We start from the raw sequence: 54,921 nt of genomic DNA on the forward strand, positions 1-54,921 counted from the left end.
AGATGTGGTTCGCAGGCCTCGCCCCAATGAACCCGGCCGTGCGTGCCGGCGGCCTGCGACCGGGGTTCCATCTGGAACGCGGCATGAAGATCGGGCTGTTCGGCGGTTCGTTCAATCCGGCCCATGCCGGCCATCGCCATGTCGCCGAGACGGCGCGGGTGAAGCTTGGGCTTGACCGCATCGTCTGGCTGGTGTCGCCGCAAAATCCGTTGAAAAACAAGGCCGAGACGGCGCCTTTGGCCGAACGCATCAAGCAGATCGAACCGTTTATCGGTCCGAACGACATCATTTCCGATTACGAGACGCKCATCCACGCGACCTATACGCTGGATACCCTGCGGGCTTTGAAGGCGCGCTATCCCGGCGTCAATTTCGTTTGGATCATGGGGGGCGACAGCCTGGCCAGTTTCCACCGCTGGCGCGGCTGGGTGCAGATCATGCACATGGTGCCGGTGGTGGTGGTGTCGCGGCCGGGCGCCATGATGCATGCACGCTTTTCTCCGGCGGCCAAACGTTTTGCCCGCTATCGCGTCAAGGAGCGCCAGGCGGCTATCCTGCCTTTGATGCCGGCGCCGGCCTGGGCCTATATCAAGGGGCCGCTGCACGCCCATTCGTCGAGCGCCATCCGGGCGCAATTGAAGCACAATGCCGGGTCGCGCGACGGCTCAAGCCCAGACACGCCATAAAATCTCATCAAATTACGTTGAACGGGTGACCAAAGGGCATATCTGTGCTACTGTCCCCGCCTGTGGATCATAAAGGAACCCCGAAACTGTCTCCCCAAGCCGCGCACGACGCGCCCAATTCCGCGCCTCTGACAGAGGCCCCCCTGGATCACAACCTGACGTCCCCCGATACGGACGGCATGGAACCTCTCGAGACCCTGATCGTCGAACGTCTTGACGGCGACAAGGCTCAGGACATTGTCTGCATCGATTTGAAGGGCAAGTCATCGGTCGCCGATACGCTGATCATCGCGTCGGGCCGTTCGCACCGTCACGTCGGCGCCTTGGCCGATCACGTATTGCGCGCTTTGAAAGAGGCCGGTTTCGGCAAGGCCAAGGTCGAAGGCCTGCCGGCTTGCGACTGGGTTTTGATCGATGTCGGCGATGTGGTCGTCCACATCTTCCGCCCGGAAGTCCGCAGCTTCTACAATATCGAGAAGATTTGGTCGCTGTCGCCGGAAGGCACGGGCCACACGATCCCGGTCTAGCGTGAAGCTGACCCTGTGCGCCGTCGGGAAACTGGGCGCGACGACGGAAAACAATCTCGCCAAGGATTATCTCAGCCGCGCCTCGTTAACGGGGCGCGGTTTAGGCATTTCGGCGGTCGATTTGTTGGAAGTGGAGGCCAAAAAGGGCCTGAAGGCCGCGACCTCGGCCATGTTGAAGGCCCAGGAGATGGAAGCCATCCGCGCTGCATTGGGTGAAGGCGGGATTTTGATCACCTGCGACGAGCATGGCGACGCCTTGACCTCACGGCAGATCGCGCAGCGTTTGAATACCTATAAGGACCGCGGCGAGCGCCGGGTGACGTTTCTGATCGGTGGGGCCGATGGGCTGGATCCTGGTTTGTTGAAGTCGTCGGCGTTTTCGCTGGCGTTCGGGCCGCAGACCTGGCCGCATGCCCTGGTGCGAGTGATGCTGGCCGAGCAGATGTATCGCGCGACGACGATTTTGGCCGGATTACCCTATCACCGTGATTAGGATCGGTTGCCGGCGTTAAGATATCTGATAATCCCGCGAAACAGAAAAAAAACGCCCAGCGCGATGGCGCTCCAGAAGATGAGAAACCCCTGCCCTTCGGTGCGGTGCAGGCTACTTACGAATGTAAGAGCAACACCTACCAACAAGAAAAACACGCCGATACCCATACCGGGCAAGGCGTTTTTCCGGCGCAGGGCCGCCACAAGTTTGCGTGCCGCGACAATATAGCTCTGAGCTTCGACTGCGGATATACCATAGGCTTCAAGAGCGGTTACGATCTGGGCGTCCGAATAGTGTTTCAACATCAGGTCGAAGGCGGTTTGCAYGGCCTGTCGCTGAGCCCAGTCGGGTGTGTCGGTCGTGGTGTCGTCTAATGCCATGATGTCCCCCTGATACAGGCTAACCGCGGGGGGTGCATCGGGTCAAGATGTGACACCAAATCAGGCGGACTATTCATTGAGACTTAATACGAAACACCCTATTTCAGGACCATGAACCGTTCTTCGGCCTATTTGATTCTGACCGGCCTTGCTGTCAGCGCCCTTGTCGGGGCGATGCAGAGCGACGTCAGTGCTCAGTCTAAGGTCAAGGCCTTGACGCCGGTCGAGCAGAACGATCTCGACAACCTTTCGGCCCAGCGTCGTGCGGAGTTGCGCAAGAGCGATCTGACGCGACAGACGGCCAGGCAGATCGGGTTGGAGATCGAGGATTTGCGTCAGCAGATCATCGATGTGTCGAAGAAGCAGGGGGTCAGTGAGACGCGGGCGGCGATTTATCGTGCCAAGCTGGAGACCATCAATCTGCAGGAAGCCGATATCACGCGGCGATTGACGGCGGCGCGCGGCAAGGAGTCGCGGTTGTTGTCGGCCTTGCAGATCTATTCGCGCAATCCGCCGCCGACCATCTTCATCGCGCCGCAGAAGGCCAATGACGCGGTCTTGGCGGCGATCATCATGAAGGCGATTACGCCGGAATTGCAAAAGCGCACCGATGTTTTGGTGCAGCAGAACGAGCAATTGGTCAATTTGCGGCGGCAGGCGGCTTTGCAGAATGAGGCTCTGTTCATTTCCGAGGGCGATGTGTCGGACCAGAGGCGCCAGATCGAGGCGCTTATCCAGCAGAAGATGACGCTGGAGGATCAACTGCTGGGCCAAGCCGACCAGATGGAGGCCAATGCGGTGGCGTTGAAGGCGCGGGCGGACCGGGTGACGGGCAGTTCGCCGCTGAAGGGCTTTTTGGGGTTGGGGCCGCGGGACGACGTGACGCATTTGGGTCAGCCGGTGGTTGGCGACAAGGTGCGCGATTACGGTACGGCGGATGTTGTAGGGGGTACGGCGCCGCCCAGCCGCGGCATCTATTATTCCGCTCAGCCGGGGTCGCAGGTGGTGTCTCCCGGCGAGGGTGAGATCGAGTTTGTCGGGCCTTTGGATTCGTATGGCCAGGTGATTATTTTGGACATCGGGCACGGTTATCATGTGGTGCTGACGGGTTTGGGCCGGGTCTATGTCGACAAGGGTCAGACGGTAGCGCGCAACGAGCCTTTGGGGCGGATGCCAAACCTGTCGGACAAGAAGACGGTTTTGTATATGGAGCTTCGGCGCGGGGAGGATCCGGTGAGTCCGGCGACGGCGATAGCGCTCCAGTAACGGGGCGTGGGGTCCGCGACCCCACATCTTCTCTTACTTCCTTTCCTGACCTAGGCCCCCTTGGGGCAAGGTCTGGAAAGGAAATAGGAAAGGCTTGGGGCCTCAGGCCCCAAACCCCGGCCTTGGAGCACTATTTCGCCCCGCCCCGTTTACGCCACACTCACACTCTTATATGTATGCATGAAAGCGTACCCATCAGGCCGGACACACATGAAGAATATTTATCTCGGCGGCATCGCCGCACTCGCGCTGAGCGTCGGCGCCGTGGCCTATGCCAACCAACCCGTCTTCTCGCCCCAGTCCGATACCTACCAGCAACTCGCCCTGTTCGGCGACGTCCTGGCCATCGTCCAGCAAGACTATGTCGTCAAGACCGATTCGAAAAAACTGATCAATGCCGCCCTGCAAGGCATGCTGGCCAGCCTCGACCCCCATTCCAACTACCTGTCGGACGACGACTATACCGACCTGAAGGAAAAAACCCGCGGCTCCTACGGCGGCATCGGCCTGGAAGTCACCGGTGAAGACGGCGCCGTCAAGGTCATCACCCCGATGGACGATACCCCCGCCAGCAAGGCCGGCATCGAATCGGGCGACTATATCACCGCCATCGACGGCACCTCGATCCTCGGCCTGCCGCTCAATGACGCCGTGTCGAAGATGAAGGGCGATCCCAATACCAAGCTGACCATCACCGTCGTCCGCACCGGTAAGAGCGATCCCTTCGACCTCACCCTCACCCGCGAAATCATCGTCGTGAAGTCGGTCAAGACGCGCATGGAAGGCGATTTCGGCTATCTGCGCATCGCCTCCTTCTCGGAAACCACCGCCAAGGACACCCAAACGGCCCTGGCCGACCTGATGGCTAAGAACCCCAAGATGAAAGGCCTGGTCCTCGACCTGCGCAACAATCCGGGCGGGCTGCTGGAACAATCGGTCGGCGTCGCCGATCTCTTCCTCAATGGCGGCGAAATCGTCAGCCAACGCGGCCGCAATCCCGGCGACATCCAGCGCTATCAGGCGCATAAGGGCGACATGCTGAACGGCCTGCCCATGGTCGTCCTGACCAATCCCGGCACCGCCTCAGCCGCCGAAATCGTCGCCGGCGCGCTCCAGGACCAACACCGCGCCTCGACCGTCGGCCTGACCACCTTCGGCAAAGGCTCGGTGCAGGAAGTCATCGACCTGGGCCAGAACCGCGCCGTTAAGCTGACGACCGCGCGTTACTACACGCCGTCCGGCCGCTCGATCCAGAAGACCGGCATCGAACCCGATCTCGAAGTGGCGCAATCCAAGGACCAGGCGAAATATATCGCCACCTCGGCCCTGCAATATACCGAAGCCGCCTATGCCAACGCGCTCGACGCCGACGAAGGCAAGGTCCGCCGTTCGCCGCATGCGGTGCAAGAAGTGCCGCCGGAATCATTCGACACCAAGACCGGTGACTTCGAACTGACCCGCGCGCTCGATGTCCTGGCCGATGGCGGCGACGTCAAAATGGCTGCCGCCCATCCGCGCGGCACCGCCATGGCCGACGCCGACCTGGTCGCACAGCCCGGCAAACGCTTCGAAGGCAAGGACAAGGTGTCGGACGTCAAACCTGCCGGCGCAACGGCCGCTTCGGTCGTCGAAGGCGCCAAGAAGGCCGAAGCCGGAACGACGACCTCTTCCAGCGCTTCGAGCTCGTCATCGGGCAGCAAATAAAAGGGTTCAGGGGGCGCCATCATGAAGTTTTTCAAGATGGTGGCGCTTCTGGCCCTCGTGGTCGTGGTTGTTGCCGGTGGGCTTGTCGCCAGCGGTACGGTGCCCACCCAAGACCTGCTCAATTTCCTACAAGGCCGAGCGGCCAAACCGACTGTTACGCTCTCGACCAGAGCCCAGGATCATGACACCTATATCGAGGTGTATCACCAGGGAAATCAGGAAAAGCCACCGCCGACTTTATGGTTGGGGACAGAGCCAAACCTGCCACCGCAGCCGCAATTTCCGGAAGGCCCAGATAGCTTTGATCCTTGGGCTTACCCGTTCCATTGGTATTTTGCCCATCCTGTTGAGCTATCCGACGACCAGTACCTGAACATTCTGGGCCTGACTCAAGGTCTGAAATGTGAAGACCGGGTCATCGACTTTAATACCGATCTGACAGTGACGACTATTGTTGACGGTCACCGTACATCCGTATGTTTTATACAAGGCGATACGGCGCGCGCCTACGCAGCGGCGCTTGTAGAAGCCAAGCCCGACGATATACCGGGAAGATACAATCCCCTTGACGATCTCGTGCGCTTTCTCGCTCACCCTATAATGCCGTCACGAGCGAGCGATGCTGCAAAACCCTCGGGTTGGACCGAGTTGCGTCATGATCCTTCGCCCAATATGGCCAAGGCATCCCTATGGCTAGGAACAACTGCCAACTTGCCGCCGCAACCGGACGACCCGTCGGTGACGCGGTTGGTTCTCAGTGACTATCAATACCAGAGAGCCTTTCTGTCGTCATATAACGAAGCGACCTGTGAAAGCGCCCCTAATGGAAAGAACTACACTACGCGTGACATCGGGCATGGCTGGGATGACGAATTGGCGATCAGCACTGTAACATCGCAAAGACGCAGCGGCTGCATGACTGCTGGCACAGAAATATGTGGCGTGCTGCATAACCTTTATGACGTGTTTGCCGACGATACCGACAGGCGTAATGGCGATGCGGTGAAAGCCATGGCCAACGGCTTTCAATGCCTGCCCGACGCCTGGCCGAACTTGGTGGCGACAGAATTCATGATGCCGGATGGACCGGGCGCCTATATCCAGGTCAAGGCTAATGGGTGGGACACGACCGGGAATCGCGTATGGATTGGCACCCATGACGCCATGCCAGCGGCCAATCCGGACGCTGGGGCGGAATGGCAGGCCACGAAGCAGGTAAGCCGTCTTTATGTCTCCCAAGAAGGCTATGCCGCGCTGAGCAAGACCGCCAAGGGGTTTACTTGCGAACAACGGATGAGTGAGGGCGGCGATACAATCCAGGTGAGGATTCCGGCACCGCAATGGGGCACGACACGCTGCGACGTTGGTGGCGCACCGGCCTGTCGATTTATACGTGCACTGGCGGCATTCCCGGACGCCGATCCCATAACGGCCGACAGGCTGAAAGGTTATGCCGCCGGTCTGGGTTGCGATTCGGTCAAGTCCTGATCTTGTCGGCAATTTTGCCGCTTGATTCAGCTTTCGTTAGGCTTTGTTAACCCTGATCCGGCATAACTGGAGCTCAGTTTACGGATCAGCGGCCCATGTTTGCTAAGCCCAAAATGCCATCCCTGACCAATGCCGCGGGTTTCAAATCCGCCGGCATGAAAATTGATGTCAAGGCATTGGTGGCGCCCGTCGTCGAAACCTTCAAAAAGCCCTATGTCGCGCCGGTGTCGGCGTTCGGCGCCTTTGTCTGTGTCCTGATTGTGTTCCTGAACCTGGCCGGCGATCCGGAAGCCGGCTCGCCGTCGGTGCGCATCAACCTGCCCAAGGCCAAGGGTTCCGTCACCCTGGCGGATACGGCCGGCGGCAGCACTTCGGGCGACGACCAGGCCGGCATGCAGTCCCTGACGCTCGACAGTCTGGGCCTGTTCCCCGATGCCAGCGCCAGCAATTTCAGCCTGAACGGCGATACCTCCGCGCCACCTTCGGGGACCGCTGTCATCACCATGCCCGGCGCCGACGACAACGCGCCTTCAGCGGTCAGTGTCGTGCGCGGACCGTCCTCGCCACTGGCTCAATCGCCGATCGCGGGCCTGGTCCAGACGACCAATACCGGTCCGTTGCCGATGATCGCGCCCACAGGCATGACGCCGGCTTCGGCCTATGCCCGCCCGTTCAAGAGCGACGGCCGCCCCATGGTGGCGCTGATCGTCGGCGGCCTGGGCCTCAATCCGACCACGACACGCGAAGCTATTGATCAGTTGCCGCCGGAAGTGACCCTGTCCTTCGTGCCCTATACGACCGGCCTGCAGGGCTGGATCGACCTGGCGCGCGCTTCGGGCCACGAAGTCATGATCGAAGTGCCGATGCAGCCATCCAACTATCCCGACAATGATCCGGGCCCGCAGACCTTGATGGCCAATGCCGCCACGGACGACCTGACGAACCATCTCAACTGGGCGCTCAGCCGGGCCACCGGTTATTTCGCGGTCAGCAATTATCAGGGCAGCGCGTTTTTCAAGGACAAGGCCGGCACCGCGACCTTCCTGAGCAATTTGAAATCGCGCGGGGTCGCCTTTATCGACGATGGCCAGGCCAAGGGCTTGCAGGGCGCCTGGGCGCGCGGCAGCGCCGATCGCATCATCGACAACCAGATCAACGCCACGGCCATTAATGCCCAGCTGGCGGGGCTGGAGGCGACTGCCAAGAACCGCGGCAACGCCTTGGGGACGGGCTTTGCCTATCCGGTGACTCTGGCCGTGGCGCTCAACTGGACGCAATCGCTGAATGCCAAGGGCCTGCAATTGGCGCCGGCGTCCGCGATAACCCATCAATGAAGCATCCACCTTCCGAGTATCGCCCGAATGTCGGGCTGGTCGTCTTTAATGGCGAGGGCAAGGTGTGGATCGGTCATCGCTTTGGCATCGGTGGCGATCATGCCTGGCAGTTTCCGCAGGGCGGGGTCGACGAGGGCGAGGACCTGGAAGCGGCGGCTTTGCGGGAACTGTATGAAGAGACCGGGATTCGCAGTGTCGAGCTGATCGGGCGGACCAAGGACTGGGTGATGTATGATTTCCCGGCCGAGGTTCTGGCGCAGAAGAAGATCGGGCGGAACTTCAAGGGTCAGAAGCAGATCTGGTTTGCTTATCGGTTTGTCGGTGAGGATGCCGAGATCGATTTGAAAGCGCATCATGAGCAGGAGTTTTCGCGTTGGGAATGGTGCGATATCGATCGGGTGATCGATCGCGTGGTGCATTTCAAGCGGGATAGCTATCGCAAGGTGATTGCGGAATTTCGTGGGCTTGCGTGAAGTTTACGGGGCGTGGGGTCCGCGACCCCACATCTTGCTTCTTCCTGACTTAGCCTTGGCCCTCTGGGCCAGGCTTAGTCAGGAAAAGGGAAGGCTTGGGGCCTCAGGCCCCAAACCCCGTAAACTCCCAGCCAGGTCTCACGCAGTTGTGCGCCCCCCTCCCCGTCATCCGATGATACAAAACAGGCTCCAACGCGAAAGGAGCCTGCCATGGCCTATGTCGACGGTTTTTTAATCCCGGTCAAAAAGACCAACAAGGACGCCTATGTGAAGATGGCGCAGATGGCCGCCGAAATCTGGAAAGACAACGGCGCGCTCGAAGTCGTCGAATGCTGGGGCGACGATGTCCCCGAAGGCAAGGTCACGTCGTTTCCGATGGCAGTGAAGCTGGAAGAAGACGAGGTGGTGGTGTTTTCGTGGGTCACCTGGCCCGACCGACAATCACGCGACGCCGGGAACGAAAAGGTCATGGCCGATCCGCGCATGCAAATGAACCAGGATATGCCGTTTGACGGCAAGCGGCTGATCTTCGGTGGGTTCGAAGTTATCAGCAAGGTGTGAGCTAAATTTACGAGGTCTGGGGGCTGTGCCCCAGGTCTTTCCCTATCCATGAAAAAGCCTGGGCCGATAGCCCAGGCTTTTTCATGGATTAAGAGAAGATGTGGGGCCTCAGGCCCCACACCCCGCAAATTTAGTGCACGGTTTCGATATACTCGTCCGCATGCTCCGCCAGGATCGTCATGCCGTCTTCGTTGACATCGGCGAAACCGCCACGAACCTGGAACACCCGGCTCTTGCCTTCGTTGACGATCGTCACCTGACCTTCGGCCAGGGTCGTCATGAACGGCGCGTGGTGCGCCAGGACATCGAACTCACCTTCAGAACCCGGAGCGATGACGTGATCGACTTCACCCGAATAAAGTTCGGCTTCCGGAGTCACCAGCGAAACGTGGAGTTTATCGGACATGCTTACTTGCCCTCGCCAGCCAGGCGCTCGGCCTTGGCGATGGCGTCCTCGATCGTGCCGACCATGTAGAAGGCGGCTTCCGGCAGATGATCGTAGTCACCATTGCAGATGCCCTTGAAGCCCTTGATGGTGTCTTCGATCGACATCAGCACGCCCGGCGTGCCGGTGAAGATTTCAGCGACGTGGAAGGGCTGCGACATGAAGCGCTGGATCTTGCGGGCGCGGGCGACGACCAGCTTGTCGTCTTCGGACAGTTCGTCCATACCCAGAATGGCGATGATGTCCTTCAACGCCTTGTACTGCTGCAGGATTTCCTGAACGCGCGTGGCGGTGTCGTAGTGTTCCTGGCCGACGACGCGCGGGTCGAGAATACGCGAGGTCGAGTCGAGCGGATCGACGGCCGGATAGATGCCCTGTTCGGCGATCGAACGCGACAGAACCGTCGTGGCGTCCAAGTGGGCGAACGAAGTGGCCGGCGCCGGGTCGGTCAAGTCGTCGGCCGGGACGTAAACGGCTTGAACCGAGGTGATCGAGCCCTTGTTGGTCGAGGTGATGCGTTCCTGCAGACGGCCCATTTCGGTGGCCAGAGTCGGTTGATAACCGACGGCCGACGGAATACGGCCCAGCAAGGCGGACACTTCGGAACCGGCCTGGGTGAAACGGAAGATGTTGTCGACGAAGAACAGAACGTCCTTGCCTTCGACGTCGCGGAAATATTCGGCCTGGGCCAGGCCGGTCAAGGCGACGCGGGCGCGGGCGCCGGGAGGTTCGTTCATTTGACCGTAAACCAGGGTACAGCGCGACGTGCCGCCGCCGCCCTTTTGGTTGACGTTCGACTCGATCATTTCGTGATAGAGGTCGTTGCCTTCGCGGGTACGTTCACCGACGCCGGCGAACACGGAATAGCCACCGTAGGCCTTGGCGATGTTGTTGATCAGTTCCTGGATCGTAACGGTCTTGCCGACGCCGGCGCCGCCGAACAGGCCGATCTTGCCGCCCTTGGCGTATGGGCAGATCAGGTCGACGACCTTGATGCCGGTGACCAGCAGCTCGGCCGAGGTCGCTTGATCGGCGAAGGCCGGGGCATCGGCGTGGATCGGGTTGAAGAAGGTGGTGTCGATCGGACCGGCTTCGTCGATCGGCTCGCCGATGACGTTCATGATGCGGCCGAGCGTCGCCGGGCCGACCGGCACGGTGATGGCGGCGCCGGTGTCGGCGACGGCCTGACCGCGGACCAGACCTTCGGTGGCGTCCATGGCGATGGTGCGGACGGTGTTTTCACCCAGATGCTGGGCGACTTCGAGGACCAGACGCGCGCCGGTGGCGGTGTTGGTGGTCTCAAGGGCGTTCAGGATGGCAGGCAGCTTGCCGTCGAACTCGACGTCGACGACGGCGCCGATGATTTGCGAGACCTTGCCGGTCGCGGCGACGATCTTTTGGATGGCGGACATGTGTAATTCCTTACAGGGCTTCGGCGCCGGCGATGATCTCGATCAGTTCGGTCGTGATCTGGGCCTGGCGTTTGCGGTTATATTTCAGGGTCATCGCGTTGATCATGTCGCCGGCATTACGCGTGGCATTATCCATCGCGCTCATCTGGGCGGCATAGAAACCGGCGTTGTTTTCAAGCATGCTGGACAGCAGTTGCACGCTGAGATTCCGCGGCAGCAAGACTTCCAGGATTTCCTCTTCCGAGGGCTCGTATTCGTAGACGGCGCCATGGGTATCTTCCACGGCCTTTTCGTCGACCTCGACCGGGATGAGACGCTTGGGCGTCGGCACCTGGGCGATGACCGATTGGAAACGCGAATAGAACAGCGTCACCACGTCAGCACGGCCTTCGAGGAATTCGGCGGTGATCTTTTCGGCGATCGGCTTGACGGCGTCGAGCGTCAGCACCTTGGTGCCCGACATGTCGAACGAGTCGACGATCTTGTCGGCAAACTGCCGCTTCAGGGTGTCGCGGCCCTTACGGCCCACGGTAATGATGCGAACCTTATTGCCGGCGGCGATCTGTTCCTTGATGAAAACGATAGCGGCGCGGGCGATATTGGAGTTGAAACCGCCGGCCAGACCGCGATCGGCGGTGGCTACGACCACCAATTGGTTGGTCTGGGAACCGTTGCCGACCAGCATTTGCGGCGCCGAGTCGCCGGTGATGCCCTTCGCCAGGTTGGCGATGACAGCCGCCATGCGCTTCGCATAGGGACGGGCGTTTTCCGCCGAGTCCTGCGCCCGCTTCAGCTTGGCTGCCGCCACCATCTGCATCGCCTTCGTGATCTTCTGCGTGGCTTTCACGCTGCCGATCTGAACGCGCATGTCCTTTAAGCTTGCCATGGTCTGGGTCTATCCGGGCTTAGGCGAAGTTCGAAGTGAAGTCGGCGACGACGGTCTTGAGCTGGGCTTCGAGGTCGGCCGACAGGGCCTTCTGCTCGCGGATCGCGGTCAGGAGGTCGAGGTGGCGGGTGCGCAGCAGCGACAAGAGGTCGGCTTCGTAGCGGCGGACGTCACCGACGGCGACAGTATCGAGATAACCACGGGTACCGGCATAGATGACCGCAACCTGCTCTTCGACCTTCAGCGGCGAATATTGCGGCTGCTTCAAGAGCTCCGTCAGACGGGCGCCACGCGCCAGCAGACGCTGGGTGGCGGCGTCGAGGTCGGAACCAAACTTGGCGAAGGCGGCCATTTCGCGATACTGGGCCAGGTCGCCCTTGATGGCGCCGGCAACCTGCTTCATCGCCTTGATCTGGGCCGACGAACCGACGCGCGACACCGACAGACCGACGTTGACGGCCGGACGGATGCCCTGGAAGAACAGGTCGGTTTCGAGGAAGATCTGGCCGTCGGTGATCGAGATCACGTTGGTCGGGATGTAGGCCGAGACGTCGTTGGCCTGGGTTTCGATGATCGGCAGGGCGGTCAGCGAGCCAGAACCGTTTTCTTCGTTGAGCTTGGCGGCGCGTTCCAGCAGGCGGCTGTGCAGGTAGAAGACGTCGCCAGGATAGGCTTCGCGGCCGGGCGGACGGCGCAGCAGCAGGGACATCTGACGATAGGCGACGGCTTGCTTGGACAGATCGTCATAGATGATCAGGCCGTGCATGCCGTTGTCGCGGAACCATTCGCCCATGGCGCAACCGGCGAAGGGCGCGATGAATTGCAGCGGGGCGGGCTCGGAGGCAGTGGCGGAAACGATGATGGTGTATTCCAGGGCGCCGTTTTCTTCCAAAGCCTTGACGATCTGGGCGACGGTCGAGCGCTTCTGGCCGATCGCGACATAGATGCAATACAGCTTGGCCGACTCGTCGGTGCCGGCATTGATCGCCTTCTGGTTCAGGATGGCGTCGATGGCGACGGCGGTCTTACCGGTTTGACGGTCACCGATGATCAGTTCGCGCTGGCCGCGGCCGACGGGGATCAGGGTGTCGATGGCCTTGATGCCGGTCTGCACGGGTTCGTGCACCGACTTGCGCGGGATGATACCCGGCGCCTTGACGTCGACGCGGCGCGATTCGGTCGAAACGATCGGGCCCTTGCCGTCGATCGGCTCACCCAGCGGGTTGACGACGCGGCCGAGCAGGCCACGGCCGACCGGCACCTGGACGATTTCGCCGAGGCGGCGGACTTCGTCGCCTTCGGAGATGTCGCGGTCTTCGCCGAAGATAACGATACCGACATTGTCCTTTTCCAGGTTCAGGGCCATGCCCTTGACGCCGGCTTTCGGGAACAGCACCATTTCGCCGGCCTGAACCTTGTCGAGACCGTAAACGCGGGCGATACCGTCGCCGACGCTGAGTACCTGGCCTACGTCGGAGACGTCGGCTTCTTCACCGAAACCAGCAATTTGAGCTTTGAGGATGGCCGAGATTTCGGCAGCACGAATGTCCATGGGTATTACGCTCTCTTAAGGGCGAATTTAAGGGAATCAAGTTTGGTCTTGAGCGAAGCGTCAAACAGACGCGAGCCTACGCGGACCTTCAGCCCGCCCAGGAGAGCCGGATCAACGGAGGTGCTGATGTCGGCGGCGTGGCCCAGGGTCTTGCCCAGGGCCGTCTTGAGGTCTTCCAGCTGCGACGCGGTGAGCGGCACGGCTGAGATGACGTCGGCGCTGACGATGCCCTTATGGGCGGCGTAGAGCCGGTTGAAAGCGGTGATGAACGGCAGGACTTCGCCGATGCGGCGGTTGGCCGCCAGGACGCTGAGGGTCTTCCTGATCAGGTCGTTGAGCTTAAGGCCGCCGGCCTTCTTGCCTTCGGCGACGGCCAGCAGGCCGTTCAGCTTGACGTCCGACTTATAAACCTGCGACCCGACGAAGGTGCGCAGCTCGCTGCTCGACAGAAGCAGAGCCTTGAGCGCGGCGAGATCGCCATGAACCTTGTCGAGGACTTTTCCGTCCTGCGCCAGTTCGAAGGCGGCCTTGGCATAACGCGCTGCGGCTTCCGTTTCTCGAAATTGATCGTTCACGTGTGAATCCGTGTAAATGGAGCTGTATTGCTTTTGTGGCATAGGCTCACGGGCGCAGATAAGCGCCTCTTCGTGTGACGAGCCGCGCGCCTCTTAGCATAGGGATTTTGGCATCGCAACCAAACAAGGCCAAAAAACACGGAACAGCGGCCAAAATATCTTTTGTGCGGGAGCCTTGAGATTTAAGGCAATTCTTTTATTTAGGACAGAGTGTCGCCCGCAGCAAAAAGACAGAGATTTAGGCCAAATGAACGATATAACAGTACTATTACTCGACCCCGCCGCCTGGGCAGCGCTGTTGACGTTGATCGTCATGGAGATTGTCTTGGGGATCGACAATCTGGTCTTCGTTTCCATTCTAACCAATAAATTGCCCGAGGCGCAAAGGCCCCGTGCCCGCGCCATCGGTTTGTTCGGCGCCCTGGGCCTGCGTGTCGCGCTGCTGGGCAGCCTCTATATCATCGTCAATCTCAAGGCGGCGGTGTTCACTTTGTTCGGGCACGGTTTCTCGTGGCGCGACCTGATCCTGATCGGCGGCGGCATATTCCTGATCTATAAGGCGACCTCCGAGATCATCGAATCGACCGACGGCCACGCCGATGGCGACAATAAGCCGCAGCCCAAGCGCATGAGCATGACAGCGGCGATCGTGCAGATCCTGATCCTCGACCTGGTCTTTTCGGTCGACAGCATCCTGACCGCGGTCGGCATGACCGACCACCTGCCGATCATGATCGCGGCCGTCCTGGTGGCTGTCGGCTTGATGTTCGCGGCCTCGGGTCCAATCTCGGCCTTCATCCACAAGCACGCCAGTATCGTCATGCTGGCGCTCGGCTTCCTTCTGATGATTGGTGTGGTTCTCGTGATGGAAGGCTTCGGCCATCATATCGACAAGGGCTATATCTACGCCGCCATGGCCTTTGCCGGCTTTGTCGAGGCGCTGCAGATGTTCCGGCGCAAGAAGAAGAAGACGTAACGCCGTATTAAGTTCGCCCGTGGCATAGTCCATTCTTCCTCAGCAGAAGGCTCAAGGAATTATGGACGTCACTATCCGCACCAATTCGGGCGCGCCCCTGATCACACCGTGGTCGGCGCGCGGCATGTCCAACGACAAATACAACCTCCTGACCAAGGCCGACGAGAAGAAGCGCACCATCGAGACGGTGGCGTCCAAGGCCTTCGAGTCGCCGGTAATGAAGGCGGCCGATAAGGACAAGAGCTTCATCCGGGAAAAGATCGAGGGCATCAAGAAACGGTTGCAGATCCTGCGAAAACTGTTCTCCGGCAATCCGAAGGAGATGGCCAAGGCCTTGGCCCAGGTGTTCAAGGAGTTGAAGGCCGCGCTCAAGGACTATAAGGCGGCCACCGACAAGGAAATTGGGGCCAGCGCTGGCGCTGTCGACGCGATGATGCCGGCCGATGTGGCGATGGCCCCACCGGCGGACGCCACCGCGGACGATGCTTCGAAGGACGATACGGCGAAAGACACGGATGCGGCGCCTGAGGAGGCTTCCGCAACGGATGAACCTGCCCAGGATCCTGCCGTGGCCATCGAACAACCGACCGCCGCGGCCGAGCCTGCGCCGCCGTTGGCCGATCCAGCGGTTGCGGCAGCGCCCCATGACGAGAAGCACGCCCTTTATGGTCAGATCGCGGAAAAGGTAAAGACCATGGCTGGCGAAGACGGCCTGGAATTCACCAAGGAAATCAAAGGCCTGGTCCAGTGGATCGAAGACAAGATGCTGACGCCGGCGCGTATCCAGATGAAGGCGAAAAAGCCTGACAAGGACACCGATAAGGCGTTCGAGGATGTCGATAAGGAATTGAAGGCGTTGAAGAAGGAGATGGAAGACATCGAGCGCGACATCAAACGCGAAGCGCCGGCGGTTGGGCAGCACCTGGATGTAGCGGCTTAATTTACAGGTGGCGTTTGAAGTCCATCGCTTGGTGAAGGACACGTTTCACGTCAATACTATCGGCGATCACTTGATAAAAGATGACATGTGTACCGACAGACATACGGTAGTACCCGTGCCGTATCTGGCCGCTTTGTCTTCCCAGGTAAGGTTTATCAGCCAGTCGGGACAACATCTTGCGTAAAGCCAGAACGTAATCCTCAGCCTGTTCTTCTCCCCATTTTTCAAATGACCATTCGTAAACGTCGTCAATATCCGCCTGAGCAAGTGGCGATAGGATAAGACGGCGTGTCATTTTGCGTGTTGGGCTCGTTTACGAGCTAAAAAATCGTCAAAGTCAAATTCGGTAGACTGACCGCTTTGCTCACCGGCAATCAGGGCCGCGCGAAGAGTTTCAAGCTTCGCCTCATCTTCTTCAAGCAACCTCAAACCAGCTCGTACAACATCACTCGCGGAATTATATCGCCCCCCCTTTACCTGAGTGTCGATAAAGCTCACGAAGTGATCATTCAGCGTAAAAGATGTGTTCTTGCCCATTCTGGCCTCCGATACCAGAAATGGGTATATCACAAAAAACTGTACGGGTCGATATCGACGACCAGCCGGATCGCATTCGGCCGCTTGATCGCCGCCAGCCAGTGCGAAACGAAGGCCTGGAGATCGCGGTTGCGATCGGCGCGGACGAGGAACCGTTTGCGCCATTGGCCGCGCACCAGGGCCAGCGGCGCGTCGGCCGGACCGTAGACATCGATGCCGTCGCTGTGCGGGATAAACAGGGCTAGTTCGCGCGAAAACTTGCTGAGCAGGTTTTGGTCCTTGGCCGTCAGGATCAAGGCCGCCAATCGGCCGAAGGGCGGGAACTTGGCCATTTCGCGTGACATCGATTCATAGGTGTAGAAGGCCTCGCGATCGCCCTGCGCCAGGGCCTGCATGACCGGATGTTCGGGCGTATAGGTTTGCAGCAGGGCCTTGCCGGGTTTCAGCTTGCGCCCTGCCCGGCCGGTCGCCTGGGCCAGGAGCTGGAAGGTGCGCTCGGCCGCGCGCAGGTCGCCGCCCTTGAGGCCCAGATCGGCATCGACCACGCCCACCAGGGTCAGGTTGGGGAAGTTGTGGCCCTTGGCCGCCGCCTGGGTCGCGATGATGATATCGATATCGTGGTCTTCGATACGGCGGATCAGGCTGGCCGAGGCGGCTGCATCTGGCACGGTGTCCGACGAAAAAACCTCGGCGCGCGCCTCGGGGAAGCGGCTCTGCACCTCTTCTAGAATGCGTTCGACGCCGGGACCGACCGAGATCAGGCTGTCCTTCGCCCCGCAATGCGGACAGGCGGCCGGTTTGCGCATCGAAAAACCGGTCAGGTGACAGACCAGCCGGCCCGACGAGCGGTGTTCAACCAGCCACGAATCGGTCTTGGGCGAGGTCATTTTCTCGCCGCACGCCTTGCACAGGACCAGCGGCGCATAGCCGCGGCGGTTGAGGAACAGCAGGACCTGTTCGCGGCGCTGCAGGGTCGCCAGGATTTCGCCGACCAGGGTGTCCGACAGCCACATGCCTTTATCGGGCGCGTGTTGTTTCATGTCGATCAGGGCGATGTCGGGCATGACGGCGACGCCGTGACGCTGGGCCAAGCGGATCCATTGGTAGCGGCCCTTTTGTGCATTGGTCAGGGTTTCCAGCGAAGGCGTCGCCGAGGCGAGGACAACCATGGCGCCGTCCATGCGGGCGCGGAAGACGGCCAGGTCGCGGGCATGGTAGCGCACGCCGTCTTCCTGCTTGTAGGAACCGTCGTGTTCTTCGTCGACGACGATCAGGCCGAGGCGTTGATAGGGCAGGAACAGGGCCGAGCGCGCGCCGACGACCAGGCGGACCTTGCCCTTGGCGACGCCTTCCCAGATGCGCCGGCGCGAGCTGTTGGTGATGTTGGCGTGCCATTGCGCCACCTCGACGCCGAAACGCGCCTCGAGGCGCCCGAGTACCGCCTGGGTCAGGGCGATTTCGGGCAGCAGGACCAGGACCTGAGCCTCCGGGTCGGCGCGCAGGACGTCGGCGACGGCTTCGAGATAGACTTCGGTCTTGCCCGAGCCGGTGACGCCGTCGAGCAGGACCGGCGCAAAAGCATGTTTCGCCTGTTCGATCTGGAGCAGGCCGTGGGCCGCTGCCTGATCGTCGTTGAGCCGCGCCGCGGCGAAGTCGGGATCGGGTTGCGGCCAGGCTTCATCGGCGGCGAGGTCGACCTTGGCCAGGACGCCTTCTTTTTCCAGGGCGCTGACCACGCCGGTCGACACGCCGGCGGCCATGGCGAGATCGCTCAGGGTCATCGGCACCAGCGCGGTGTCCAAAACCGCCTGACGCGCCTTTGTCATCCGGCCGGGTTGCTCACCCGTCAGGACATAGCCCTGGCGGGCCTGGGGCCGCGGGATTTTCAAGGCGCGGATACAGCCGTTCAAAAACACGCCCGGCGGGGTCAAGGTCCATTGCGCCGCCCATAGCCAGAAGTTCAGGCTGGCTTCGGGGACGGTGGGATCGTCGAGTTTAGCGATCACCGGTTTGAGATTGATCCTCTCTTCGCCGGGTTCGGTGCGCTCGAAGCCGATCACAAGACCGCGTACTTTGGCGTGACCCAAGGGTACCAGGACATGTTCGCCGATTGCGAGATTTAGTTCCGCCGGTAGGGCATAATCGAGGGCTTCGGCCATCGGCGCCAGGACAACAACCTTAGCAATCAGGGTTAAATTGTCTCCCGATTGGGATGGAACAGGGGCGGCCAGACTCATGGTTTAGCCTCTAGCACGAAAACGAAAGCTTTGTCACAACTGGACCGCAAAAGCGCTTCACAGACGCCGTTTCTCACACTACAGTAAGGGCTAGTTCCAGCGAAAGTTTACCCGGTTGATGAGTTCCGAAGGCGGCATCATTTCTCCCGATCTCGACGATTGGCAGGCCCTGCGCCGCCATCTCGTTAAGCACGCCGACGCGATCGCGCGCGACACGGCCCTGCTCGAAGCCTTGGGCTTGCAGGCCAAGTCGCGCCACCTGATCGACTTCGGTCCGGCCGCCCTGTCGCGTCTCGAACAACGCGCGCTGAAGGACTTCGACGTTCGCCGCCAGCTCGAAATCACTGCGAAAGCCAATTTCGACGCCCAGACCCAGACACACGGCCTGGTCCTCAGCCTGCTGGAATCGCGCAACCATTCCGACCTGGCCCGCCGGCTCAACGAAGAGGCGCGCGAGCGTTTCGGCCTAGTCGCCGCGACGATTGCCCTGGAAGATACGGCGCCCGTGCCGCTTGGCTGGAAGACACTCGATTACGGCGGCGTCGACTACATTATCGGTGAAAACGGTCTGTCCCTGTTGGGCCCCGACGGTGTCTGCCGCGTTTTGTTCGACGAAGATGTCAAGCGCGTCAAGTCGGCCGCCGTTCTGCGCATCGCCCTGTGGCGCGAAGGCCGGCCGGGCCTGGTTGCCTTCGGTTCCAGCGATTACGAAGGCTTTTCGCCGGAAATGGGCGCCGAATTAGTCGCTTTCGTCGCCCGGGTTGCCGAAAGAGTCGCCGAACGTTGGCCGGTGCTGGCCTGACAGGCCGCGGGCGGGAACTTTCTTACGGCCGGGCCTTAAAATCGCCGTGCATGTTCCCTATATATTCCTCAAGGAATGTTCTTCTGCGTCCTTGAGGTCTCCTTCTCCGTACAGCCCCCTAAAGGTTCGCGGGGATGCCCTCTCACCACAAACCCGCTTATCCATAAGGATGGGGAGGGGGGCCGCACCGGCGCAGAAGAACACTTCCTTAAGGCCGCACACTTCTTTAAGGGTGTTTTGGCACACTCCCCCGCATGACTTTAGCTGACGCACAATTGGCCTGGATTTCCTGGCTAAAGAACCAGAAGCGCTGTTCGCCGCGCACGCTGGAAGCCTATGCCCACGCCTTTCGTTACTACGTCGATCATCTGCGCGGATCGGTTTCCGGCGAGCTGACGCTTGACGATGTCGTCGCCGTATCCTCCGGCGATATCCGCGGCTGGATGGCGCATCTGCGCGGCAAGGATAATCCGTTGTCGGCGCGTTCCCTGGCCCAGCATCTGTCGGCGATCAAATCCTTTCATAGCTGGCTGGACCTGCATCTCGACCGGCCCAATCCGCAGGTGGCGCTGATGCGCGGACCGCGACTGAAGGCTACCCTGCCCCGGCCCTTGAACCAAGACCAGGCGGCGGCCCTGATGACCGAGACGCGGCTGGACAGCGACCGCGACGATTGGGAAAATGCCCGCGACGAGGCCGTCTATATGCTGCTCTATGGATTAGGCCTGCGGATTTCCGAAGCGCTATCCTTGACCGTGCGCGATACGCCCCTCCCCGACAGTTTGCGTATCACCGGTAAGGGCAACAAGATGCGCAGCCTGCCGGTTCTGGAAGCCGTACGCGATGCCGTCGATCGTTATATCGCCTTGCAACCTTTTACGCTTAATCCCGACGACAAGCTGTTTCGCGCCAAGCGTGGCGGCGACCTGTCACCGCGCCACGTCCAGGCCAGTGTCCAGCATATGCGCTCGCGGCTGGGCCTGAGCGACCGCGCCACGCCGCACGCGTTGCGGCATTCGTTTGCCACACACCTGCTGGGCTCCGGCGCGGATTTGAGGTCGATCCAGGAATTGCTGGGTCATGTGTCTTTGTCGACAACGCAGAAATATACCCAGGTCGATACGGAGCGCCTGCTCAGCGCCTACGCGGCCGCGCATCCAAAGGGATAAGTGGATCAGTCCTTGCCCTTGGTGACACTGATCGTAAATTCCGGCTGGTAAATCGTCTTCATCAAGGTCTTGTCGTGGGCATAGACATCCTTGCCACCGCACAGGGCTTGATTGTCGAGATCCTCGTCCGTCGGTTCCTTGTCTTCGAGGGCCAACATCACGTCGCTCATATCCAGGCCGCCGGAATCGGCCTTGCCGTCTTTGGGGAGCGTGATCGCACCCATCAATTGCCGCATCATTTCCTCACCGGAAACGTCGTCTATGACGGCCTTGAGGCATTGGCGGCTTTGCTGGACCACCGCCGGATCCAGGGTGGTACGTGCGTGATCGACCTTGCCGAACCAATAGTCCGGATCATGGATGGCGTGAACCAGCAGGACGGCCTGTTGTTCGGCCTCGGTCGGCTTGACGAAGGCGTCCATGGTCATGTCCGAGGTATCGGCGTCCTTATGTTTCTTTTCGTATTTGAGGCGCGCATCGTGCACGCGACCGGCGTAGTCGTTGTAGATGTCGCGCTGGGCAGGCGGCACTGCCTCCATATTATCGCGCTTTGCATCCATGGCGAGGCCGTAGGTCCAGGCGGCTTCCGGGTCGTTGCCGAGGGCGGCTTGGTAGAGCGTGGCGATCGGCTGGCTGAGGGCCGCATCGATCTTGGCGGCGAATTGCGGCGCGCGGGCCATGGAGGCTCCGCGGTCGACGGGCGGTGTCGATGGCGCGTCATCGGCATGCGCGGTGCCGGCCAGAGCCAAAACACCTGCCAAAACGGCTATGGAAACATGTCGCATGAAAATCCCCCTGAATGGGTTTCAGGGTATACCGGCCTGCGCCAAACCACAAGGCGACGGGATCTGCTATTTCAGCGACAAGTCGTAGATGATGTCACAGCGTTTGTAGCGCGAGCGTTCGGCTTCGGTGAGGGGGATTTCGATGAAGCCTTCGCTAACATAAAGGGCATTGGCGGGTTTCAGGCTGGTATTGGTGAAGATTTTCAGGATATCGGCGCCCTTGGCTGTGGCACGGTCGCGGCAGAAGCGCAGGAGAGCGCGGGCAACGCCGTGGCCGCGGGCCTTTTCGTCGACGCCGAGTTTGGTGAACTCGAAGACGCCGGGGGCGTAGTTCAGGAGGGCGCAAACGCCGACGATATCGCCATCGAGGGCGCCGAACCAGATCTCGCCGCCGGGTTCGATGATCATCTTTTCGGGCTGGGTGAGGACGAGGTCGTCGAAGGGTTCGACAGTGAAATAGTGCTCGATCCAGGTGCGGTTGAGGCGATCGAAATCGGGCGCCAGGTCGGAGGTGAAGGGGAGGATGGTGACGGTCATGCGCAGCCCTTAAGTTATGGGGCGTGGGGTCCGCGACCCCACATCCTTGCTTCTTCTTTTCTTGCCCTGGCCCAACGGGCCGAGGCAAGAAAAGAAAAGGGAAGACTTGGGGGCACAGCCCCCACGCCCCGATACCTTCAGGCTACGCCTGCATCGTCCAGTTCTCCACGCCCATGGCCGCCTGCTTGACGGCTTCCGAACGCGTCGGGTGCGGGTGACAGGTGCGCGCCAAGTCTTCCGACGCTCCGCCGAAAGCCATCAGCACACACGCCTCGCCGATCATTTCACCAACCTGCGGGCCCATCATGTGCACGCCCAAAACCTTGTCCGTCTTGGCGTCGGCGATGAACTTCACAAAGCCGTCAGTCTCATGGTTGATCTTGGCTCGGCTATTGGCCATGAACGGGAACTTGCCGGTCTTGTACGCCACGCCCGACGCCTTGACCTGCTCCTCGGTCTGGCCGACCCAGGCAACTTCCGGGAAGGTGTAAACGACGGACGGGACCAGATTGTAATCGACATGACCCGCCTTGCCGGCAATCAATTCGATGCAGGCCACCGCGTCTTCTTCGGCCTTGTGCGCCAGCATAGGCCCAAGGATCACATCGCCGATCGCCCACACACCCGGCGCCGCAGTCTTGAAATGGTTGGTCGGGATAAAGCCGCGCGAATCCGTGGCGACGCCGACCGTGTCGAGCCCCAAACCCTTGGTGAAGGGACGGCGGCCGATCGCCACCAGGACGACATCGGCCGTGACCTTTTCGGCATTGCCGCCGGCAGCGGCTTCCAGGGTCAACTCGACCCCCTTGGGACCCGTCTTGGCCGAAGTCACCTTGGTGCCCAGCTTGAAGGTCACGCCCTGCTTTTCCAGCGAACGCTTGAAGGCCGTGGCGGTTTCGGTATCCATGCCCGGAGTGATGCGGTCGAGGAATTCAACGACGGTCACCTGCGAACCCAGGCGGCGCCAAACCGAACCCAGTTCCAGGCCGATAATGCCGGCGCCGACGACGACCAGGGACTTCGGCACGGACGACAAGGACAGGGCGCCGGTGGAATCGACAATCTGCTTTTGATCGACATCGACGCCCGGCAGCGGCGTCGGTTCCGAACCCGTGGCGATGACGATGTTTTTCGCCAGTAAGGTCTGGGCCTTGCCGTCAGGGCCGGTGACGGTCACGCGACCCTGGCCGGCGATCGTGCCGCGGCCGACAAAATAGGTCACCTTGTTCTTCTTCATCAGGAATTCGACACCCTTGGTCAGGGCGGTGACGCTGTCCTGCTTGGACTTCATCATCTGAACGAGGTTGAGCTTCGGCGCCGGCACGTCGATGCCGATATTGGCGAATTCGTGGGCGGCCGTTTCGAACAGCTCCGACGCGTGCAGCAGAGCCTTCGACGGCATGCAACCGACATTGAGACAGGTGCCACCGAGGACGCCCCGGCTTTCGACGATCGCGGTTTTCAGGCCCAATTGGCCGGCGCGCACCGCGGCATTATAGCCACCCGGTCCGCCACCGATGATCACTACGTCGAAATTGTTGTCGTCAGCCATGCCCGGGGCCTTTCCTATCAAGGAGTTTTGCTGCCCGTTAGCTAGGAGCCTGAAGCGTTTGGGTCAAGTCGTTTTGCGACTTTATTTCAGACCCTGGTTCAGCTCAAGCGGCTAGGCGCCCCCTCGGCGAGCGCTTGTCCGCTACTGACTGTGGACAATCGCCCGTCAGACCATGACATCTGGCATATCGCGGTCGGTGGGCAGCAGGTCCTTGGGCAATCGCCGCCGCGACATATAGACGAGGAAACCCAACACCAGAGCGACCAGGGTCAGGACATAGCGCGGATCCCACCCCGACAGGATATCGAAGATTTTATCGTAGAAAGTGCCACCCTTATTGCCATTGGTGACATAGGTCAGGACACAGTCGGCGATAAAGCCCAGGACGTAGGTGAAGGCCGAGCGGAAGTTGCCGTTGGCATGCAGCCAGGCCGCGGTCACATAGAGCAGGATAACAGCGCCCCACAGCAGGATGACCGGCGTGTTCTGGGTTTCGATGGCCTCAACGGCCGTGTCGCCCTGGATCGAGTCCATATTGGGCGCCACGACGGCGCCGTCCGAGGGACCATTAAAGCCGCCGTTATAATCGCTTTGATCCATGCTGCGCATGCCGGTGACAGGCGCGGCCGATGGCGGGAACAGGAAGGCTTTGGCGACAGGAAAAGCAATCCACAACGCGTACAGCACCACGATGATGGCGAAGATATAGCGCACATATTTCATGGCAGAACTCCCGTCGATTATGGTTAACGGAAGCTTAACCCAAACGGCCGGGCTTGCCTATAGGGATCAGTTTTCCGGCTTGGGCGGGTCACCCAGGGTCGCCAGGACGGCGGCAGGATTATCCTTCATGGCGCCGAGCGGCCCCAGGTTCTGCGCCGCGAAGGCGACAACCTGGTTGAAATAGTCGACGGAACCGCAGGCGATCTGGCCTTCCGACCAGGCCAGGCGATAGTTCTTCACGGCTGTCGCCTGAATGGTGGCGAACTGATCCGGGGTCAGCTTGGTTTCCGTGATGTCGACCAGTTGCGCCTTGCGCATGCGGGCGAAACCATACGCCGATTGCACACAGGCCGCCGAGGCATTGACGACATTAGGTCGCAAAATCAGATCCTGGTTGAGATTGAATTCCTGATCCTGATCGGAATTGTCGAGGATGAAGCTGTTCATGGCCGCACCGCTGGCGCCACCCGCGCCGCCGGACATATCGACCGTCATATTGGCCATGGCGCGAGGCTTGGGCCGACCGACATGCTTGGCGAGATAGATCCAGAACTCGGACTGATCGAGCATGGAATCTTCATCGAAAGTAACGTCGCCGAACTTGTCGGATTTGTTGACATAGAGGTCGAGCATGGCTCGGAAGCCGCGTTTCAGCTTCTCCTTATCGTCCTTGCTCATGGCCGCCGACACCGAGCTGCGACCGAGATCGAGCGCCAGGCCGTATTCCAGCATCAGGTCGGGGTGGTTGACGTCGGCCTTGGCCAGCAGGTCCATCATCGGCGTCGTCATAGCCGCATTGATATAGGTCTGGCCCTTGACGCTGTCCTCGACCGTGAAGGTTTCCTTGTTGCTGAGCTCCTTGCGCCGCGTCGCCGCGTCGGCATCAACACCAATCGCCAAAGACGCTACCGCCAAAACCCAAACCGCTACCTGACCGAGACGCATTTCAAACCCCTGAATAATTATTTTGAATAACTTAATTCATTCCGGCCCTTAGCGCTACCTAAAACAAAACCCCGCAAGATCGCTCTTGCGGGGTTTATGCAGATTTCCGACAGCCTGTGTCGGCAAGACCACTAGAAATTACACATCCAACACAAAGCGTTGCGGATCTTCCAGGCCTTCCTTGACGCGGACCAGGAAGGTGACGGCTTCCTTGCCATCGACGATGCGGTGGTCGTAGCTCAGCGCCAGGTACATCATCGGACGGATGACGACCTGACCATTGACGGCCATGGGACGATCCTTGATGGCATGCATGCCCAGGATACCGACTTGCGGCATGTTGAGGATCGGCGTCGACATCAGCGAACCGTAGATGCCGCCATTGGTGATAGTGAAGGTACCGCCTTGCAATTGGTCGAGGCTGAGCGTGCCGTCGCGGGCCTGTTTGCCCAGAGCGGCGATGCCCTTTTCGATGCCGGCGAGCGACAGGGTGTCGACATCGCGCAAAACCGGCACGACCAGGCCCTTTTCGGTGCCGACCGCAACGCCGAGGTCATAGTGGTTCTTGTAGATGATGTCGGTGCCGTCGATTTCGGCATTGACCGCCGGAATGTCCTTCAGTGCCGCGATCACGGCCTTGGCGAAGAACGACATGAATCCGAGCTTGACGCCGTGGCGCTTTTCGAAAGCGTCCTTATAGGCGTTGCGCAGGTTCATGATGGTCGACATGTCGACCTCGTTGAACGTCGTCAGCTGAGCCGCGGTGTTCTGCGATTCCTTGAGGCGGCGGGCGATGGTTTGACGCAGGCGCGTCATCTTCACACGTTCCTCATGAGCGCCGACCGCGCGCGGCGCCGACGGCACCGGTGCGGCGACGACGGGAGAGGTGGCAACTGCGGTGGCGCCGGAGAGAGCCGCCAGGGCGTCGCCCTTGGTGATGCGGCCGTCCTTGCCCGTGCCGTCGACCTTGTTCGGGTCGAGGCCCGACTCAGTCACGATGCGTTGTACGGACGGCGACAGCGGCTTGTCCGGCGAGCCCGCCGGGGGGGAAACGGGAGCGGCCGCAGGTGCTGGAGTTGAGGCGGCAGGCGCCGAGGCAACGGCACCACTGGCGGAAATGCGTGCGATGACCTGACCCGGCGTGACCGTGCCGCCATCGGCGACGACGATCTCGGCCAGGACACCGTCGGACGGGGCGGCGACTTCGAGCGCGACCTTGTCGGTTTCGATCTCGACCAGGATCTCGTCCTTCTTAACGGCGTCGCCCTTCTTCTTTTTCCAGGAACCGAGCGTGCCTTCGGAGACRCTTTCACCCATAACCGGGGTCTTGACGTCAACGGTACCGCTGGCGGCAGGCGCCGGTGCGGAAGCGACAGCCGCCGGAGCAGCAGCAACGGGCGCCGGTGCAGGTGTCGCTGCGGGAGCGGCAGGCGCCGCAACAGCGCCGGCGCCGCCGACTGAGCCCAGCACGGTGCCGGGATAGACGGTTTCACCTTCACCGACCAGGATGGTCAGGACGCCATCGGCCGGCGACGACACTTCGAGCGAAACCTTGTCGGTTTCAAGCTCAACCAGCACTTCGTCTTTTTTGACCGTGTCGCCGGACTTCTTGGTCCACTTGGCGATGGTGGCTTCGGTTACGGATTCCCCCAGAACGGGAGTTAGGATGTCAGCCATGATCAGGCTCCAGTCTTTTGCGTTTGGGGAGGGTTAGGCGAAAGCTTCGTTGAGGAAGGTTTCGAGTTCTTTGAGGTGTCGGCTCATCGTGCCGGCGGCGGTCGAGGCGGAGGCCGGACGGCCGACATAACGGGCGCGCTTGGCTTTCACCGACAAGCGGTCGAGCGTCAGTTCAAGCCACGGGTCGACGAACGACCAGCCGCCCATATTCTTCGGCTCTTCCTGGCACCAGACCAGCTCGGCGTTCTTGAAGCGGCCCAGTTCCGTCATCAGTGACTTCATCGGCCAAGGATAGAACTGTTCGAGACGCATCAGATAGACGTCCTTGATCTGCTTCTTTTCGCGGTCTTCCAGCAGGTCGTAATAGACCTTGCCGGAACACAGGATGACGCGGCGGATGCGGTCGTCGGAGACCAGCTTGACGCCGGCGACTTCGGGACGGCGCTCGGCATCGTCGTGCAGAACGCGGTGGAAGGACGAACCCTCGCTGATTTCCGCCAGCGACGACACGGCCTTCTTGTGACGCAGCAGGGATTTCGGCGTCATCAGGATCAGCGGCTTGCGGAACGGCCGGTGGATCTGACGGCGCAGGATGTGGAAATAGTTCGACGGCGTCGAGCAGTTGGCGACCTGCATATTGTCTTCGGCGCACATCTGCAGGAAGCGTTCGAGACGGGCAGACGAGTGTTCCGGCCCCTGCCCTTCGTAACCGTGCGGAAGCAACATGACGAGACCCGACATGCGCAGCCACTTGCGTTCGCCGCTGGAGATGAACTGGTCGATTATGACCTGGGCGCCGTTGACGAAGTCGCCGAATTGGCCTTCCCACAGGGTCAGGGTATTCGGATCGGCGAGCGAATAGCCGTATTCGAAGCCGAGCACGGCCTCTTCCGACAGGGCCGAGTCGATACCTTCGTACATGGCCTGGCCATCGCGCAGGTGATTGAACGGGAAGTAGCGCTCTTCGGTCGTTTGATCGACAAAGGCCGAGTGACGCTGGCTGAACGTGCCGCGGATCGAATCCTGGCCCGACAGACGGACCGGGAAACCTTCATCGAGCAGCGAGCAGAAGGCCAGGCTTTCGGCCGTCGCCCAATCGAGGTTTTCGCCCGAAGCAATCATCTGGCCGCGGCCTTCGATGACGCGCTTCAGCGTCTTGTGCATGTCGATGTCGTTGGGGATGGTGGTGATCTTGGTCCCCATCTCGACCAGCTTGGCGCGCGGCACCGAGGTCGTGCCGCGGCGTTCGTCTTCTTCTGGCAGGCCGAGGCCCGACCACTTGCCGTCCAGCCAGTCGGCCTTGGTCGCCTTGTACGACTTGCCGGCTTCGAATTCGCCGTCGAGATAGGTGTCGAACTCGGCGATCCATCCATCGAATTCGGCCTGGGTGCAAACGCCTTCGCTGACCAGACGCTTGCCGTACAGGTCGCGCGTCGACGGATGGTCCTTGATCTTGGCGTACATGATCGGTTGGGTGAAGGTTGGATCGTCGCCTTCATTGTGGCCGTAACGGCGATAGCAGAACATATCGACGACGACGTCCTTAGCGAACTTCTGGCGGAACTCGGTCGCCATCTTGGCCGCGAACACCACCGCTTCAGGGTCGTCACCGTTACAGTGCAGGATCGGCGCCGCCGCCATCAAGGCGACGTCGGATGGATAGGGCGACGAACGCGAGAAGCGCGGCGCCGTCGTAAAGCCGATCTGGTTGTTGATGATGAAGTGCATCGTGCCGCCGGTCTTGTAGCCCTTCAGGCCCATCAGGGCGAGACACTCCATGCCGACGCCTTGACCCGCAAAGGCCGCATCGCCGTGGATTAGCAGGCCCATGGCCATGCCGCGATCGGGATTGCCGTCGGTCTTCGACTTGTTGTGGAAGGCCTGCTTGGCGCGCGTCTTGCCCAGAACGACGGGATTGACGATTTCGAGGTGCGACGGGTTGGCGGTCAAAGACAGGTGGACATTATTGCCGTCGAACGACCGGTCGGACGAGGCGCCCATATGGTATTTGACGTCGGACGAGCCTTCGATGTCGGCCGGCAGCGATGTTCCACCCTGGAATTCGTGGAAGATGGCGCGATAGGGCTTGCCCATGACGCCGGCCAGCACGTTGAGGCGGCCGCGGTGCGCCATGCCGAAGATGATGTCGGAGACGCCGAGGTGGCCGCCGCGCTTGATGATCTGTTCCAGCGCCGGGATCATGGCTTCGCCGCCGTCAAGACCGAAGCGCTTGGTGCCGGGGAAACGGCGATGGCAGAAGCGTTCGAAACCCTCTGTCTCGATCAGCTTCTTGAGAATGGCGATCTTGCCTTCCTTGGTGAAGGAAATTTCCTTGTCGCGGCCTTCGATGCGCTCCTGGACCCAGGCCTTTTCGGCCGGATCGGCGATGTGCATATATTGCACGCCGACATTGCCGCAATAGGTGCGGCGGACGATCTGGATGATTTCGCGTAAAGTCGAGGATTCAAGGCCCAGCACGCCATCGATAAAGATCGGACGGTCCATGTCGGCGGAGGTGAAACCCCAATATTCCGGTGTCAGTTCCGGGTTCTGCACCAGGGGCTCGAGACCCAGCGGGTCGAGATTGGATTGCAGGTGGCCGCGGATACGGAAGGCACGGATCAGCATCAGGGCGCGGATCGAGTCGCGCGCCGCCGATTGGGTATCGGCGGTGGACACCGGCGCGCCCTTGGCGATTGCCTTGTCGGCCAGGGTCTTTTCGATCTTGGCCTGCACCGCCGGCCAGAAGCCGTCCATCGCGGAGATCAGGTCGTCGCGCGGCGCCGGCGTGGTGTTGGCCCATGAGCCCGCATCGGCATTGGCCTTGACCGTTTCGGGCCGGTCCATCAGCGAGTCGAAGAAGGCACGCCATTCGGCCGAAACCGAATTGGGGTCTTGCGCCCACTTTTCCTGCATCATTTCAATGAAAATCGCGTTCGTTCCGTACAGGAACGACGTCTCTGCGAACACCTGGTTCAGCCGGCCGGAATCATCCGCCATATGTATAACCCGTCGATGCGGCCAACTACGACACCGCATCCCTTCAATGTTTAGCCTGCCCTCATCTGGGCCTGAAACCGGCCAATTACGACACCGGTTCCAGTACGCTCTTACTCTAAAACAGGGGCTTTTTACAGCCCTTTAAGCACATTCAGCCCACTTAAAGATCAAAGACCCTTAAGCACGTTTAAAAGTGTTTCACCGAGTGCCGCCGGGGACGGGGCGACACGAATGCCAGCCGCTTCCATGGCTGCGATCTTGTCTTCCGCACCACCCTTGCCGCCCGAGATAATGGCGCCGGCGTGGCCCATGCGACGGCCCGGAGGCGCCGTGCGGCCGGCGATGAAACCCGCCATCGGCTTGATACGGCCGCGCTTGGCTTCGTCGCGGATGAACTGCGCCGCGTCTTCTTCGGCCGAGCCGCCGATTTCGCCGATCATGATGATCGACTTGGTGGCGTCGTCGGCGAGGAACATTTCCAGGACGTCGATGAATTCGGTGCCCTTAACCGGGTCACCGCCGATACCGACAGCGGTCGTCTGACCCAGGCCGGCATTGGTGGTTTGGAAGACCGCTTCATAGGTAAGCGTTCCGGAGCGCGACACAACACCGACGCTGCCCGGCGAGAAAATATTGCCCGGCATGATGCCGATCTTGCATTGGTTGGGCGTCAGGACGCCTGGGCAATTCGGCCCGATCAGGCGCGACTTGGAGCCCGACAGCGAACGCTTGACCTTGACCATATCCTGGACCGGAATGCCTTCGGTGATGCAGACGATCAGTTCCATCTCGGCGTCGATGGCTTCGAGGATCGAGTCGGCGGCGAAGGGGGGCGGGACGTAGATGGCGGTGGCGGTGGCGCCAGTGCGCTCGCGCGCTTCGGCAACCGTATTGTAGACCGGCAGGCCGATATGGGTGGTGCCGCCCTTACCGGGGGTGACGCCGCCGACCATCTTGGTGCCATAGGCGATGGCCTGTTCGGAGTGGAAGGTGCCCTGGCTGCCGGTGATGCCCTGGCAGATGACCTTGGTTTCGCTATTGACGAGAACGGACATGGATACTTAACCCTTCACAGCTTTGACGATCTTGGCGGCCGCATCGGCCAGATCGTTCGCGGCGATTACATTCAGTCCGCTTTCATTGAGAATTTTCTTGCCGAGCTCGACATTGGTACCTTCGAGGCGAACCACCAACGGCACTTTCAGGCCGACTTCCTTGACCGCCGTGATGACGCCCTGGGCGATGATATCGCACTTCATGATGCCGCCGAAGATGTTGACCAGGATCCCCTTGACCTTGGGGTCTGAGGTGATGATCTTGAACGCGGCGGTGACCTTTTCGGTCGTGGCGCCGCCGCCGACGTCGAGGAAGTTGGCGGGCTCGGAGCCATAGAGCTTGATGATGTCGAGCGTCGCCATGGCGAGCCCGGCGCCATTGACCATACAGCCAATTTCGCCGTCGAGGGCGATATAGCTGAGGTCGTACTTCGAGGCTTCGATTTCCTTCTCGTCTTCTTCGGTTTCGTCGCGCAGAGCGAAGATGTCGGGATGACGGAACAGGGCATTGCTGTCGAACGAACACTTGGCGTCGAGCACCAGCAGGCGATCGTCGCCCGTGATGATCAGCGGGTTGATTTCCAGCATGTCCATGTCCTTGGCCACGAAGGCCGCGTACAGTTGGCCGAGCAGCTTGGCGCCCTGCTTGGCGACATCGCCCTTCAGGTTGAGCGCGGCAGCCAGGGCGCGGCCATGGTGCGGGAAGACGCCGGTGGCCGGGTCGATGGTGAAGGTCAGGATCTTTTCCGGTGTATCGTGGGCGACGTCTTCAATGCTCATGCCGCCCTCGGTCGAGGCGACCACCGAGACGCGTGACGATTCACGATCGACCAGCAGCGACAGGTAGAGTTCCTTGGCGATGTCGGCGCCTTCTTCGATATAGAGGCGGTTGACCTGCTTGCCCTTGGGGCCCGTCTGAACGGTGACCAGGACGCGGCCGAGCATTTCGTCGGCGTTCTTCTTGACGTCTTCCGGCGTCTTGACGACGCGGACGCCGCCCTTGGCGTCGGGACCGAGGCCGACAAAGGTGCCCTTGCCGCGGCCGCCGGCGTGGATCTGCGATTTGACCACGAAAACCTTGCTGCCGTCCTTGGCCAGGTCCTTGGCGGCCTTGAAGGCTTCATCGGGGGAAAAGGCGGCGTACCCGCGCGGAACGGCGACGCCGAACTCTTTGAGGACGGCCTTGGCTTGATGCTCGTGAATGTTCATGGAACCGGTCTGAAATGCTGCCGCGAGGGCAAATACATGCAGGGCGGGCGCTCCGGCCCGACCTTCGAACGTGGGCTTTATAGAGATGCCTTTGCCTGTGTGCAACTGCTCAGTCACAGAAATTTGACTTATTTTGCCCGCGCGGCGGAGTCGGTTTCTCCTGATACCGTAAGCAATGGTAGCGCTACCTAATGACAGCGCTTTCCATGGCTTTATTGCTCCGGCAATCGCCCGCCGCCGTCGATGCGGCGTTCGGGCTAAAAAGCCTTACCCGAAAAACAATTGCCACATCAGACGGCCGGGAATGAAGGTCAACAGACCGGCAATCAACAATGCCCCCATGAACAGGCCGTAGGCCGCGGCGCCGTGCTTCTGGATCTGATGCGTCCGCGCCAGATAGATGATCACCGGAATCTGTATCAGGGTTATGGCGGACAGGATGTGTATGAAGCTGAAATGGCCGTGATTGACGTTGCGAATGAACAGGCTGGAAACCGCGATGACCGTCATGAAGATCAGCCAGGCCCAGCCGATAACGCGGTGCGGGATCGTGCCCTTGGGCGCCGCCAGTTGGAACAGGCCGACGGCGAAGGCGGCAATGGCGACAAACATATGGACAAGGACGACCATCGGCTGCTGGCCCAGCAGCGCCATGTCCGGGCCGTGCGGGTGCATGTGCTGAAAGCTCTGCGCGACCTGGGCGCCATATTGCCCGCGGCCGATAACGAACCAGACGATGCCGGCGGTAATGGCCAGGCCAAGCAGGCCACGGCGCAAGATGGTGCCCATGGGCAGGGCATGTTTCACGGGGGCGGAGGTTTCGAGATCGGTCATGGCGGGCGCCTTATCTTAAGCGATTGATGAGGGGCTGTATCTGCCCTAACCTGTAGGCCATCGATCGAGGGAGTTCCGGCCGGATGCGTGAAAAGCCGCAAGATCTACGTGAATCGGCGCCCGATGCCGTTCACGCTTCGCCAATTGCAAGCCTTATACTTATCGTGACGGCGCCGTGGGGCGAACGGACCTGGCTACGCGTCTACTGCATCGCCGTCGCGATGGCGGCGCTGCTCAGCTTCACCGGCGCCTTCGGTACGGCAAACCTGTCGGAATGGACGCGCTTCACCTACTGGCTGGTTGTCATGATGGGCGGGACCGTCGCCGTGCAACTGGTCAGCCTGGTCATGGATCGCTTCCTCCGGCTCGATCCCCTGCCCGACGCCATCGTCCAGTTTCTTGCCTTTACGCCGGTGATCACTGTTGTCGTGTGGCTGCTGACCACGGTGTTCGAAGGCTCGGCGTTCGACGTGCCCCGACTACGTTTCTTTGTCGGTCCGGTCGCCTGCATTACCGCCTTTATGTGCATCATCCAGTATCTCAGCCATCGCGAACCAAAACAGAGCCATGTTTACAGGACGTCGGAAACGAAAACCGAGCCCGGACATGCGTTTCGTGAACGTCTGCCGTTCAAATATCGTCACGCCGAACTCTATGCCCTGTCGGCGGAGGACCATTATCTCCGCGTCCATACCTCGGTCGGCGATGCCCTGATCCTGATGCGGCTGTACGACGCCATTCGCGAACTGGACGGCATCGAGGGCAGCCAGACCCACCGGTCATGGTGGGTGGCGAAGGACGCTGTCGCCGATGTAGCGCGCGGCGATGGAAGGCTGAGTTTAGGCTTGAAAAACGGCGTTTCGGCACCCGTTAGCCGCAGTTATCAGAAGACGCTGAAACAGGATGGCTGGGTTTAGGGCTTCTTTGGCAGCCCAAAATAATCCGACGGCGGGACGGGCCTGCGCGGCAAGCTCGGTTCGAGCTTTGTTCGTTGCAGGTCGATCGCCGCCACATAGGCATCGCGCGTGGTTATTAGACGCGGATCACTGACGGCCATAAGAGCGTCGCGGCGGAGGCCAAGCTCTTTGTATTGCCCCACGTCATTGTCGATCAGGCTTTCGGGCGTGACTGTAACAATGCCCGTGTCCTGACGTCCCGCATCGACGGCATCTTGCAAAAACATCGGCGCTTCGTCACGAATCGCGGGACCGTAACTGGCGTTCAGATATTCCGCGCCGGCCGCGTTGTGGGCGACGATCTTGTCCGCCGCCAAGGCGAGTTTCAGCGCATTGGGGTCCTTGGCGCGAACCAGGTCGGCGAGGTCGTCGATCATTTCCTCATCGATTTGTACGCCTTGTGGGCAGTCCGCTGACCGGCAAGCCGTCACATCGGCGTAAAGCGACTTGAAGGTCGGCTCACCGGGCGATTTCAGGAACGCCCTCCAGTGCCAGGCTGTAACAACGCCCTGCGGCGAACAGCCGGCCAGTCCAGCCAACAGCAAAATGCCAAGCCACTTTTTCATGATCGCCCCCGTTGTCAGGCGACCTTAGCATGCACCACGGTGACGGCAAGCCGTCACGCCAGTTCGTAATCGAAGACGTAGCTATGCACCCCGCCGGCGGCGATCTTGATCTGCATGGTGCCGGTCAGACCGACTAGGTCGTTCGCACCGGAATCAGGAATGACTTCGATACGCAATGACCCGTCGCCACGCGTCATGACGCCATAGTGCATGAGATAGAAGCTGCCGGTTCTGCCGCCAAGCCTGCCGGTCACCTTTTCGATGGCGACATAACCTGCGGAACCGGGCGTCGTCGTGCCGGCACTTAGCATCTCGCCGATGCCGGTACCGGAAAGGTCGCCGTGATAGGTCTTGTCGAGCGCATGGCGGCCCAACAGACCTTCGCCGGCCGCATGGACGGGCTCGGCCGAACGTTTGACGTCGAACCCGCCCTCGATGTGATGTTTCATTGCGCGCCTTCCAGGACCTTGTCGAGCTTGTCGAAGCTTTGGCCCCAACCGATACCGTTGCCAAGCTTGACATGGGCATCGCGCAAGGCGGTGTTGGGGAAGTGCTGGCGCACCGTCACCTGGGTGGCATCACCGTCGCTTTCGAACAGGACGCGGGTGACGATCGGGCCTGAGACATAGCTCTCGGCATAGCCGCCGGCTTCGACATAGGCGTTTTTGATCAGCTCGTGCCAGGCCGGCGGGTGACGGTCGAGCGTGAAGATCATAACCAGCAGTTCGTTTTCGACGACCTCTTCGAAGGTACCGTCGATCGGATAGGCGCCATCAGGCCCATGCATGGTGAGATTGCACACGCCGCCATCGCGAACATCCATGTCGACCGTGGTGGTAAAGACCTCCGGGCCCCACCATGCCGATATCATGGCGGGATCGGTCCAGGCGCGCCAGACCAGCGGCCGGGGCGCTGCGAAACGCCGCGTCAGGATGATGTCGCGGTCTTCGGTGATGATGTGCGTGTCCATGGCTTAGGGACTGCTTTTTAGGCTGGGGTTTCGCCGTTGAGCATCCACGGTGTACCGAAGCGGTCGGTGACGATGCCAAACTTGGGCGCCCAGAAGGTTTCCTGCAACGGCATGTCGACCTCGCCGCCGTCGGCAAAGGCGTTGAAGATGCGTTCGATGCGCGCCAGGTCGGACGAGGCGATGGTGACTCCGAACCCCGCCGGCTTGTTGTAACGCGACGGTGGCGCATCGGCCCCCATGATTTCCTGATCACCGATTTGCAGGGTCGCGTGCATGATCAAGTCTTCATCGCCGGGAAACATGTCCTTCATCGGCGATTCGCCGAAGGTCTGGATGAAGGTGATCTGGCCGCCCAGCGTTTCGGCATAGAAGGCGAAGGCCTCGGCGCACTGGTTGTTGAACGTAAGATAGGTGGTGATTTTCATAGCGATTCCTCAGGCTTTAACAACTTGGCTTTCGATAAACGCCGCGGCTTTGTCGAGCAGGTGACGGGTGCCGACTTCGCGATCTTCCGGTGTCGGATAGCCGTCGAGATGCGCGATCTGCTCGGTCAGCAAAAGGCGGGTCTTGTTGCCTTCCGCCGTGAATTCGAGAGTCGCCAACGAGACCGAAATCCGCTTGTCGTTGACGAACATATCATAGGTATAGACGATGCGCTTGTCCTGCACGACGTCGTGATATTGGCACTGGAAATCGCTGATCGTACCGTTTTCCCACCGGCCTTTCAGGCGCTCGGAGCCACCTTCGCGGAAGTCGAAATGACGTTCCAGTGCTGTCCAGGCCGAGGGGGCAGCGAACCATTGCGCCTTGGCATCCGCATTGGCCCAGGCGAAGAAGGCAAGCGCCGGCGGGGCATCGATCAGGCGGTCGATGGTGAAGGTATGGTGATGGCTGGAATAGGTCACGACGCGGAAGCTCCGGCAGCGGCGGCCGGCAAGGCCGGGCCGGCGAATTCGGCGTCGATGGCGAAATCGACCTCATCGCTGACGCCCAGACGCGAACCGGGCGCCGGAATGCCCATGCCCATACCGAAGTCCGAACGCTTCAACTGACCCGTCGCCGAAAAACCGATACGGGCATGCGGGTCCATGCCGGCCAAACCGGGATAGCCGCCGTTGAAGGTCACATCCATGGTCACCGGCTTGGTGACGCCGTGCAGGGTCAGGTTGCCGGTCACCTTGGCGGTGAAATCGCCGGTCTTTTCGACCTTGGTCGAGACGAAATCGATCGACGGGAACAGCTTGGCGTCGAAGAAGGTCTTGCCCATCAGCTCATCGTGGAAGCCGGCCGGCGGCGCGTTGAGCGCCAGGGACATCGGGTCGATATGAGCCGTCAGGGTGGCGGCTTCGGGATGGGCCGGATCGAGGTTCAGCGTGGCGTCGAACTTCGAAAAACGTGAGGTGTAGTGCGAGAAGCCGAGGTGGTTGACCTTGAAGGTCAAGGCGGCGTGGGGCGGGTCGATCTTGTACTCTCCGGCCGGCAGACCTTCGATCGAGGCTTTCGGGAAACCGGCGTCGAGATTGGCGGCGGCGACTGATGACGAGGCCGGGGCGGCGGCTTCGCCGGCAGGTTTGGGCGAACAAGCGGCAAGGACCAGCAGGCTGCAGCTTATCAGCAGGACGTGTTTCATGATTGTACTCCTTCGCTAAGCGTTTTGAGAGATTTGAGGCCGGCTTCGAAATCGGGGCCGACCATGGCTTCCATGCTGAAAAAGGTGTGCATCAGCTTGGTGATAAAGGGCGACGGCCCGAACATGGCCCAGGTGACGACGGTGGCGCCGTCCTGAGGTTGCAGGGTGAATTCGGCGCTGTTGGTGGCCTTGAACGGCTTGATGAATTGCAGCTTGATCAGCAGTCGCGTCGACGGTGAGGCTTCGATGATCTCCAAGCGGCCGGTGCCGGCCTTGCCCGTGCCCGACCAGTCATAGGTTGCCCCCAATCCCTCGGCAGGGCCGCCATAGCTGCGCGTCATATTGGCATCGAGTTTCTCCCACGGCGACCATTGCGGCCATTTGTGGAAGTCGGCGATATAGGGATAGATGGCCGCGGGCGACGCACTTATGGTAATCGAGCGCTGTAGTCGAAAGCTGTTCGGCTTGCTGACGACGACAATCAGAAAAGTTGCGACGGCCGCGGCCAAAAGGATAGCGATAATCGTCCACATCAGACTTTTTCCTTGACCTTATTAAGATAGGTATTGAGCGTTTCCATCATGTCGTTTGTGCCCTTGCGGCGATCTTCAGGGTGATCGATGCCGTCGACATAGATGATCTGCTCGGTCAGCTTGAGGTGCGAGCCTGCACCCTTGGCCGAAAATTCGAGGACCTGTTGCGAGGCGGTGAACAACTTGCCGTCCATGGTCATGATAAATCCCAGGATCAGACGTTCGTCGGGCAGGATGTCGTAATAGGCGGTGTCGCTGGTCATCCAGTTTGCCTCAGGGCTGGGTCGGCCGCGCCACAGTTCGTGGCCGCCGACGCGAAAGTCGAGGCTGTGGTCGGTGACCTCCCAGCTACCTTCGCCGCCATACCATTCGCGCTTGGCGGGGAGGTCGGTGAACGCCCAGTAGAGCAGGCTCACCGGATGATCGAAATCACGTTCGATGATGAACATGTCGGGATTGGCGGAGCGAGTCACTTTGCAGCTCCAATCTTGGCAAGATAGGCGTCGAGCTGCAGGAAGGTCCCGCTGAAGCCCATCTGCATGCTGGCGTGACCGGCCTTGAAGACGGTGCGTTCTTCCGGCGTGGCATTGATGGGATAGGACCGGCTTTCGGATCTCGTTTTCGTGCCCTCGGCCGTCAGGGTCTGAACGGCCAGAACCTCGAGCGGCCACAACGGCGCCATGGGATGGCGGACCGGCTCGCCGGCTTCGTTGCAGAAGGAGACGACATAGGCCAGACGCGTCGGCGCTTCGATCTCGCGGAACACCCACTTGCCCCACATGACCAGGCCGCCGGGCATGTCCATGCCGTACTGGAAGACGCCGCCGGGCTTGAGGTCGAGCGACTTGACCTTCAGCGTCGTGCCCGGAGGGGCGAACCATTGGCCGATATGTTCGGCCTTGGTCAGCACGTCCCACAGCAGGGCCGGGCTGGCGTCGAAAACGCGCGACAGGATGAAGACCTCGTCTTCGGAAGCGGGAGATTCAAGAGTCATTTGGGGTTCCTCAGATAGGTGTCTAACCGGTCGAGATTCTGCTCGTTGGCGTTTTGGATAAAAGGTTTCAGCTCTGCGTCCTGGCCCGGATCGAAGTCCATCTTCCACGTCAGGTCGGTAGCGCCGCCCACAGCTTCGAAGCGCATGGTCATGGTGAAATCGTGCATCGGCTGGATATGGCGGAAGACAATCAGCTCCGGGCGGACGATTTCGATAAAATCCTTGGCATTATCGAAGGCCTTGCCGGACTCGCTGGTCATGGTGAAACGCCACTTCCCGCCCGGACGAAATTCGAAGGTGTCGAAACTGTTGGTGAAGCCGTGCGGCCCCCACCAGTGCACCAATTGCTCCGGATCGGCGAAGGCATCGAAAACCCGCTCGCGATCAAAGGCCAGACGACGGGTATTGACGACTTGGAAGCCTGCAGTTTCAGTCGTTTCGGTCATCGTTGTTTCCCTTTTTCCTGAGGGTTTTCAGATAGGCTTCGAGGCGGTCGAAACGGTCTTCCCATAACTTTTTGTACCAGGCCCACCACATCGCAACCTCCGTAAAAAGTCAGTAAGGACCTCTTTAGTCAGTGCACTTCGCCGTCAGGCTTCAAGGTTTTGAGATACGCATCCAGCCGGTCGAAACGCGCTTCCCACATCTTGCGATATTCGCCGACCCAGGCGTCGACCTCTTTCAGAGGCTCGGGCTCGAGCTTGCACGGCCGCCACTGGGCTTCGCGCCCGCGCGAGATCAGGCCGGCGCGCTCCAACACCTTGAGGTGCTTGGATACGGCCGGCAAGCTCATCTCGAACGGCGCGGCCAGTTCCGTCACCGAGGTCTCACCGAGCGCCAACCGGGCCAGGATGGCGCGGCGGGTCGGGTCGGCAAGGGCGGTGAGGGTCGTGCTGAGGCGATCTTCGGACATTGAATATAACTAACTGGTTAAATAACTGATCGGTTAAATACGCTGCGATGAAAGAGGAGTCAAGCGGGGCCCGGCAAAAAAAAATTTACGGATAAAGGCGGGCCAGAATCCTGGCGGCAACCGAGGCGATGCGGCCGTCATCGCCGTCACAGATATCCTCGTCGAGCGTGACGCCGAGACGCACTTCCATGGCCAGCAAGACACGCACGGTCGACTGGGGATGGCTGCCGAGATGGAACAGGTTGTCGTCTCCAGTCAATCCCTTGAGCGCGAACACGTCTTCGCAGGCGTCGATCAAGCGCGCCTCGATGTCTTCCAATGACCAGGTGAAGGCAAGCGCAGGCCTCATGCGACATTCACCCGGGCGATATGACCACCGGCGAGACCCGGAACCACGTCCCAGCCCCCAAGCCGGTGGTTCATAAGGTTGTCGAAATCCATGACTGTGTACGCGAGATAAAACTGTGAAAGTTACATCCGGGGTTGATTCCACGGAAAACGCAAGCAGATCGTTAAGCCGTGTGACGTGCCCGCCATTCATCACGAGACTGCCCCCAGATATCGACAAGAAGATGGCTGTAAGGGTCGGGCAGACGTCCCTGCCCTAACACACGCGATCCCAATGCCTGCGCGACCTTGGCCGAACCGATATTGAGCGGGTCGATCGTGTGAATGACCTTGTCCCAGCCGAGCGTATCGAAGGCGAAGTCCATGGATGCGGCGGCGGCTTCGCGGGCATAGCCCCTGCCCCAATATCTCGACAACAGGCCCCAGCCGACCTCGCGGTCTGGCCAGCCATGCGGATAGATGGGCCCGATGCGGCCGATCCATGCGCCGGAAGCCTTTTCGATGACACTGAACATCGAAAACCCGTCGAGCGCCCAGGCCCCTGCCATGCCGCGCATATTGCGCCAGGCGACCGGTGCAGTCACAACACCGCCAAGATGCGTCATGGTTTCGGCATCGGCATGAAAGGCGGCAAAACCGTCGAAATCCTCGGCTGCCGGCGGGCGCAAGATCAAACGTGCGGTCTCGATCGTCGGGCTCATGATAAAAACCTCTCGCGATTGGTGGACCAGGCTTCGCGCGTCTGGCCCCACAGGTCGCGATCACCGGGGCCTATCGGGTCGGGCAGAAGACACGGCCCACCATTGGTCGAGCCGAGTTTGGTCGCCAGCTTGATCGATGCAGCATTGCCGGCATCAATGACGTGGTTGGCCGCGTCCCAGCCCAGCACATCGAAGGCATAGTCCATGCAGACGATCGCGGCCTCCAAGGCATAGCCTTTACCCCACGATTTCGACAGAAAGCCCCAGCCGACCTCGCGACCCGGCCAGCCCATGGGATATTGCGGCCCGACGCGGCCGATCATCTCGCCGGTCGCTTTTTCCAAAGCGCAAAACATGCCGAATCCATCCAGCGCCCATTGGCCGGCGACCATGCGCATCTGGCGCCATACCACCGGCGGGGTCACCGTGCCGCCGATCAGCTTCATCGTGGCTTCGTCGGCGAAGAAGTTACAAAAACCCTCGAAATCCTCAGCGATCGGCGGGCGCAGGATCAGGCGTTCGGTTTCAAGGGTGGGGCCCAAAGGCGAAACGTGGAGCGTTTTTGGGAGCGAGTTCAGAATGGCCATGCCTCTGGGTAGGCAATCGGCGCCTATTCGTCAATAACCGGCTATCGGTCAATAACAGGTTGGCGCACGACTCGATCGACATAGACATAACGCGTCACGGTGTGGGCACCTCCACCCCAGGCCGACAGGCCCAACAGGAAGCCGAAATCGTACCATCGCCCGATATTGGGAAAGGCGTACATGCGGATGGAATCGGAAAACAGGCTGAGCACGAAGGAGATCGGCGCCAGCAGGCCGTCGATCAGACCGCGGATAAAGGCCGGATCGCCGGCATGACCCATCGGGCGTTCGGCACAGGCCGCCAGGGCGACCAGCGCCACGCCGAAAGCGATAAAAATATAGGTGCGCTTCATGATATCCTCAGCTTGTCTTCTTGCAGGTGACCGCGGCCGTGCCAGGCGACGTGCCAGGCGCCTTGAACGTCGTCTCGTCACCCTTATTCCAGAATTCGTAGCCGCCGTCACTGGACGTGTAACGGGCGCCCGACGCGCTCATCGCCTGGGTCAGGAGGACGGTCTTGTTACCCCAGGTGAGGTAGAGCAGTGACGGGTCGACATTGATAAAGGTCGAGGTCAGGGTGCCGGTCGATCCCGGGCATGTCCAGCCGATCGGGCCGATGCTGGGGCCATCGACATCGGCACGCGCGGACGGATAGCCGGCGCGCAGGTCGCTGATGCGCTGGGCATAGGCGTTCGCCAGGCAACCCGTCTTGTCAGTCGTGGCGGTACAGGCGTCGCGTTGGGCCATCCAGCCGCCCTGGAGGCGGGTCAGTTGCGTGCGATCGGTATCGGCCGCCGTGTTGACGATGTCGTAGACGCGGGCCATTTCACCGTCGAGCCTGGCCAGTTGCGGATTGGCGCAGATGACGGCCTCGGCGTCGTCGGTCGTCTTGGCGCAATCGAAGCTGGGTGACGCGGTCATGGAACTTGACGACGACGCGGCCGCGACCGGATAGGTAACCGCGGTCGAGGTGGAGGTGCTGGTGGTTGTCGAAGTGCCGCTCGGGCTGCATGCCGGCAATATCAGCAACATCGGCGTCAACAGGGCCAAAACAGGTATCAGGATTTTCGGCGTCATGGGGGTCTCCTCAGAGTCCGGCCATTGTACCGCGGCGAAAATAAAAAAGCCGCCCGTTTCACGTGCGGCTTTTTGCAGGGCCCTCACCTCACCCGATTTTGTAGACCAGGCCGATATAGACCCGGCGGGCGACGAAGTGATTGTAACCGCGCTGGACAAAGGTCGAGGTGGTGGTGCTGTAACCTTGTTTGGCGCCGTCGAGCACATCGCTGGCGCTCAGATTGAAGCTCAGGCGCGGGGTCAGCCGCCGCGTCCAGGTGATATTCAGCGCGCTTGTCGCCGAGGTCTTGCCCTGGGGCACGATGCCGGGACCATTGGCATGGGCGTCGAAGGTCACGTCGTTGGCGCCGGAGCTATAGGCCAGGCTGAGATTGGCCGAATAGGACAGGCCCGATTGCCGCACAGGACCGGTCAGGTCGAGCGAGTCCAGGGTCACATGATAGAGGCTGGCATCGGCCGTCAGGTGCAGGTTTTCCGACGCCTTCCAGTCGATGGACTCGCTGACCCCGGCCGAGGCGCCGCTGCCGGCATTTTGCTTGCTGGTCAGCAGGATATTGCCGGCGGTGAAGGTGCGAACATCAACGACGGTGTCGCGGCTTTGGCGGTAAAAAGCGCTGAGACCCTGACTGAAACCGTCGCGATCTTCATCATAGGTCAGTTCCAGCGACTTGACGCCTTGCGGCTTCAGGTCCGGGTTGCCGGTATAACGGTTTTGCGCGTCGCCATAGGCGATATATGGGTTGAGATCGCGAGGATCCGGCCGTTGCAGGCTTTGGCGATAGCTCAGCGTAACGCTGCGGTGAGCGCTGACGGTGTATTTCAGGTGCAGGCTGGGGTTCAGGCTGTGATAGTCGGCGCTATTCGTCGGCACCAAAAGTCCCGATCCCACAGCCTCGGCGTCGAGACGCGTAGACAGGGTCTCGAAACGGGCGCCGATGAGGGCTTCCCAGTGGTCGGCCCAGACGAACTGGCCGGTGATATAGGCGGCGGTTTGCGTGTCGACGACCTGATAGCGGTGGGTGATGGCCGGATCGACCGTTTCGGCACCGGTGTCCGGGTCAAGATTGCCGAAATGGTTGCCGATAATGTTGGCGTCGCGTTGAAAATCGAGGCCGAGGCCGAGCTGACCGGTCTTCAGAAGCGGGCGGGCATAGTCGAGAGTGGCTTCATCGAGGCGGCGGCCCGCCTTGTTGGCGACGCGGGCATAATCGGGCGGCTGGATCGGAAAGACGAAGGCATTGACGAACGATTTATCGACCAGATTGATAGTATCGCTGTGTTGCAGGGCAGCCTTCAGCACCGTGTCGTCGGTTTGGCGGTTGTAGCTGAGATTGAAGCTGTCATCCATCTGCTGGTTAGGGCCGATGGAAATGTGGTGATAGGCGTCGGTCACGATGCCCGAAGCGTAGTTCTGATCGAGCTCATCGAAATAGGGGCGCGAGCGGCGAAAATTATAGGTGGCCGAAACGCTCAAAGAGTCGGCATTGCTGAGATCGTAATCGAGGCCGGCCGAGGCATTTTGCGTCATGCGGCGGATAAAGACGTCGGACGATGACAGGTTTTCGCCGGAGGCGCCGGTCGACGGATCGCGCCAATGGACATCCGAGCGGCGGAACTTCAGCGTGCCGTCGCGACGCGACCCGATCGATCCGTGTACGGACAGTTTGTTCTTGCTGTAGTCGCCGGACAGGTTGGCGTTCCACAAACCCTGGTCGCTGGCATTGGCGCGCACCGCCATATGGCCACCGGGTTTGCGGTTCTTCTTCAGCACGATATTGATGATGGCGCCGCCATTGGCATTATAGGCGGCCGATGGGTTGGTGATGACCTCGACACTGGCTATATCCGAGCCCGACATGGTTTGCAGGGCAAGGGCGCGATTTTCGCCGGACATGACCGCCGACAGCTTGCCATTAATCATGACGGTGACATTATGATTGCCCTTGATTGCAACATCGCCGTCGGGTGACACCGAGACGGTTGGGGTCGATTGCAAGACATCCTGGGCCGTGCCGCTCTCGGCCTTGGCGTTATTGACAGTGGAATAGACGGTCTTGTCGAGCTTCTTGGTCACCGGCTTTTTGGCGCCCTTGACGACCACGGTGGTGGCGGGATCCGGAGCCTGATCGCCGCCTTGAGCGCTTTCTTGAGCTCTGGCCGAATCCGGCCGAACCAACAGCGCGACAGTGATCAGCAGGAGCGCCTTTAAAGACACGATGTTCCTCTCCGTCCGGCGCAGCGTCGGCAAGACTGTTAAGATTTTATTAGGGTTTGGCATCCGGCAGCCGAAAGCTGCATTTGCGTCTGTGCGTGGGCAGGCTTTGGATAGCAAGGCTTTGTGGAAAGCGCAAACAATGATAATTGGGCTTAGCCATTAGAAAAATTTGGATCCAGCATGCCCCGTCCATCCCTGCCGCTGAATGCCTTGCGCGCTTTCGAGGCCTCGGCACGGCACCTGAGCTTCACCCGCGCGGCGATCGAACTGTGCGTGACCCAGGCCGCAGTCAGTCATCAGGTCAAGCTGCTGGAAGAACGGCTGAATGTCATCCTGTTCAAGCGTTTGCCGCGAGGATTGCGGGTGACGGCAGAGGGTGAGGCCCTGTTGCCCGTGCTGACGGAATCGTTCGACCGCATGGCGGAGTTGCTCGATCGGTTCGAAGACGGAATGGTGCGCGAAGTGGTGACGGTGGGCGCCGTCGGCACCTTCGCGGTCGGTTGGCTATTGCCGCGGCTGGCGCGTTTGCGCGAACGTCACCCGCATATCGAACTGCGCCTGTCGACCAATAATAACCGCGTCGACCTCGCCGCCGAGGGGCTGGACTACGCCATCCGTTTCGGCAGCGGCGCCTGGCACGACACGGTGGCCGTTCCCTTGTTCGAGGCGCCTCTGTCGGTGCTGTGCCTGCCGCAGATCGCCGCAAGCTTGCGCACTCCGCGCGACCTGCTGTCGCAAACCCTGTTGCGCTCCTACCGGCCGGACGAGTGGTCGGGCTGGTTCGAGGCTGCCGGACTGGGCAGTGGACCGCCGCTAACCCGGGCCCTGATGTTCGACTCGTCGCTGGCCATGATGGAAGCGGCAGCCCAGGGGGCGGGAATCGCCCTCGCCCCGCCGCTGATGTTCGAGCGCCTGTTGTCCTCGGGCCAGATCGCGCAGCCCTTCGACATCTATGTGTCGCGCGGCAGCTACTGGCTGACCCGGCTGCGCTCCCGGCTCGAGACCCCGGCCATGGCGCAGTTCCGCGACTGGCTGGAAGAGTCACTGCCGACACCTGGCTCCGGCGCGCCGTAAAGGCAAGACGGCAGCAAAAAAGGGCTCCTCGCGGAGCCCTTTTCAGAGGTCGTTGCCGTGGATTTAACCCAACGACGGATCGATCGTCTTACAGGCCGCGATCAGGCCCTGGACGCTTTCGACCGACTTGGCGAACATCGCCTTTTCGTCGTCATTGGTCGGGAACTGGATAATGCGCTCGGCGCCGTCCTTGCCGATCACCACCGGCACGCCGACATAGAGGCCGCGCAGACCGTATTCGCCGTTAAGATAGGCGGCGCACGGCAGGACGCGCTTCTTGTCCTTGAGGTACGAGGTCGCCATGGCGATGGCCGATTCGGCCGGGGCATAGAAGGCCGAGCCGGTCTTCAGCAAGGCGACGATTTCGCCGCCGCCGCCGCGCGTGCGCTTGACGATGGCGTCGAGCTCGTCCTGGGTGAACATGCCCTGATTGACGCATTCCGGCAGAGGCAGGCCGCCGATCGTCGAATGGCGCACCATCGGCACCATGTCGTCGCCGTGACCGCCGAGGGTCCAGGCATGGATGTCTTCGACCGAAACGCCGGTCCGCTCAGCGAGGAAATAGGCGAAGCGCGCCGAGTCGAGAACGCCGGCCATGCCGACGACCTTGTTGTGCGGCAGGCCGGAAAATTCGCGCAGCGCCCACACCATGGCGTCGAGCGGATTGGTGATGCAGATAACGAAGGCGTTCGGGGCATATTGCTTGATGCCTTCGCCGACGGYCTTCATGACCTTCAGGTTGATGCCCAGCAGGTCGTCGCGGCTCATGCCCGGCTTGCGCGGCACGCCGGCGGTGACGATGCAGACGTCGGCATCGGCGATGCCGGAATAATCATTGGCGCCCTTCAGGGTCACATCCTTGCCGAAGACGGCCGTGGCTTCGGCGATATCGAGCGCCTTGCCTTGCGGTGTGCCTTCCATGATGTCGAACAGGACGATGTCGCCCAGCTCCTCGCGGGCGGCGATGTGGGCCAGGGTGCCCCCGATCATACCCGAACCAATCAAAGCGATCTTTGCGCGTGCCATGGGAACCCCTTTGTGTGCCGCAATACCAAATTTCTGGCTGCGATCTAATCCTTACCAGCCTCAGGTGCAAGTGTTTGCTGCGCTGCCGTTGAAAAAGTCATCACGCCATCCGGAACGATCTAACCGGCGTGGAAGAGGGCGCCCATCAGGTCCGACTTGCTGACCAGGCCGTCGAGCCGGCCGTCGCCGTCGACGATCATGACGTGGCGGCGGTCGCCCTTGGCCAAAATCGTCAGCAGTTCGGTGGCCGGCGCATCGGCGCGGGCGGTGGCATAGGTTTGGCGCATGACGTCCTCGGCGGGCAGGCCGTCAGCCTTTTTCAACGCGTCGTCAAGACGCAACAGCCCCAGCAGCTTGCGATCGGGATCGACAACCGGCAAGGCCTTGATATCATAGCGGTTCATGGTCGCCAGGGCGGCGCTCAGCCGCGTTTTCGGCGTGATGGTGCGCAGCTTGGTCGTCATGATCTGGCCACATGTCATCTGGGCCGCCAGGCGCTGATAGGCCTGCATTTCCGTCTGCTCGATCAGCTTCTCGACGTCCTCGCGGCTGATATCGAGGGCTTGATTGTAGCCCATCAGAGCGGCTTCAAGATCGGAGGGGTCGAAGCGATGCAGGGCCAGGTGATGCGCCTGATTGGCCGGGGTTTGGCGCTGGGGATAGGTATGGCCGGTCAGACGGTGATAGGCGACGGCGATGGTGACCAGAACGATCGCATTGATGATGACTGGAAACAGGATGAAGGCGTAATCACCGGTCTGCGAAATCACCATGAACAAGGCGGTACCGCCGCCGGACGGATGCAGGCTGCGCGTCATCACCATGAAAGCGGCCGCCAGGGCGACGCCGACTCCGGCTGCCAAAGCCGTGTGGCCGAGCAGGTGAAAGGCGAGAATCCCGGCCAGGGCCGACAGGGCATGGCCGCCGACGATCGGCCATGGCTGGGACATGGGCGAGCCGGGCACGGCGAACACCTGGGCCGCCGAAGCCCCCAGGGGCGCCATCAGCCACCATTTGAGATGGCCTTGCGATTGCACAAGACCACACAGCAACGCCGTCAGTCCGATACCGACAAACACGCCGACGACCATGATGAGGCGTTGGCGATAGGTCAGGACGGTCGGCGGCGGTATGAAGGATTCGAGCCACCCGGGCAGGGCAAACGTTTGAGACATGGTCTGTCGTTTGCCCGCCCGTGGCCGTCAAGTCAATCGGCTGCCGCTTCGGCCTTGCCATACCAGTTCAGGTTACGCGTCAGCACCATGACGGCGGCGATGACAATAAAGGCGGCGCAGGCGCCGATCAGCAGGGCGTAATCTTCCATGCGCATCAGGGTATAGATCAGGGCATAGAGCAGCGCGAAAATGACCAGGGCGGCGACGCCGCGGCCGATACTTTTGAACACCATGCCGGCATAGGCGGATATCAACCCGACCGTGGCCGTAGCGGCGACAGCGAAGGCGGCGTCGAAACCGATGCGTTCGGCGAACGACAACAGAAGCAGGTAGAAGGTGATCTGGGCCAGGCCGATCAGGATATATTGCGCCGGATGCAGTTCACGCTTCGATGTGCTCTCGAAGACGAAATAGGTGAGGAACACCAAGCCGACGAAAAGGAGCGCATATTTTAGCGACCGGCCGACATTCTGGTACGGGTTGGTCGACTCGACAAAGGATACCGACAGTTCCGATTTGCTGAGCGACGACAGGTTGCCAAGCGTGATAACGGCAGGCAGGCCGCGCGCGACGAAGGGGACCGACCAGGTCGCCTTGAAGCCCGACTTCAGGTCGTCCTCGCCCTTGACGAGGGGCGTGCCGCTGTCATGGTGGAAGGCGCGCGTCGCCGGCAGGAAACCACCGCCGAAGGACGGCGTATTCCAATCGCCGGACAAGGTGACGCTGGACGACTTGGCAAAGGCCAGAACACCGAGTTTCTGGGCACCGGTAAAGCTCATATCGAGGCTGATATCATGCTGAACGGCGGGATCGAGGCCGCTCAGCGGCGCCGAAAACAGATCGTAGGCGCCATTGCCGTTATTGGTATCCATTTGTCCGCTATCGGCGGCTGGCGCCAGGGTGGCCGGATTGCGGTCGACGACCGCGACGATATCCTTCATGGCGCCGCGTGAGTCGCTGGCGCCGGACAAGAGCTGGGCGTGACCCCAGTCGAGCTGGCCGCCGTTGACGGGCGCCGTGACCTGCGACAGGTCGAAATGGGCGGTGAAATGCAGATCGGACTGATAGACCGGCACGCGGAACAGGGAGCGCGAGCGGACATTGGCCTTGCTGGTGGCCACCGCCTCACCGGTGATCGGAAAGACGATCAGGGTATCGGTCGAGGCCGGAACGGTGACGTGGTTGCCGCTGCCGTCGATATCGATGCGCGCCGGCACGGTATAGGGCACGGCGATGACCGGCCCAAGGAAGGTCTGCGGTCCGCCGACCAATCCGCCGATTTCTTCGGTCACCTGATGAGCGCGTTCGGTGCGTTCGTGGAGCAGGAGGAAGACGAAGCCGGCCGGGATGGACATCAACACGGCGAGGACGCAGACGATCAATAGCTTGGCGCCCTTGCTGCGGCCGAAGCCGGGGCGCGTTGTGGATGGCGGGGGTGGTGGTGGCATGTCGTCGTTCATATGGGTCTCCCTCTCGAAGGCCTTCAGGATAACATAGCTCGTATACATGACAACAGAAAAATGAACAATGTTCAAATAATGTGCTTTTGCCTGCCGCCCGCTTGTGGTAAAGTCTTTACGGGAGGGCTTTATCATGAAATTCGCAATCTTGGCAGGCTTAACGATCCTGCTTGTGGCGCCGGTGGTTCAGGCGGCCGAGCCGTCGGAACAAGAGTACAAAACCTGGCACGACAGCTTGGTGAACGCATGCGCCGGCAACAATGCTCCGCATACGGAGCATTTCGATGTCAACAATGACGGTTTGTCCGATACGGTCTGCTGGCGCAGTTTCATGACCACCGCCTATGGCGGCTATGTCGACCTCGTAGCCCAGGTGACCACTAAGGCCTACGGCGTGCAAACGGGCTACATCCTGCTGCCGGTCAATGCCGGAGAACAATATGCCGTGTGCGGTCCGGTCGACGGGCTGAAGGTCGAGCAGGGCAAATGGACCAAGGAAGCTTTCGACGATGTCGGCTGGGACTATATCGGTCCACTCAGCATCAACCTTAACGGCACGGACTGCGATCCGCCTGGCTGTTCTGGCCGGCCGATGCGCGCGGGCCGGAGGTCGACCTGATCTTCACGAGAATGTAGGTCTTAGTGCTGGTTTTCCGGCATGCGGACGATCAGACCGTCCAAAGCGTCGCTGACGATGATCTGGCACGACAGGCGCGAATTCGGCTGCAGTTCATTGGCGAAGTCGAGCATGGACTCTTCCATGACCGAAGCCTTGCCGGTCTTGTCGGTCCAGGCTTCGTCGACATAGACATGGCAGGTGGCGCAGGCGCAGGCGCCGCCGCAATCGGCATCGATGCCGGGAATGTTGTTCTTGACGGCGCCTTCCATGACGCTCTGGCCCGGCTTGACCTCCAGGGTGTGGGTGGCGCCGGAATGTTCGATATAGGTAATCTTGGCCATGGGCGTATCAAAAAATCCTTCGTTTCGTCCCATGGCGTCAAGCCCGAGCGACACGCTTATATAGGTAACGTGTGCCGTGAGGCGCACGAAAGAGAAGGGAAAATTTTCGACGGGCCGCCCCGAGAAAATTTTTTCAACATCGGGCCACGGAAAAGTACACTGAGGCAGAGCGCGTCAGCGCGGCGCCGAAGGACTTTTTCGTGAGTTACTTCGCCGGCATCATCTTCTTGATTTCAGCGATCGCCTTGGCCGGATTCAATCCCTTCGGGCAGACCTGCGCGCAGTTCATGATGGTGTGGCAGCGATAGAGTTTAAACGGATCTTCCAGCCCCTCCAACCTCTCCTTGGTCGATTCATCGCGCGAATCGGCCAACCAGCGATAGGATTGCAGCAAAGCCGCGGGTCCGAGATACTTGTCCTGGTTCCACCAGTAGCTGGGGCACGAGGTCGAGCAACAGGCGCACAGGATGCATTCGTAGAGACCGTCCAGCTTGTCGCGGTTCTTCGGCGATTGCAGGCGCTCGGTCGTCGGATCCGGCGTCTTGGTCTGCAGCCAGGGCTCGATCGAGGCATATTGGTTGTAGAAGCCCGTTAGATCAGGCACCAGGTCCTTGACCACCGGCATGTGCGGCAAGGGTGCGATGGTTATTTCGCCGGAAAACTCGTCATGGCCCTTGATGCAGGCCAGCGTATTGCGGCCGCCGATATTCATGGCGCACGAACCGCAGATGCCTTCACGGCACGAGCGGCGGAAGGACAGGGTCGAGTCGATATGGTTCTTGATGTGGATCAGGCTGTCGAGCAGCATCGGGCCGTGGTCGGCCGTGTCGACCTCATAGGTATCCCAGCGCGGGTTTTCGCCGCTGTCGGGATCGAAGCGGTAGATCTTGTAGGTGCGCGTCGTCTTGGTCCGCTTGGCGGCCTTGTAACGCTTGCCTTGCTTGATCTTCGAATCGCGGGGGAGGGTTAACTCGACCATCTCAGTACACTCTGGCTTTGGGGGCGATATAGGCGATATCGTTGGTCATGGTATAGGCGTGGACGGGCCGGTAATCGATATTGACCGTACCTTTGCCGAGATCGAGCCAGGCCAGGGTGTGCTTCATCCAGACGTCGTCATTGCGCGCCGAGAAATCCTCGCGGGCGTGGGCGCCGCGGCTTTCCTGGCGGTTCAGCGCCGAATCGACCGTGATCACGGCCTGGCTGATCAGGTTGTCGTATTCGAGGGCTTCGACCAGGTCGGTGTTCCAGATCATGCCGCGGTCCTTGATGCCGATATCTTTCGAAGCCGCGAAGATGTCGCTCAAGCGCTTGCTGCCCTGGGCCAGGGTTTCCCCCGTGCGGAAGACGGCGGCGTCTTCCTGCATGGCAGTCTGCATCTTCAGGCGCAAATCGGCGGTCGGCGTGGCGCCCGAGGCATTGCGGAAGCGGTCGAGGCGGTCGAGGTGCTTTTGCACGGCGCCGGCCGGCAGATCCTTGTGCGGCGAGTTCGGCTTGACCAGTTCCTTGGAGCGCAGGCCGGCGGCGCGGCCGAAGACGACCAGGTCGATCAGCGAGTTGGAACCCAGGCGGTTGGCGCCATGGACCGAAACGCAGGCCGCTTCGCCGACGGCCATCAGGCCCGGCACGATGGTGTCGGGATTGCCGCTCTTCAGCGTCAGGACTTCGCCGTGATAATTGGTCGGGATGCCGCCCATATTGTAGTGAACCGTCGGGATAACCGGGATCGGCTCCTTCGTTACGTCGACACCGGCGAAAATCTTGGCCGATTCCGAGATGCCCGGCAGGCGCTTGTGCAGGATTTCCGGCGGCAAGTGGTCGAGGTGCAGGAAGATGTGGTCCTTCTTGGGACCGACGCCGCGGCCTTCGCGGATTTCCATGGTCATCGAACGCGAAACGACGTCGCGCGAAGCCAGGTCCTTGGCGGACGGGGCGTAGCGTTCCATGAAACGTTCACCGGCCGAATTGGTCAGGTAGCCGCCTTCGCCGCGGGCGCCTTCGGTGATCAGGCAGCCCGAACCGTAGATGCCGGTCGGGTGGAACTGGACGAACTCCATGTCCTGGAGCGGCAGGCCGGCGCGTAGCACCATGGCGTTACCGTCGCCGGTGCACGTGTGGGCCGAGGTGGCCGAGAAATAGGCGCGGCCGTAACCGCCGGTCGCCAGAATGACAAGGTGGGCGCGGAAGACGTGGATGTCGCCATTGTCCAACTGCCAAGTGGTGACGCCGCGGCAGGTATCGCCATCCATGATCAGGTCGAGGGCGAAATGTTCGATAAAGAACTCGACATCGTTACGCAGGGATTGGCCGTACAGGGTGTGCAGCATGGCGTGGCCGGTGCGGTCGGCGGCGGCGCAGGTGCGTTGCACCGGGCCTTCGCCGAAATTCTTGGTCATGCCGCCGAACGGGCGCTGATAGATCTTTCCGTCCTCGGTACGCGAGAACGGGACGCCCCAGTGTTCGAGCTCGTAGACGGCTTCGGGGGCGTTGCGCACGAGATATTCGATAGCGTCCTGGTCGCCCAGCCAGTCCGACCCCTTCACGGTGTCGTACATGTGCCACTGCCACTTGTCCTCGCCCATATTGCCGAGCGAGGCGGCGACGCCACCCTGGGCCGCGACGGTGTGCGAGCGCGTCGGGAAGACCTTGGTGATGCAGGCGGTTTTCAGACCGGCCTGACCGCAGCCGAGTGCGGCGCGCAGGCCGGACCCGCCGGCGCCGACAACGACGACATCATAGTCGTGATGGATGATATTATAGGGTTTGGCCATGGTCTACGCCGCCTGATGGACGATCCAGAGCGCGCCGGCGGTCACCACGAAGGCGCCTGCGCTCAGGACAAAGGTAAGGAAAAGAAGAATGCCGCGGGTCGAGGGCTTGCCGATATAGTCGTCGATAATGACCTTCAGGCCCATATACATATGCCAGCAGGCGATCAGCATGGCAAAGGCGATAATGCCTGCGTTCAGCGGCACTTTGGCAAAGGCGATGGCGGCATCATAACCGCCGCCGACGATCTGGCAGGCGGCCCACATGGCCCACAGGGTCAGCGGGATCAGGACCAGCGATGTGCCGCGTTCGGCCAGCCATTCGCCGGCGCCGTGATGGGCGGACTTTTTCCACGCCTTGGCCGAGCGGTTAATATCGGTCTCGCTCATAGCTTCACTCCGCAGCACATAATCAGATAGGCCCAGAAGCCGATGGTCATGACAACGCCTAAAGCCATGGTCCAGAAGGCCAGGGCGTCGGCCTTTTTCGGCTCGAACGACGCGCCGGTATCCCAGATCAGGTGGCGCAAACCGCCGGTCAGGTGGACAAAGCCGGCGAGCGACAGGCCGAACCAGACCAGGAGACCCAGCGGCGATGCCGCATAGGTGACGAAGACGGTGTAGACGTCGCGGCCCAGTGCCAAACAGACCAGCCAGGCGGCGATCAGGATCAGGCCGGCGACCGAGGCCGAGCCGGTGACACGGTGCATGATCGAGCTGAACATGGTGATGTGCCAACGCCAGATCTGCAAATGGGGGGAAAGGGGTCGACGTGGCGTTTCGGACATGCGGTAAGCCTCTTGTACGGTAGCCGTGAGCATTACATTTGCGGGTCTTTTAGACCCTGAAACCGTGGTGTCAATCAAGCTGTGGCGTTTTTTGCCGTTGTGGCACCGCGGCGACACCGATCACAAGCTCTTGATAGCGGTTTTAGGCCAAAACTTGAACAACATCTTCTTGTTCACTCATGAGGTGAATGAAATCTTAAGACGCGTTTGCTTAGGTCATAGTTCCGCCTCCTCCGAACCTGTTTGTAGCGAGTAAGTTCCGTGTTGACTGCCCTGATTCTGTCCGCCGCTCTGATGAGCCAGGACATTGCCGACCCTCAAACACCTGCTCAAACCCCGCCCGTCCAAACGCCGCCCGTCACCGTCGATGCCTATCACGGCAATTACGAGGCACCGAAAAGCGGGCGCGAGATGAGCTACGACTCAGGCATCTGGTCGGCCTATAATGCCAAGGAAAGTCAGGTCGGCAATCTCGAGGGGTCTTGGGTGGTGGCGACGCCCGACGGCCGCAAGCTGGTAGGCCTGGAACTGCGTAGCACCAATCTGGTCAGCGGCCGCCTGGACGGCGCCTGGCGTTCGATGCTGGCGGGGTTCGGGGTCAATAATTCCGGCTTTGTCTCGGACATGACCCTGACCGGCCGCGATCTCGAAATCAACTATTTCGCCGGCAAGGCGCGATCGCCAACCATCCTGCAGCTGCACAAGGACAATGACGGCCAGTGGCGCGGCAATATGCTCGACACGACTGGCCACAAGACGGCGATCGTCATGAGCAATCTCCGCGCTGGAGGCTAGGCCACGCTGGTGACGCTGATGTCGCCCTTGCCGGCGCTCGCAGCCGGGGTGCGATTGTCCCTCACGGGCACCGGCACCGCCTTGCCGACGGCATTTTGGTTCGGCAGGTAGATCTTGAAGCTGGCGCCCTCATTGGGTTCGCTTTCCAGCGTGATCCAGCCTTCGTGCAACTCGACCATGGCCTTGACCAGGGCGAGACCCAGGCCCGGACCGCCGCGTTCACGACCGATATAGCGGTCGAAGATATGCGCCTGGACGTGATAGGGAATGCCACGGCCATTATAGGCGACTTCGAGCACCAGATTGTCGCCATCCTTGTGAGCCTTGAGCGTCACGGCGCCGCCGGCCTGAGCATTGCGGATGGCATTGCCGAGCAGGTGTTCCAGGCATTGCCCCAGGCGCCGGGCATCGGCATGGACCGTACCGGTTTCGACCACGCCTTCGTAGTCGAAACGCACGCCGCGTGCCTTGAAAGTATCGGCCAGGCGGGCGCCGACTTCGGCGACGATATCGAGCAGCCGGACATCGGCCAGGGATACCGACATCTCGCCAGCATCAATCTGCGCCATATCGAGCACGTCGTCGATCGAGCGCGCCAGTTCCTGGGCGGCCGACTGAATTGATT

Annotated in this window: 62 protein-coding genes (1 of these 62 only partly in view); 17 read left to right on the plus strand and 45 right to left on the minus strand. The window is 60.9% G+C overall.

Annotated elements, in window-relative coordinates; translation table 11 throughout:
* Positions 1-2: 2 nt before the first annotated feature.
* The 3 genes from AC1DX3_RS06905 (at position 3) to rlmH (ending at position 1,706) form a co-directional block, all read left to right on the plus strand.
* On the plus strand, positions 3-686 hold the full coding sequence (locus AC1DX3_RS06905; RefSeq protein WP_476988516.1) for a nicotinate-nucleotide adenylyltransferase: 684 nt from the start codon (positions 3-5) through the stop codon (positions 684-686).
* Between the two features lie 128 nt (positions 687-814).
* Entirely contained in the window at positions 815-1,213 is a 399-nt protein-coding gene (gene rsfS / locus AC1DX3_RS06910) for a ribosome silencing factor (RefSeq protein WP_476988954.1), read from the plus strand.
* Position 1,214: 1 nt separating this feature from the next.
* The gene (gene rlmH / locus AC1DX3_RS06915; protein ID WP_476988517.1) at positions 1,215-1,706 is read left to right on the plus strand and encodes a 23S rRNA (pseudouridine(1915)-N(3))-methyltransferase RlmH; all 492 of its coding nucleotides are present in this window, start codon (positions 1,215-1,217) and stop codon (positions 1,704-1,706) included.
* On the opposite strand, the gene AC1DX3_RS06920 is transcribed toward rlmH, so the two are convergent.
* On the minus strand, positions 1,703-2,086 hold the full coding sequence (locus AC1DX3_RS06920) for a hypothetical protein (protein WP_476988518.1): 384 nt from the start codon (positions 2,084-2,086) through the stop codon (positions 1,703-1,705). The two genes, rlmH and AC1DX3_RS06920, sit on opposite strands and share 4 nt — an antisense overlap.
* 111 nt (positions 2,087-2,197) lie before the next feature.
* Between AC1DX3_RS06920 and AC1DX3_RS06925 the strand changes: the two genes are divergently transcribed.
* The 6 genes from AC1DX3_RS06925 (at position 2,198) to AC1DX3_RS06950 (ending at position 8,912) form a co-directional block, all read left to right on the plus strand.
* Positions 2,198-3,352 (plus strand): murein hydrolase activator EnvC family protein, encoded by a 1,155-nt coding sequence (locus AC1DX3_RS06925; RefSeq protein ID WP_476988519.1) that lies wholly within the window; start codon positions 2,198-2,200, stop codon positions 3,350-3,352.
* Between the two features lie 210 nt (positions 3,353-3,562).
* Complete coding sequence (locus AC1DX3_RS06930; RefSeq protein ID WP_476988520.1) at positions 3,563-5,056, plus strand: S41 family peptidase; 1,494 nt, start codon at positions 3,563-3,565, stop codon at positions 5,054-5,056.
* A 21-nt stretch (positions 5,057-5,077) separates the two neighbouring features.
* Complete coding sequence (locus AC1DX3_RS06935; RefSeq protein ID WP_476988521.1) at positions 5,078-6,544, plus strand: hypothetical protein; 1,467 nt, start codon at positions 5,078-5,080, stop codon at positions 6,542-6,544.
* 95 nt (positions 6,545-6,639) lie between these two features.
* Positions 6,640-7,878 (plus strand): divergent polysaccharide deacetylase family protein, encoded by a 1,239-nt coding sequence (locus tag AC1DX3_RS06940; protein WP_476988522.1) that lies wholly within the window; start codon positions 6,640-6,642, stop codon positions 7,876-7,878.
* A complete protein-coding gene (locus AC1DX3_RS06945) occupies positions 7,875-8,351 on the plus strand; it encodes an RNA pyrophosphohydrolase (protein ID WP_476988523.1) in 477 nt (158 codons plus the stop codon). The genes AC1DX3_RS06940 and AC1DX3_RS06945 overlap by 4 nt, the downstream gene beginning before the upstream one ends.
* 210 nt (positions 8,352-8,561) lie before the next feature.
* Entirely contained in the window at positions 8,562-8,912 is a 351-nt protein-coding gene (locus AC1DX3_RS06950; protein WP_476988524.1) for a DUF1428 domain-containing protein, read from the plus strand.
* A 130-nt stretch (positions 8,913-9,042) separates the two neighbouring features.
* On the opposite strand, the gene AC1DX3_RS06955 is transcribed toward AC1DX3_RS06950, so the two are convergent.
* Genes AC1DX3_RS06955 through atpH form a run of 5 tightly spaced genes read right to left on the minus strand, consistent with a single transcriptional unit; the run spans position 9,043 to position 13,782 of the window.
* Positions 9,043-9,318, minus strand: a complete 276-nt coding sequence (locus AC1DX3_RS06955) for an ATP synthase F1 subunit epsilon (RefSeq protein WP_476988525.1) — start codon at positions 9,316-9,318, stop codon at positions 9,043-9,045.
* Between the two features lie 2 nt (positions 9,319-9,320).
* Complete coding sequence (gene atpD, locus AC1DX3_RS06960; RefSeq protein WP_476988526.1) at positions 9,321-10,769, minus strand: F0F1 ATP synthase subunit beta; 1,449 nt, start codon at positions 10,767-10,769, stop codon at positions 9,321-9,323.
* A 10-nt stretch (positions 10,770-10,779) separates the two neighbouring features.
* A complete protein-coding gene (locus AC1DX3_RS06965; RefSeq protein WP_476988527.1) occupies positions 10,780-11,655 on the minus strand; it encodes a F0F1 ATP synthase subunit gamma in 876 nt (291 codons plus the stop codon).
* A gap of 19 nt (positions 11,656-11,674) precedes the next feature.
* A complete protein-coding gene (gene atpA, locus AC1DX3_RS06970) occupies positions 11,675-13,207 on the minus strand; it encodes a F0F1 ATP synthase subunit alpha (protein WP_476988528.1) in 1,533 nt (510 codons plus the stop codon).
* 5 nt (positions 13,208-13,212) lie between these two features.
* Positions 13,213-13,782: an ATP synthase F1 subunit delta gene (gene atpH / locus AC1DX3_RS06975; RefSeq protein WP_476988529.1), complete on the minus strand. Its 570-nt coding sequence runs from the start codon at positions 13,780-13,782 to the stop codon at positions 13,213-13,215.
* A gap of 247 nt (positions 13,783-14,029) precedes the next feature.
* Here atpH and AC1DX3_RS06980 point away from each other — a divergent pair, with 247 nt between their 5' ends.
* Positions 14,030-14,758 (plus strand): TerC family protein, encoded by a 729-nt coding sequence (locus AC1DX3_RS06980; protein WP_476988530.1) that lies wholly within the window; start codon positions 14,030-14,032, stop codon positions 14,756-14,758.
* A gap of 61 nt (positions 14,759-14,819) precedes the next feature.
* On the plus strand, positions 14,820-15,698 hold the full coding sequence (locus AC1DX3_RS06985; protein ID WP_476988531.1) for a hypothetical protein: 879 nt from the start codon (positions 14,820-14,822) through the stop codon (positions 15,696-15,698).
* Between the two features lies 1 nt (position 15,699).
* Here the strand turns inward: AC1DX3_RS06985 and AC1DX3_RS06990 are convergent, their stop codons facing one another.
* From AC1DX3_RS06990 to AC1DX3_RS07000, 3 genes are read right to left on the minus strand one after another with little or no spacing between them, the layout of a single operon-like run.
* Entirely contained in the window at positions 15,700-15,993 is a 294-nt protein-coding gene (locus AC1DX3_RS06990) for a type II toxin-antitoxin system RelE/ParE family toxin (protein ID WP_476988532.1), read from the minus strand.
* Complete coding sequence (locus AC1DX3_RS06995; RefSeq protein ID WP_476988533.1) at positions 15,990-16,235, minus strand: type II toxin-antitoxin system ParD family antitoxin; 246 nt, start codon at positions 16,233-16,235, stop codon at positions 15,990-15,992. Before AC1DX3_RS06995 ends, AC1DX3_RS06990 begins: the two co-directional genes overlap by 4 nt.
* A 29-nt stretch (positions 16,236-16,264) precedes the next feature.
* On the minus strand, positions 16,265-18,472 hold the full coding sequence (locus AC1DX3_RS07000) for a primosomal protein N' (RefSeq protein ID WP_476988534.1): 2,208 nt from the start codon (positions 18,470-18,472) through the stop codon (positions 16,265-16,267).
* 118 nt (positions 18,473-18,590) lie between these two features.
* On the opposite strand from AC1DX3_RS07000, the gene AC1DX3_RS07005 reads away from it, so the two are divergent.
* Complete coding sequence (locus tag AC1DX3_RS07005; protein WP_476988535.1) at positions 18,591-19,274, plus strand: DUF484 family protein; 684 nt, start codon at positions 18,591-18,593, stop codon at positions 19,272-19,274.
* A 254-nt stretch (positions 19,275-19,528) separates the two neighbouring features.
* Complete coding sequence (locus AC1DX3_RS07010) at positions 19,529-20,443, plus strand: tyrosine recombinase XerC (protein ID WP_476988536.1); 915 nt, start codon at positions 19,529-19,531, stop codon at positions 20,441-20,443.
* A gap of 5 nt (positions 20,444-20,448) precedes the next feature.
* On the opposite strand, the gene AC1DX3_RS07015 is transcribed toward AC1DX3_RS07010, so the two are convergent.
* From AC1DX3_RS07015 to AC1DX3_RS07060, 10 genes are all read right to left on the minus strand, one after another.
* On the minus strand, positions 20,449-21,228 hold the full coding sequence (locus tag AC1DX3_RS07015) for a hypothetical protein (RefSeq protein ID WP_476988537.1): 780 nt from the start codon (positions 21,226-21,228) through the stop codon (positions 20,449-20,451).
* Between the two features lie 66 nt (positions 21,229-21,294).
* A complete protein-coding gene (locus AC1DX3_RS07020; protein WP_476988538.1) occupies positions 21,295-21,765 on the minus strand; it encodes a GNAT family N-acetyltransferase in 471 nt (156 codons plus the stop codon).
* A gap of 142 nt (positions 21,766-21,907) precedes the next feature.
* Positions 21,908-23,317: a dihydrolipoyl dehydrogenase gene (lpdA, locus tag AC1DX3_RS07025; RefSeq protein WP_476988539.1), complete on the minus strand. Its 1,410-nt coding sequence runs from the start codon at positions 23,315-23,317 to the stop codon at positions 21,908-21,910.
* Between the two features lie 165 nt (positions 23,318-23,482).
* Entirely contained in the window at positions 23,483-24,040 is a 558-nt protein-coding gene (locus AC1DX3_RS07030) for a hypothetical protein (RefSeq protein WP_476988540.1), read from the minus strand.
* Positions 24,041-24,106: 66 nt separating this feature from the next.
* Positions 24,107-24,985, minus strand: coding sequence for a hypothetical protein (locus AC1DX3_RS07035; RefSeq protein ID WP_476988541.1), 879 nt, complete (start codon positions 24,983-24,985; stop codon positions 24,107-24,109).
* A gap of 138 nt (positions 24,986-25,123) precedes the next feature.
* Positions 25,124-26,662: a 2-oxoglutarate dehydrogenase complex dihydrolipoyllysine-residue succinyltransferase gene (gene odhB / locus AC1DX3_RS07040; protein WP_476988542.1), complete on the minus strand. Its 1,539-nt coding sequence runs from the start codon at positions 26,660-26,662 to the stop codon at positions 25,124-25,126.
* A gap of 33 nt (positions 26,663-26,695) precedes the next feature.
* Complete coding sequence (locus AC1DX3_RS07045) at positions 26,696-29,662, minus strand: 2-oxoglutarate dehydrogenase E1 component (RefSeq protein WP_476988543.1); 2,967 nt, start codon at positions 29,660-29,662, stop codon at positions 26,696-26,698.
* 167 nt (positions 29,663-29,829) lie between these two features.
* Positions 29,830-30,717, minus strand: a complete 888-nt coding sequence (sucD, locus tag AC1DX3_RS07050) for a succinate--CoA ligase subunit alpha (protein ID WP_476988544.1) — start codon at positions 30,715-30,717, stop codon at positions 29,830-29,832.
* 6 nt (positions 30,718-30,723) lie between these two features.
* Positions 30,724-31,926 carry an ADP-forming succinate--CoA ligase subunit beta gene (sucC, locus tag AC1DX3_RS07055; protein WP_476988545.1) on the minus strand — a complete coding sequence of 401 codons (1,203 nt, stop codon included), beginning with the start codon at positions 31,924-31,926 and terminating at the stop codon, positions 30,724-30,726.
* Positions 31,927-32,193: 267 nt separating this feature from the next.
* Positions 32,194-32,760, minus strand: a complete 567-nt coding sequence (locus AC1DX3_RS07060; RefSeq protein WP_476988546.1) for a DUF2306 domain-containing protein — start codon at positions 32,758-32,760, stop codon at positions 32,194-32,196.
* Between the two features lie 83 nt (positions 32,761-32,843).
* On the opposite strand from AC1DX3_RS07060, the gene AC1DX3_RS07065 reads away from it, so the two are divergent.
* The gene (locus tag AC1DX3_RS07065; RefSeq protein ID WP_476988547.1) at positions 32,844-33,677 is read left to right on the plus strand and encodes a LytTR family DNA-binding domain-containing protein; all 834 of its coding nucleotides are present in this window, start codon (positions 32,844-32,846) and stop codon (positions 33,675-33,677) included.
* Here AC1DX3_RS07065 and AC1DX3_RS07070 read toward each other — a convergent pair.
* The 17 genes from AC1DX3_RS07070 to AC1DX3_RS07150 all read right to left on the minus strand — a co-directional run bounded on the left by AC1DX3_RS07070 (position 33,674) and on the right by AC1DX3_RS07150 (position 44,250).
* Entirely contained in the window at positions 33,674-34,282 is a 609-nt protein-coding gene (locus tag AC1DX3_RS07070) for a hypothetical protein (RefSeq protein WP_476988548.1), read from the minus strand. The genes AC1DX3_RS07065 and AC1DX3_RS07070 overlap by 4 nt on opposite strands.
* 53 nt (positions 34,283-34,335) lie before the next feature.
* A complete protein-coding gene (locus AC1DX3_RS07075) occupies positions 34,336-34,731 on the minus strand; it encodes a DUF3224 domain-containing protein (RefSeq protein WP_476988549.1) in 396 nt (131 codons plus the stop codon).
* Complete coding sequence (locus AC1DX3_RS07080) at positions 34,728-35,252, minus strand: SRPBCC family protein (protein ID WP_476988550.1); 525 nt, start codon at positions 35,250-35,252, stop codon at positions 34,728-34,730. Before AC1DX3_RS07080 ends, AC1DX3_RS07075 begins: the two co-directional genes overlap by 4 nt.
* 17 nt (positions 35,253-35,269) lie before the next feature.
* Positions 35,270-35,677 carry a VOC family protein gene (locus tag AC1DX3_RS07085; RefSeq protein ID WP_476988551.1) on the minus strand — a complete coding sequence of 136 codons (408 nt, stop codon included), beginning with the start codon at positions 35,675-35,677 and terminating at the stop codon, positions 35,270-35,272.
* Positions 35,678-35,686: 9 nt separating this feature from the next.
* Positions 35,687-36,157: an SRPBCC family protein gene (locus tag AC1DX3_RS07090; RefSeq protein ID WP_476988552.1), complete on the minus strand. Its 471-nt coding sequence runs from the start codon at positions 36,155-36,157 to the stop codon at positions 35,687-35,689.
* Positions 36,154-36,882, minus strand: a complete 729-nt coding sequence (locus AC1DX3_RS07095; protein ID WP_476988553.1) for a YceI family protein — start codon at positions 36,880-36,882, stop codon at positions 36,154-36,156. The genes AC1DX3_RS07090 and AC1DX3_RS07095 overlap by 4 nt, the downstream gene beginning before the upstream one ends.
* Positions 36,879-37,415 (minus strand): SRPBCC family protein, encoded by a 537-nt coding sequence (locus AC1DX3_RS07100; protein WP_476988554.1) that lies wholly within the window; start codon positions 37,413-37,415, stop codon positions 36,879-36,881. Before AC1DX3_RS07100 ends, AC1DX3_RS07095 begins: the two co-directional genes overlap by 4 nt.
* Positions 37,415-37,888: an SRPBCC domain-containing protein gene (locus tag AC1DX3_RS07105; protein WP_476988555.1), complete on the minus strand. Its 474-nt coding sequence runs from the start codon at positions 37,886-37,888 to the stop codon at positions 37,415-37,417. Before AC1DX3_RS07105 ends, AC1DX3_RS07100 begins: the two co-directional genes overlap by 1 nt.
* Positions 37,885-38,409: an SRPBCC family protein gene (locus AC1DX3_RS07110; RefSeq protein ID WP_476988556.1), complete on the minus strand. Its 525-nt coding sequence runs from the start codon at positions 38,407-38,409 to the stop codon at positions 37,885-37,887. Before AC1DX3_RS07110 ends, AC1DX3_RS07105 begins: the two co-directional genes overlap by 4 nt.
* On the minus strand, positions 38,406-38,855 hold the full coding sequence (locus tag AC1DX3_RS07115) for an SRPBCC domain-containing protein (protein ID WP_476988557.1): 450 nt from the start codon (positions 38,853-38,855) through the stop codon (positions 38,406-38,408). The genes AC1DX3_RS07110 and AC1DX3_RS07115 overlap by 4 nt, the downstream gene beginning before the upstream one ends.
* A 128-nt stretch (positions 38,856-38,983) precedes the next feature.
* Entirely contained in the window at positions 38,984-39,322 is a 339-nt protein-coding gene (locus AC1DX3_RS07120; protein WP_476988558.1) for an ArsR/SmtB family transcription factor, read from the minus strand.
* An 85-nt stretch (positions 39,323-39,407) separates the two neighbouring features.
* A complete protein-coding gene (locus AC1DX3_RS07125; RefSeq protein WP_476988559.1) occupies positions 39,408-39,671 on the minus strand; it encodes a hypothetical protein in 264 nt (87 codons plus the stop codon).
* Between the two features lie 163 nt (positions 39,672-39,834).
* Complete coding sequence (locus tag AC1DX3_RS07130) at positions 39,835-40,371, minus strand: GNAT family N-acetyltransferase (protein ID WP_476988560.1); 537 nt, start codon at positions 40,369-40,371, stop codon at positions 39,835-39,837.
* Positions 40,368-40,958 carry a GNAT family N-acetyltransferase gene (locus AC1DX3_RS07135; RefSeq protein WP_476988561.1) on the minus strand — a complete coding sequence of 197 codons (591 nt, stop codon included), beginning with the start codon at positions 40,956-40,958 and terminating at the stop codon, positions 40,368-40,370. Before AC1DX3_RS07135 ends, AC1DX3_RS07130 begins: the two co-directional genes overlap by 4 nt.
* Before the next feature lie 41 nt (positions 40,959-40,999).
* Complete coding sequence (locus AC1DX3_RS07140) at positions 41,000-41,311, minus strand: hypothetical protein (protein WP_476988562.1); 312 nt, start codon at positions 41,309-41,311, stop codon at positions 41,000-41,002.
* 7 nt (positions 41,312-41,318) lie between these two features.
* A complete protein-coding gene (locus tag AC1DX3_RS07145) occupies positions 41,319-42,035 on the minus strand; it encodes an MliC family protein (RefSeq protein ID WP_476988563.1) in 717 nt (238 codons plus the stop codon).
* Between the two features lie 88 nt (positions 42,036-42,123).
* Positions 42,124-44,250 carry a TonB-dependent receptor gene (locus AC1DX3_RS07150; protein ID WP_476988564.1) on the minus strand — a complete coding sequence of 709 codons (2,127 nt, stop codon included), beginning with the start codon at positions 44,248-44,250 and terminating at the stop codon, positions 42,124-42,126.
* Positions 44,251-44,430: 180 nt separating this feature from the next.
* On the opposite strand from AC1DX3_RS07150, the gene AC1DX3_RS07155 reads away from it, so the two are divergent.
* Positions 44,431-45,324: a LysR substrate-binding domain-containing protein gene (locus tag AC1DX3_RS07155; RefSeq protein WP_476988565.1), complete on the plus strand. Its 894-nt coding sequence runs from the start codon at positions 44,431-44,433 to the stop codon at positions 45,322-45,324.
* A gap of 63 nt (positions 45,325-45,387) precedes the next feature.
* Here AC1DX3_RS07155 and mdh read toward each other — a convergent pair whose 3' ends face one another.
* The 3 genes from mdh to creD form a co-directional block, all read right to left on the minus strand.
* On the minus strand, positions 45,388-46,350 hold the full coding sequence (mdh, locus tag AC1DX3_RS07160; protein ID WP_476988566.1) for a malate dehydrogenase: 963 nt from the start codon (positions 46,348-46,350) through the stop codon (positions 45,388-45,390).
* Positions 46,351-46,469: 119 nt separating this feature from the next.
* Positions 46,470-47,525 carry an HPP family protein gene (locus AC1DX3_RS07165; RefSeq protein WP_476988567.1) on the minus strand — a complete coding sequence of 352 codons (1,056 nt, stop codon included), beginning with the start codon at positions 47,523-47,525 and terminating at the stop codon, positions 46,470-46,472.
* 32 nt (positions 47,526-47,557) lie between these two features.
* On the minus strand, positions 47,558-48,985 hold the full coding sequence (gene creD / locus AC1DX3_RS07170; RefSeq protein WP_476988568.1) for a cell envelope integrity protein CreD: 1,428 nt from the start codon (positions 48,983-48,985) through the stop codon (positions 47,558-47,560).
* Positions 48,986-49,118: 133 nt separating this feature from the next.
* Between creD and AC1DX3_RS07175 the strand changes: the two genes are divergently transcribed.
* A complete protein-coding gene (locus tag AC1DX3_RS07175) occupies positions 49,119-49,604 on the plus strand; it encodes a hypothetical protein (RefSeq protein WP_476988569.1) in 486 nt (161 codons plus the stop codon).
* A 20-nt stretch (positions 49,605-49,624) separates the two neighbouring features.
* Here the strand turns inward: AC1DX3_RS07175 and AC1DX3_RS07180 are convergent, their stop codons facing one another.
* The 5 genes from AC1DX3_RS07180 to sdhC all read right to left on the minus strand — a co-directional run bounded on the left by AC1DX3_RS07180 (position 49,625) and on the right by sdhC (position 53,501).
* Complete coding sequence (locus tag AC1DX3_RS07180) at positions 49,625-49,945, minus strand: 2Fe-2S iron-sulfur cluster-binding protein (RefSeq protein ID WP_476988570.1); 321 nt, start codon at positions 49,943-49,945, stop codon at positions 49,625-49,627.
* Positions 49,946-50,150: 205 nt separating this feature from the next.
* Positions 50,151-50,924, minus strand: a complete 774-nt coding sequence (locus AC1DX3_RS07185; protein ID WP_476988571.1) for a succinate dehydrogenase iron-sulfur subunit — start codon at positions 50,922-50,924, stop codon at positions 50,151-50,153.
* Between the two features lies 1 nt (position 50,925).
* On the minus strand, positions 50,926-52,716 hold the full coding sequence (sdhA, locus tag AC1DX3_RS07190) for a succinate dehydrogenase flavoprotein subunit (RefSeq protein WP_476988572.1): 1,791 nt from the start codon (positions 52,714-52,716) through the stop codon (positions 50,926-50,928).
* Positions 52,717-52,719: 3 nt separating this feature from the next.
* Positions 52,720-53,103 carry a succinate dehydrogenase, hydrophobic membrane anchor protein gene (gene sdhD, locus AC1DX3_RS07195; RefSeq protein ID WP_476988573.1) on the minus strand — a complete coding sequence of 128 codons (384 nt, stop codon included), beginning with the start codon at positions 53,101-53,103 and terminating at the stop codon, positions 52,720-52,722.
* Positions 53,100-53,501: a succinate dehydrogenase, cytochrome b556 subunit gene (gene sdhC, locus AC1DX3_RS07200; RefSeq protein ID WP_476988574.1), complete on the minus strand. Its 402-nt coding sequence runs from the start codon at positions 53,499-53,501 to the stop codon at positions 53,100-53,102. The genes sdhD and sdhC overlap by 4 nt, the downstream gene beginning before the upstream one ends.
* 261 nt (positions 53,502-53,762) lie before the next feature.
* Between sdhC and AC1DX3_RS07205 the strand changes: the two genes are divergently transcribed.
* Complete coding sequence (locus AC1DX3_RS07205) at positions 53,763-54,296, plus strand: hypothetical protein (RefSeq protein WP_476988575.1); 534 nt, start codon at positions 53,763-53,765, stop codon at positions 54,294-54,296.
* Here AC1DX3_RS07205 and AC1DX3_RS07210 read toward each other — a convergent pair.
* Positions 54,293-54,921, minus strand: the 3' portion of a protein-coding gene (locus AC1DX3_RS07210; protein WP_476988576.1) for a PAS domain-containing sensor histidine kinase. 1,795 nt of this gene lie beyond the right edge of the window; only the last 629 of its 2,424 coding nucleotides appear in the window; the start codon falls outside the window, past its right edge; it ends in the stop codon at positions 54,293-54,295. The two genes, AC1DX3_RS07205 and AC1DX3_RS07210, sit on opposite strands and share 4 nt — an antisense overlap.

This window comes from Asticcacaulis sp. P2_B1 (assembly GCF_056404915.1).

Excerpts from the sequence above, each read along its gene's own strand:
- AC1DX3_RS07135 (WP_476988561.1), bottom strand. The coding sequence starts at position 40,958 with ATGGCCATTCTGAACTCGCTCCCAAAAACGCTCCACGTTTCGCCTTTG.
- AC1DX3_RS07010 (WP_476988536.1), top strand. The coding sequence starts at position 19,529 with ATGACTTTAGCTGACGCACAATTGGCCTGGATTTCCTGGCTAAAGAAC.
- AC1DX3_RS06965 (WP_476988527.1), bottom strand. The coding sequence starts at position 11,655 with ATGGCAAGCTTAAAGGACATGCGCGTTCAGATCGGCAGCGTGAAAGCC.
- AC1DX3_RS06955 (WP_476988525.1), bottom strand. The coding sequence starts at position 9,318 with ATGTCCGATAAACTCCACGTTTCGCTGGTGACTCCGGAAGCCGAACTT.
- AC1DX3_RS06980 (WP_476988530.1), top strand. The coding sequence starts at position 14,030 with ATGAACGATATAACAGTACTATTACTCGACCCCGCCGCCTGGGCAGCG.
- AC1DX3_RS07180 (WP_476988570.1), bottom strand. The coding sequence starts at position 49,945 with ATGGCCAAGATTACCTATATCGAACATTCCGGCGCCACCCACACCCTG.
- AC1DX3_RS06925 (WP_476988519.1), top strand. The coding sequence starts at position 2,198 with ATGAACCGTTCTTCGGCCTATTTGATTCTGACCGGCCTTGCTGTCAGC.
- AC1DX3_RS07070 (WP_476988548.1), bottom strand. The coding sequence starts at position 34,282 with ATGAAAAAGTGGCTTGGCATTTTGCTGTTGGCTGGACTGGCCGGCTGT.
- AC1DX3_RS07045 (WP_476988543.1), bottom strand. The coding sequence starts at position 29,662 with ATGGCGGATGATTCCGGCCGGCTGAACCAGGTGTTCGCAGAGACGTCG.
- AC1DX3_RS06985 (WP_476988531.1), top strand. The coding sequence starts at position 14,820 with ATGGACGTCACTATCCGCACCAATTCGGGCGCGCCCCTGATCACACCG.
- AC1DX3_RS07000 (WP_476988534.1), bottom strand. The coding sequence starts at position 18,472 with ATGAGTCTGGCCGCCCCTGTTCCATCCCAATCGGGAGACAATTTAACC.
- AC1DX3_RS07100 (WP_476988554.1), bottom strand. The coding sequence starts at position 37,415 with ATGTGGACGATTATCGCTATCCTTTTGGCCGCGGCCGTCGCAACTTTT.
- AC1DX3_RS07130 (WP_476988560.1), bottom strand. The coding sequence starts at position 40,371 with ATGAGCCCGACGATCGAGACCGCACGTTTGATCTTGCGCCCGCCGGCA.
- AC1DX3_RS07185 (WP_476988571.1), bottom strand. The coding sequence starts at position 50,924 with ATGGTCGAGTTAACCCTCCCCCGCGATTCGAAGATCAAGCAAGGCAAG.
- AC1DX3_RS06940 (WP_476988522.1), top strand. The coding sequence starts at position 6,640 with ATGTTTGCTAAGCCCAAAATGCCATCCCTGACCAATGCCGCGGGTTTC.
- AC1DX3_RS07030 (WP_476988540.1), bottom strand. The coding sequence starts at position 24,040 with ATGAAATATGTGCGCTATATCTTCGCCATCATCGTGGTGCTGTACGCG.
- AC1DX3_RS07175 (WP_476988569.1), top strand. The coding sequence starts at position 49,119 with ATGAAATTCGCAATCTTGGCAGGCTTAACGATCCTGCTTGTGGCGCCG.
- atpA (WP_476988528.1), bottom strand. The coding sequence starts at position 13,207 with ATGGACATTCGTGCTGCCGAAATCTCGGCCATCCTCAAAGCTCAAATT.
- sucD (WP_476988544.1), bottom strand. The coding sequence starts at position 30,717 with ATGTCCGTTCTCGTCAATAGCGAAACCAAGGTCATCTGCCAGGGCATC.
- creD (WP_476988568.1), bottom strand. The coding sequence starts at position 48,985 with ATGAACGACGACATGCCACCACCACCCCCGCCATCCACAACGCGCCCC.
- AC1DX3_RS07035 (WP_476988541.1), bottom strand. The coding sequence starts at position 24,985 with ATGCGTCTCGGTCAGGTAGCGGTTTGGGTTTTGGCGGTAGCGTCTTTG.
- AC1DX3_RS07155 (WP_476988565.1), top strand. The coding sequence starts at position 44,431 with ATGCCCCGTCCATCCCTGCCGCTGAATGCCTTGCGCGCTTTCGAGGCC.
- AC1DX3_RS07060 (WP_476988546.1), bottom strand. The coding sequence starts at position 32,760 with ATGACCGATCTCGAAACCTCCGCCCCCGTGAAACATGCCCTGCCCATG.
- AC1DX3_RS07020 (WP_476988538.1), bottom strand. The coding sequence starts at position 21,765 with ATGACCGTCACCATCCTCCCCTTCACCTCCGACCTGGCGCCCGATTTC.
- lpdA (WP_476988539.1), bottom strand. The coding sequence starts at position 23,317 with ATGGCTGACGACAACAATTTCGACGTAGTGATCATCGGTGGCGGACCG.
- sucC (WP_476988545.1), bottom strand. The coding sequence starts at position 31,926 with ATGAACATTCACGAGCATCAAGCCAAGGCCGTCCTCAAAGAGTTCGGC.
- AC1DX3_RS07110 (WP_476988556.1), bottom strand. The coding sequence starts at position 38,409 with ATGACTCTTGAATCTCCCGCTTCCGAAGACGAGGTCTTCATCCTGTCG.
- AC1DX3_RS06935 (WP_476988521.1), top strand. The coding sequence starts at position 5,078 with ATGAAGTTTTTCAAGATGGTGGCGCTTCTGGCCCTCGTGGTCGTGGTT.
- AC1DX3_RS06995 (WP_476988533.1), bottom strand. The coding sequence starts at position 16,235 with ATGGGCAAGAACACATCTTTTACGCTGAATGATCACTTCGTGAGCTTT.
- AC1DX3_RS07015 (WP_476988537.1), bottom strand. The coding sequence starts at position 21,228 with ATGCGACATGTTTCCATAGCCGTTTTGGCAGGTGTTTTGGCTCTGGCC.
- AC1DX3_RS07095 (WP_476988553.1), bottom strand. The coding sequence starts at position 36,882 with ATGAAACACGTCCTGCTGATAAGCTGCAGCCTGCTGGTCCTTGCCGCT.
- AC1DX3_RS06950 (WP_476988524.1), top strand. The coding sequence starts at position 8,562 with ATGGCCTATGTCGACGGTTTTTTAATCCCGGTCAAAAAGACCAACAAG.
- sdhA (WP_476988572.1), bottom strand. The coding sequence starts at position 52,716 with ATGGCCAAACCCTATAATATCATCCATCACGACTATGATGTCGTCGTT.
- AC1DX3_RS07140 (WP_476988562.1), bottom strand. The coding sequence starts at position 41,311 with ATGAAGCGCACCTATATTTTTATCGCTTTCGGCGTGGCGCTGGTCGCC.
- AC1DX3_RS07165 (WP_476988567.1), bottom strand. The coding sequence starts at position 47,525 with ATGTCTCAAACGTTTGCCCTGCCCGGGTGGCTCGAATCCTTCATACCG.
- AC1DX3_RS07080 (WP_476988550.1), bottom strand. The coding sequence starts at position 35,252 with ATGGACACGCACATCATCACCGAAGACCGCGACATCATCCTGACGCGG.
- AC1DX3_RS07145 (WP_476988563.1), bottom strand. The coding sequence starts at position 42,035 with ATGACGCCGAAAATCCTGATACCTGTTTTGGCCCTGTTGACGCCGATG.
- AC1DX3_RS07085 (WP_476988551.1), bottom strand. The coding sequence starts at position 35,677 with ATGAAAATCACCACCTATCTTACGTTCAACAACCAGTGCGCCGAGGCC.
- AC1DX3_RS07120 (WP_476988558.1), bottom strand. The coding sequence starts at position 39,322 with ATGTCCGAAGATCGCCTCAGCACGACCCTCACCGCCCTTGCCGACCCG.
- AC1DX3_RS07005 (WP_476988535.1), top strand. The coding sequence starts at position 18,591 with ATGAGTTCCGAAGGCGGCATCATTTCTCCCGATCTCGACGATTGGCAG.
- AC1DX3_RS06990 (WP_476988532.1), bottom strand. The coding sequence starts at position 15,993 with ATGACACGCCGTCTTATCCTATCGCCACTTGCTCAGGCGGATATTGAC.
- sdhC (WP_476988574.1), bottom strand. The coding sequence starts at position 53,501 with ATGTCCGAAACGCCACGTCGACCCCTTTCCCCCCATTTGCAGATCTGG.
- AC1DX3_RS06930 (WP_476988520.1), top strand. The coding sequence starts at position 3,563 with ATGAAGAATATTTATCTCGGCGGCATCGCCGCACTCGCGCTGAGCGTC.
- AC1DX3_RS07065 (WP_476988547.1), top strand. The coding sequence starts at position 32,844 with ATGCGTGAAAAGCCGCAAGATCTACGTGAATCGGCGCCCGATGCCGTT.
- AC1DX3_RS06945 (WP_476988523.1), top strand. The coding sequence starts at position 7,875 with ATGAAGCATCCACCTTCCGAGTATCGCCCGAATGTCGGGCTGGTCGTC.
- sdhD (WP_476988573.1), bottom strand. The coding sequence starts at position 53,103 with ATGAGCGAGACCGATATTAACCGCTCGGCCAAGGCGTGGAAAAAGTCC.
- atpD (WP_476988526.1), bottom strand. The coding sequence starts at position 10,769 with ATGTCCGCCATCCAAAAGATCGTCGCCGCGACCGGCAAGGTCTCGCAA.
- AC1DX3_RS07075 (WP_476988549.1), bottom strand. The coding sequence starts at position 34,731 with ATGAAACATCACATCGAGGGCGGGTTCGACGTCAAACGTTCGGCCGAG.
- AC1DX3_RS07125 (WP_476988559.1), bottom strand. The coding sequence starts at position 39,671 with ATGAGGCCTGCGCTTGCCTTCACCTGGTCATTGGAAGACATCGAGGCG.
- AC1DX3_RS07115 (WP_476988557.1), bottom strand. The coding sequence starts at position 38,855 with ATGACCGAAACGACTGAAACTGCAGGCTTCCAAGTCGTCAATACCCGT.